We start from the raw sequence: 56,372 nt of genomic DNA, 5'->3' as shown, positions 1-56,372 counted from the left end.
GTCAGGTCGGCGACGACGAAGACCAGGACGGCCACCGACACGATGACGATCGGGCTGACCGGTACCCGCTTCCACCGCACGCCCGGGTGCAGCAGCGCGGTACGCACGGCGTACCGCCAGAGGATCCCGTTGACCCCACCGACCAGTGCGGCGATCGGGACGATCCAGCGCGGCGGCGCCCACCACATCAGCGCGCTGCCTGCGGTGAGCGTCACGACGTTGACCAGCGACAGCACGACCGTGCCCAGCGGCGGCAGGCCGCGCCACCAGCCGGGCACGATCCCGCCCCGTTGCAGCACCGGCGCCATGATCAGCAATGGGATCAGTTCACCGGCCAGGTACCAGGAGACGGACACCTCGGAGGCGACCACGCCCAGCGCCGCCCACGGGGAAAGGATGGCACCCAGCAGCGCCGAGAACCCCAGATTGCGCAGGAGCAGCCGGCTCAGCTGCGGGCGTTCCCGCTCGGGTGGCCAGGCCAGCGCGATCAGCCCGGTACACAGCAGCGCGCGCGTGCCGATCGCGGCCAGCGACTCGCCGACGAATCCGGCCCAGGACCGGTGGTACACCATGACCCAGAGCAGGTCGTGGAACGTCCCGTACGGCCACACCGCGGTGATGTGCGGGACGAGGCTGATCGTGGTGGTGAACCCGGTACCGCGCACCACGGCCGCCTCGATCCCGGCCGGTACCGCGGCCAGGATGATCAACAATGCCAGGCGTACCCGCGGAGACTCCCGCATCCGCCTGCGCCACCCCCGCACGACCGCACTCATCCCTGCGGCCGTACCCGCCGCCGTGGCGGGTAATCGACGCGACCGCGCCCCGGCCGGGCGGCCGGGGCGCGGGATCGCTCAGCGGACCATCGAGCCGACCACGGGCTTGGTCAGCAGCGCGGACTGGGCCCGGGTGATGCCCGGATCCAGCGAGCGCTCCACGAAGATCGCGTGCCACACGCAGAACACCAGCACCGTCCACACCTTGCGCGAGTAGTCCGCCTCGCCGCGCTTGTGCGCGTCGAGCAGGTTGCGCGCGTAGGTCAGGTCGAGCAGGTCGCCGGCGCCCGAGCGGCCCATGATGTCGTGCGCCCAGTCGTACATCTCGCCGGCCAGCCAGACCCGGGTCGGGGTCGGGAAGCCCAGCTTCTTGCGGTTGACGATGGCCGGCGGGACCACCTCGCGCAGCGCCTGGCGCATCGCGAACTTGGTGTCCGTCGAGTGCGGCGGGAGCTTCAGGTCGACCGGGATCGTGGCGGCCACGTCGAACACCGGCCGGTCCAGGAACGGGACGCGCACCTCCAGCGAGTGGGCCATGGACATCCGGTCGGCCTTGACCAGGATGTCCCCACGCAGCCAGGTGTACAGGTCGATGTACTGCATCTTGGTCACATCGTCCAGGCCGGCGGCGGTCGCCTCGGCGTAGATCGGCCCGGTGACGTCGGTGTAGCGCACCCGCTCGTCGTACTGGCGCAGCAGGCGGCGCTTCTCCGCCTCGGTGAACATCCGGGCGTTGCCGTAGTAGCGCTCCTCCAGCGGGGTGGTGCCGCGCTCCAGGAAGCTCTTGCCCTTGACCCCCTGCGGGATCACCTGGGCGACCTTGCGCAGCCCCTTCTGCACCGGGTTGGGCAGCCCGTTGATGGTGGACAGCGACAGCGGCTCGCGGTAGATCGTGTATCCGCCGAAGAACTCGTCCGCGCCCTCCCCGGACAGCACCACCGTCACGTACTCGGACGCCTTCTTGGCCACGAAGTACAGCGGTACCAGCGCCGGGTCGGCGACCGGATCGTCCAGGTGCCAGATGATCTTCGGCAGCGCCTCCATCATGTCCTGCGGCCCGATCTTGGTCGGGATCGTGGTCACCCCGAGGTGGCGGGCCGAGTCCTGGGCCACTTCGATCTCGGAGTATCCGTCCACGTCGTATCCGACGGTGAAGGTCAGGATGTTCGGGTTGAACTCGCGGGCCAGCGCGACCACGGCGGTCGAGTCGATGCCGCTGGACAGGAACGCGCCGACCGGTACGTCCGAACGCATGTGCATGCGGACGCTCTCCCGCAGGGTCTCCCGGATGCGCCGGTACAGCGACTCGGGGTCGTCGGTCGGCGTCGGGCGGAACTGGGGCTGGTAGTACCGCCGGGTGGCGAACGTGCCGCCGGCCCGGTAGGTGAAGCACTCGCCGGAGCCGACCCGGCCGATTCCCCGGTGCAGCGTGCCGGGCTCCGGAACGTACTGCAGCGTCAGGTAGTGCGACAGGTTCGCGGTGTCGACCCCACCTCGCCCGTCGGCGCTGCCGTAGTACGCCTCGGTGAGGAACGGCAGCAGCGCCTTCTTCTCGCTGGCCAGGTACAGCCCGTCGGGGGTGACCAGGTGGAAGAGCGGCTTGATGCCGTACGGGTCGCGGGCGCCGAAGACCAGCCGCTGGTGGGTATCGACGATCACGAACGCGAACATCCCGCGCAGCCGGTCGACCACCGCCTCGCCCCAGTAGTGGAACCCGGCGACGATCACCTCGCCGTCGCCCTCGGTGTCGAACCGGGCGCCGTAGTCCCGGATCAGTTCCTCACGCAGCTCGATGTAGTTGTAGATCTCGCCGTTGAAGGTCAGCAGGTAACGCCCGTTCGCATACGGCAGCGGCTCGTGGCTGCCGGCGACGTCGATGATGGACAGCCGCTTGTGCGCGAAGATCACCTCGGAGCCGATCACCTGGACACCGGTTTCATCCGGGCCGCGGTGGTGCAGGCTCTCCAGTGCGTGCGCCACCGCCTCGCGGTGGAAGGGCGCATCGCTGCGCGAGCTGATGAACGTCAGGAGTCCGCACATGGCGGTCATCCTTTCATGGTCGCCCCGTGGCCCTGGCCCGACTGGCACGATAGGTTCTCGACATGAGCGATCGAGTCCCGGGCACCCAGTCGCATGACCCCGATTTTCCGGAAAAGTTCCTGGCCTTCATGCGGACCGGATGGCGTGACAGCGCTCTGACCGTCGCCCCCGGCCCGGCGGCCGCGCACTACGCCAAGCGCCGGGCCGCCGTGTCCGAGGCATTCCCCGGCGAGACGCTGATCATACCGACCGGCCGGGAGAAGGTTCGGGCGAACGACACATTCTACCCGTTCCGCCCCGGCAGCGACTTCGTGTACCTGACCGGCGAGCACGACCCGGACGCCGTCCTGGTGCTGCGGCCGGGCGGCGAGAGCACGCTGTACGTGCGGCCCCGCTCACCGCGCGACACCGACGAGTTCTTCCGCGACCGGGTCTACGGCGAGCTGTGGATCGGCCGCCGGCACACGCTCGCCGAGAAGGCCACCGAGCTGGGCATCGACACCGCCAACCTGGACGACCTCGGCGCGGTGCTCGACGACTGCGCCCCGAGCCGCACCCGGGTGCTGCGCGGTTTCGACCCGGCCGTCGACGCGGCGGTGCGCGGCAACCCCGTGCGCGACGGGGAGTTGGCCACCGTGCTGTCCGAGCTGAAGCTGGTCAAGGACGACTGGGAGGTCGCCCAGCTCCAGGACGCGATCGACGCCACCGTACGCGGGTTCGAGGACGTCGCCCGGGTGCTGCCGGCCGACCGGCCGGTGGCCGAGCGGCTGCTCGACGGGGTCTTCGGGCTGCGCGCCCGGCACGACGGCAACCAGGTCGGGTACGGCTCGATCGTGGGCAACGGGGCGCACGGCGCGACTCTGCACTGGGTACGCAACGACGGATACACCCGCCCCGGCGACCTGCTGCTCATGGACATGGGCGTGGAAAACCGCAACCTCTACACCGCCGACGTCACCCGTACCCTGCCGGTCAACGGCACGTTCAGCCCGATCCAGCGCCGCGTCTACGAGCTGGTCCACGCCTCCCAGCAGGCCGGCATCGACACGATCAGGCCGGGCGTGAAGTACGACGACATCCACCAGACCTGCATGCGGGTACTGGCCGAGGGGCTGGCCGACCTCGGCCTGCTGCCGGGCAGCGTCGAGGAGGCGATGGACAAGGGCTCCACGGTGTACCGGCGGTGGACCCTGCACGGCTTCGGCCACATGCTCGGCCTCGACGTGCACGACTGCGCGAACGCGCGCCGCGAGCGCTACCGCGGCGGCACTCTCGACGAGGGGTACGTGCTGACCGTCGAGCCCGGCCTGTACTTCCAGCCCGAGGACGAACTGGTCCCGGAGGAGCTGCGCGGCATCGGCATCCGGATCGAGGACGACGTGCTGGTCACCTCGACCGGCGCGCAGGTGCTCTCCGCCGGCCTGCCGCGCACCGCCGACGAGGTCGAGTCGTGGCTCGCCGCGCAACGGGAGGCCGGTCCCCGCCTGCCCGAGTGACCGGTCGCCGCTCGCGCGGCCGCACGGGGCGGTAGTCGGCGCTATCGCGCGCTACCGTCGAGTGATGGCGTCCCATGAAGGGCCGGCCGAGAAGCTGGCCGCATTGCTGGAGACCCTCGAACCCGAGGATCGCAAGGAGATCACCGCCTGGTTGCTCGGCCGCACCGCGCGCAGTTGGCCGCTGCGCCAGCCGTTGCATCGCGACCTGCTGGCACAGCGTGAAGTCGCCACCGGCCTGGTCGCCGGTGAGGCCAGCCAACTGGTGAACATCCGGCTGCCCAGCGAGGCGCACGAGCGCCTGCGGACCTGGTGCAACGAGCACAACTTCAGCATGGCGGCGGTGATCCGTGGCCTGGTCGAGCGCTTCCTGGACGGGCAGGAGCGCGCGGCCGGCCACTGACCACTCCGTCCACTGTGGACCAACCTCCCGGGATCGGTCAGTGGGGCGAGGGGGTACGCGCGGCCCCGGGCAACTCCCAGCGCAGGGCCAGGCGCTGGCCCACCGGTACGGCGCGCCACCGGTCCGACAGTGCCCACAGCAGGCCCAGGCAGCGGCGCAGGGTCGCCACCTGGTACGGGCAGGGGCCCGAGCGCAGGCTGCCGTAGGCGATCAGCAGGTGCCGGTACAGCTTCTCGGGGTTGGTCTCGTGCTCCACGCCGTCGTGCACGACTCCGGAGAGCACCTCGGCGAGGCTGAGTTCGGCCGCGTAGGCCCGGATGACGGCGCGCGAGCGCACGTTGGCGTCGTAGCGCGGGCGACCGCCGACCACCGCCATGTTGCTGAACATCGCACCGGCCGCGATGCTGCCGAAGACGCCGTGGCCGAGCTCGAATTCGCGTTCGGTCACGAAGTGGGCCAGATCATGCGGAATCCGGAAGCTCCGGTCGAGACCCGGCAGACGGACCATCAGGCCGTCATCGCGGCGCATGAGCACCGCGTAGCCACCAACACTGTCGGTGCGGTGGAAGTGAACCTGCATGAATTCAGCATGCGCGCTTCGTGCAACGACTCGGATCGAATTATCGCTATCTGACACCTGGCAGACAGCGCGGTGGTCTTGCGGTATCGAGCGAGTGGTCTTGCGGCAATAGCAAGACGGACGTACGGTTTGCAAGTACCCCAGCGCGCCGGCCGGCGCGTGTTGCGGGAGACTGCTCCACAGTGACGGACCTGTTAAGGAGTTTCGACGTGGCGAGCCTCGACACCTTCGGTGCGAAGAGCCAGCTACGCGTCGGCGACGCGAGCTACGAGATCTACCGGATCGATCAGGTGGCCGGGCACGACCGGCTGCCGTACAGCTTGAAGATCCTGCTGGAGAACCTGCTACGCACGGAGGACGGCGCGAACATCACCGCCGACCACATCCGCGCGCTGGGCGGCTGGGATCCGGCCGCCGACCCGAGCGTCGAGATCCAGTTCACTCCGGCGCGGGTGCTGATGCAGGACTTCACCGGCGTCCCGTGCGTCGTCGACCTGGCCACCATGCGCGAGGCGGTGCAGGACCTGGGCGGCGACGCCACCAAGGTGAACCCGCTGGCTCCGGCTGAGCTGGTCATCGACCACTCGGTGATCGCCGACGTGTTCGGCCGGGCGGACGCCTTCGAGCGCAACGTCGAGTTCGAGTACGGCCGCAACAAGGAGCGGTACCAGTTCCTGCGCTGGGGCCAGACCGCGTTCAACGAATTCAAGGTCGTCCCACCCGGCACCGGCATCGTGCACCAGGTCAACATCGAGCACCTGGCCCGCGTGATTTTCAACCGGGACGGCGTCGCATACCCGGACACCGTGGTGGGCACTGACTCGCACACCACGATGGTCAACGGCCTGGGCGTGCTCGGCTGGGGCGTCGGCGGCATCGAGGCCGAGGCGGCCATGCTCGGCCAGCCGGTCTCCATGCTCATCCCCCGGGTGGTCGGCTTCAAGCTCGACGGCGAGCTGCCTGAGGGCGCCACCGCCACCGACCTGGTGCTGACCATCACCCAGCTGCTGCGCAAGCACGGCGTGGTCGGCAAGTTCGTGGAGTTCTACGGCTCCGGAGTGGCCGCCGTGCCGCTGGCCAACCGGGCCACCATCGGCAACATGAGCCCCGAGTTCGGCTCCACCTGCGCCATCTTCCCGGTCGACGAGGAGACCGTCCGGTACCTGCGGCTGACCGGCCGGTCCGCCGAGGCGACCGCGCTGGTCGAGGCGTACGCCAAGGCGCAGGGCCTGTGGCACGACCCGGCCCGGGAGCCGCAGTACTCCGAGAAGCTGGAGCTGGACCTGTCCACGGTCGTACCCAGCATCGCCGGGCCGAAGCGGCCGCAGGACCGCATCGCGCTCACCGACGCGAAGAACGCCTTCCGCGCCGCGCTGCCCGACTACGTCGCCGAGGACGCGGTGGACGAGGAGAGCCGGGAGAGCTTCCCCGCCTCGGACTCGCCGGCCTCCAATGCCGGTAGCAACGGCCGCCGGGCGCACGACCCGACCCCGGTGACGCTGGCCGACGGCACCACCTTCGAGCTGGATCACGGCGCCGTCGTGATCGCCTCGATCACCTCGTGCACCAACACCTCGAACCCGCAGGTGATGATCGGTGCCGCTCTGCTGGCCCGCAACGCGGTGGACCGGGGCCTGTCGCGCAAGCCGTGGGTGAAGACCACGCTGGCGCCGGGCTCCAAGGTGGTCATGGACTACTACGAGAAGGCCGGCCTGGTGCCGTACCTGGAGAAGCTCGGCTTCAACCTGGTCGGCTACGGCTGCACCACCTGCATCGGCAACTCCGGCCCGCTGCCGGAGGAGATCTCGGCCGCGGTCAACGCCGAGGACCTCGCCGTGGTCAGCGTGCTGTCCGGCAACCGCAACTTCGAGGGCCGGATCAACCCGGACGTGAAGATGAACTACCTCGCGTCCCCGCCGCTGGTCGTCGCGTACGCCATCGCCGGCACCATGGACCTCGACCTGTCGAAGGAGCCGCTGGGCACCGACAGCGACGGCAAGCCGGTGTACCTGGCCGACATCTGGCCCTCGCCGCGCGAGGTGCAGGACGTCATCGACGTGGCCGTGTCGGCGGACATGTTCACCAAGGACTACGCCGACGTGTTCGCCGGCGACGAGCGGTGGCGCTCGCTGCCGACGCCGACCGGGAACACGTTCGCCTGGGACGCCGAGTCCACGTACGTGCGCAAGCCGCCGTACTTCGAGGGCATGGCCGCCTCACCGACTCCGGTGGAGGACATCGACGGGGCACGGGTACTGGCGAAGCTCGGCGACTCGGTGACCACCGACCACATCTCGCCGGCCGGTTCCATCAAGGCCGACTCCCCCGCCGGCCGGTACCTGGCCGAGCACGGCGTGGACAAGAAGGACTTCAACTCGTACGGGTCGCGCCGCGGCAACCACGAGGTGATGATCCGCGGCACGTTCGCCAACATCCGGCTGCGCAACGAGCTCGTGCCGGGCGTCGAGGGCGGGTTCACGGTCAACCACCTCAGCGGCGAGCAGACCACGATCTACGACGCCGCCGAGGCGTACCGGCAGGCCGGCGTCCCGCTGGTGATCCTGGCCGGCAAGGAGTACGGCACCGGCTCCTCCCGCGACTGGGCAGCCAAGGGCACCATGCTGCTGGGCGTACGCGCGGTCATCGCGGAAAGCTACGAGCGCATCCACCGCTCGAACCTCATCGGCATGGGCGTGCTGCCGCTGCAGTTCCCCGCCGGCCAGTCTGCGAAGTCGCTGGGCCTGACCGGAGCCGAGACGTTCACCATCACCGGCATCGAGACCATCAACGACGGTGCGGCTCCGCGACGGGTGCACGTCATCGCGGGCGGGATCGAGTTCGACGCGGACGTCCGCATCGACACCCCCGGCGAGGCGGACTACTACCGGCACGGCGGCATCCTGCAGTTCGTGCTGCGCCGGATGCTCAACTCCTGACGAATCACTGGCGAAACGCCCGGCCCGGACGTCCACACTGGACCTCCGGGCCGGGCCCTTTTCCGCCTCGAAACGGCGGTGCTTGCGCAAATCCTGGTGTCACAGAGTGCTGGGCGTCGCCTCACCCACCGTTGTCGCCTCACCCGCGGCCGACGTCTCACCCACCGATCGACGTCTCACCCACCGTCGACGCCTATGCGGCGGTAGCGCGGGCGCGGGGGCGCTGCCTCGGCCGTGGTGGACGCGACCGCACCCCAGACATCCCGGCAGGCGTACGACTGGTTCGCGTGTATCCAGCGGCCGTCCGGGTCACGAATGACCGGTGCGGAGCAATGCCGGCATGAACGAACGGTTTCCTCCGTCACGCGAAAACATCGACGGAACTTCCACCGGCGTTACACGTTGCTCAACGCGAGCACGAAACGACGATGCGCAACCGGCCGGGCGCCCCGGGCGGCGCCGGCGCCGCCCGCTTCTGGGGCGGCTCAACGCATGCCCGCCTCCCCCAGCAGGTCCCGGGTCAGCTCCTCGCCGTCGACGTCGGGCAGGCCGCGCGCGGCGAACCAGGCGACCACGTTGCCGACGTCCCGCGCCAGGTACTCGCTCCCCCGCGGGTTGGCCACCACGTCCACCACCTGAGGCAGGTCGATGAGTACCAGCCGGCCGTCGTGCACCAGGATGTTGTACGGCGACAGGTCACCGTGGGCCAGCCCGCACCGGGCCAGCACCCGCAACCCGTCGACGGTCTGCCGCCACAGGTCGACCAGTTCCCGGCCGGTCGGGCGCAGCTGCGCCAGCCGGGGAGCCGCCTCGCCGTCCGGGCTGCCGAGAAACTCCAGCAACAGCTCGGTACCGAGGATCTGCACTGGGTACGGGACGATCGGCGCGCCCAACTCGACGCCCACCTCCCAGAGCCGGTACAGCGCGGCGAACTCGGCAGCCGCCCACTGACCCGCGATCGCCTGCCGCCCGAAGGTGGTGCGCCTGTTCATCGCCCGGTTGGTCCGCGACCGCCGTACCGACCGGCCCTCAAGATAACCGGCGTCGCGGTGGAACATCCGGTGCTCGGTCGACCGGTACCGCTTCGCGGCAATCAGGCACTCCCGGTCGGTGCCGGGTACCGCCCGGCGGATGAGATCGACGTCGGCCTCCTTGCCGGTCTTGACGACGCCGAGCTCGAAGTCCACGGCGGCCAGCTCGGTGACCAACCAGTCCGGGTATGGTTGCGGGCCCCGCTCGCCGGCGGTGGACAGGTCCCAGGTCGACCAGCGGTCGCCGGTCTCGGGAAGTTCATCCTGGTCGACCGGCTCAGGCTCCCGGCGCGGGGATCGCTTCAGGTAGCGCGGTTCGTCGTCGTCGAACCTGCCGCGACGGCCACGGCCGGCGCGTTCGTTCTCGTTGTCACGCAATGGATAGAGTCCTTCGGAAGAGTCGAGACAAGGGCGGGCGGCATCCACCGCGCGACAATCGCGGTCACAGCTCATCGCCTCCCTTCGACTCCACCGGAGACTCCCCCGGTGCGGGCCACGCATCCGGCCCGTCCTGCCGCACGATGCCGGGGATCCGCCGGCACCGCAACCGAATTACCCGTCCGCCTCGGCGCCGCACACCCGCGGGCAAGAAACTTCGGCCGGACCGGTCACATTCTCGCGGCCGGATCCGACAGTGCTGCGAAGCCGGCAGCGACCGCGCCGACACACACGAGGGAGCCCGAAGTCATGAGATTGGTCGTGTTCGGAGCCAACGGGGCCACCGGTCGACTGCTTGTCCGCCTCGCGCTGACCGCCGGCCACGAGGTCGTGGCGGTGACCCGGCACCCGGCCGACTTTCCGCTGGCAGGCGGCCGACTAGTCGTCGAGGGCGCGGACGTCCACGACAGTGACGCGGTCGCCCGGGTGGTACGGGGCGCGGACGCGGTGCTTTCCAGCCTCGGTGTACCGTTCGGCCGCAAGCCCATCACGGTCTACAGCGCGGGCATGGCCAACATCGCCGGCGCGATGTCCCGGTACGGCGTCAGACGGGTGATCGCGGTCAGTTCCAGCGCCACCGAACCCAGCCATCACGCCGATGGCGGATTCCTGCTGAACCGTGTGATACAGCCGCTGGTGACGGCGACGATCGGCAAGACCACCTACGTGGACATGCGGCGGATGGAGCAGTTGCTGCAAGGCAGTGATCTGGACTGGACGATCATGCGTCCGTCCGGGCTGTTCGAGGCCGCCCGCGTCAGCGCGTACCACCTGCGCGAGGATCGAGCCGATGGCATCTTCACCAGCCGGATCGACCTCGCCGCGAGCATCCTCGCCCAGGCCGCGAGCACCGAGTGGGTCCGGAAGAACGTCGCGGTCACCACGTCCGAGGGCGTCCCGACTCTCTTCCAGATGATGCGTCGCGAGGCTGCCGGGCGGCCGTGATTCCCGTGGATGACATGCAGTGGTTCGCCGAGCAGTTCGAGGCGAACCGGCCGCACCTGAGGGCGGTCGCCTACCGGATGCTCGGATCCTTGACCGAGGCCGACGATGCCCTACAGGAGGCGTGGATCCGGACCAACCGCTCCGACAGCCGCACGATAAGCAACATCGGCGGCTGGTTGACCACTCTCGTCGGCCGGGTGTGCGTCGACATGCTCCGGGCACGGCAGTCGCGCAGGGAGAGTCTCATCGGCACCTGGCTGCCCGAGCCGGTCGTCAGCACCGACGGCAAACTCGACCCCGAACAGTCGAGCCTGCTGGCCGACTCGGTAGGGCTCGCACTGCTGGTCGTCCTGGAAAGCTTGGAACCGGCCGAGCGGCTGGCGTTCGTCCTGCACGACATGTTCGCCGTCCCGTTCGACGAGATCGCGCCGATCGTGGACCGTACACCGGAGGCCACCCGTCAGCTCGCCAGCCGGGCCCGTCGACGGGTACGCGGTACCACAACGAACTCCAACGCCGACCTGCCCACGCAGCGGCGGGTGGTCGCGGCCTTCCTGGCCGCGTCGAGGGCCGGCGAATTCGAGGACCTCATCAATCTGCTCGACCCCGACGTAGCCTTCCGGGTCGACACCGGTTCGCGTACCTGGCTCGCCCCGGCCCTCCTCACCGGGGCGACCGAGGTGGCCCGGCACGCCTCGGCTCACGGGCCCAGGTTCGCCACGCTCTGCCAGCCGGCGCTGGTCAACGGTGCGGCGGGCATCATCGCCAGGACACGCTCCGGTGTGGTCGCCGTGGTCGGCTTCACCGTGATCGACGAACGCATCTCGGAGATCGACCTTCTTCTTGACGCGGACAAGCTCGCCGGCCTGACGATCTCGGAGTAAGCAAGCCTCTCACCGGGTCGCTAGCCGCCGAGTACGGCGGCCAGCGCGGCGATCGTGCCGTCGGCCGTATACGTCGGCGCGTACCGCTGCTCGATCCAGCGCCGCCCGCGGTGCAGCCACACGCTGCGCAGCCCCAGTTCGCTGGCCCCGCCGATGTCCGCCTCCGGGCTGTCCCCGATCATCCACGCGCCTGCCAGGCGCATCCGGGCCCGCTGCGCGCCGATCGCGAAGATCCGTGGGTTCGGCTTGCTGACCCCGGCCTCCTCGGAGATCACCCAGTCGGCCAGGTACCGGTCCAGGCCGGTCTTGCGGATCTTCGCCTCCTGCTGGCGCGTCGCGCCGTTGCTCACCACGACCGGGACCCAGCCGGCCTCTCCGGTGATCTTCAGTGCGCAGGCCACCATCGGATCGAGCCGGCTGTGGGCCACGACCCCGTCGTGCAACTCCTCCACGAGGTCGACCGAGGAGGCCCGGAGCCCGTACCGGTCGCGCAACGCATCGGCCACGTCCCACCGGTCGGTGAGCCCGTCCGCGTCCACGTCGAGCAGCCACTGGATGTCCTCGGCGGGCGCGCCCACCTGTCTGAGGAAGTCCTCGCCCCAGGCACGAAACGGCCCCACGCGGTCAAGCAGGGTGTTGTCGAGATCGAGGAGCAACAGCGGCACGCGCGCACCCTACGGGACAATGGCCACCGTCGAACAGTCCCGGGCCCGATCCTTGCCGGATTGCACCGATGGCGACTTCCCTCTGGGTGACGAAACGGACGGCGCCGGTGGATCATCGTGATCCGGCGGCGGCGTACCGGCGGCGGTCACCGCGGCGCACGTACCGGACGGTGAACAGCACCAGCCCACCGAGTACCACGACGTACTGGATGCCGGCCACCGCGGGTACCGCGTCCGCGGGCAGCGTGTACGCCAACAACACCTTGACGATCCCGTCGAGGCTGAGCCCGGTGCCCCAGACAGTGTTGATGGTGCGAATCTGGTGCCGGAACACGGGATCCGCCTCCCATGACGCGTCCCAGTCCTCATCCGGCTCCTGCCCGAACGGCCGGGCCACGGTGAAGTACAGCGGCCGGCGGGCGGTCAGCGTACCCAGGGCGTACAGCCCCGCGATCCCGGTGATCAGGCCGTCCTTCGCCAGCGCCAGCCGCTCGCCGCCACCGAGCACGGTCGCCAGTACCAGCACGCCGAGCACCACCACGGCGAGGCACGCCAACTGGTCGACCTGACGGCGGCGGGCGAACACCAGAGCGGCATTGCCGAGCGGCAGCAGGGCGGCCAGCAGTGTCGCCACGACCGTGGAGAGCCCGGCGCCGCGCAGCGCGTAGTACGCGACGGTCGGGCCAATCAGATCAATGGCGGCGGATCGCAGAAGGGCACCGCGTACACCGGGCGGTCCGGTTGTCTTCATGGAAATCTCCGTTCCTCAAAGCGATCGCTGTCCGACCGGGCTGGCCCGGCGCGTCCGACGCCGCGCCGCGACCCAGACCGGTCACGGTTGACGACGCTAGGAATCGGGCAGCCGCATCGGTATCCGCGCCGGCCCACACCTGGGTGGGTCTGGACCCACCGGATTCCGGCGCCGGTACGGATAGTGCGGCCCGGCCGGCGTCTGCCACTGTTGAGGCGACCGGCAGGCAGCGCGGGCACCCGGGGAGGCGAAGATGCGGCACGGTCGCACCCCGGTACGGCTCGTCATCGCCGTCGCGCTGTGCCTGCGCCAGTTCGGCGTGGCCATCCTGGCCGCGCCCGTCCTCGCTGGTGCGATCACGATCGGCGTGGTCAGCGGCCCCACGCTCGGGCCGGCTCTGGGCACCGTCATCCGGTGGTTGCCGAACCTGTCCCGCCGGCTGGCCGGAGTCGGCGGCGGAACGCCGATCGAACGCCCGTACCCGCCGCCGCCCACCCGTCCCGGCATGGCCGGGTACCGGGCCCGGGTGCACTGGGTGCTCAGCGACCCGGCTAGCTGGCGGGACCTCGCCTGGCTGGCGACCGAGCCGGTCGTCGGCGGGATCCTGCTGCTGCCCGGCGTCGCCGTACTGTTCGGCTGGGTGGGGCTGCTGCTGCCCGGCGTCGAGGGCTGGTCCGACTGGCTCTACGGCGGCGACACCGCTCCCGCCCGTACCGTGGCCGCGGTTGCCGGCGCCGCCCTGATCGTGGCCGGGTCGGCGCTCGCCCCGCACGGGCTGCGCTGGCACAGTCGCTGGTGCGCCCTGCTGCTGGCGCCCACCCGCGCGGCCGGCCTGAGGCTGGAGCGCGACCGGCTGGCCCAGCGGGTACGGCAGCTGACGGACACCCGCGCCGACGCCACGAACGCACAGGCGACCGAGCTACGCCGGATCGAACGCGACCTGCACGACGGCGCACAGGCCCGGCTGGCGGCCGTGACGATCACTCTCGGCGCGGCCGAGGCGCTGCTGGACACCGATCCGGGAGCCGCCCGACAGCTGTACGCACAGGCCAGGCGCTCCACCCAGACCGCCCTCGACGAACTGCGGGACCTGGTCAACGGCATTCACCCGCCGGTACTGGCCGAACGCGGCCTGGTCGCGGCGCTCCAGGCGCTCGCGCTGGACTCCGGATCGCGCCTGGCCGTCACCGGGCAGCTGCCCGGGCGGCCACCGGAACCGGTGGAGACGGCCGCCTACTTCGCCGCCTCCGAACTGATCGCCAACCTCGCCAAGCACGCCGGCGGCTCGGCCGGCCGGGTAGACGTTCAGCATCACGCGGGCCGGTTGCGGATCACCGTCGAGGACGACGGTCCCGGTGGCGCCGACCCAGCCGCCGGCACCGGGCTGTCCGGCATCGGGCGACGCCTGGGCGCCTTCGACGGCTCGCTGCGGCTGTCCAGCCCGCCGGGCGGTCCGACCACCGCGGTATTGGAGGTCCCTTGCGAGTTGTCCTCGCCGAAGACCACGAACTCCTGAAGGACGCCCTCAGCCACCTGCTGCGCGCCGCCGGGTTCGCCATCGCGGCCACCGTGACGCGGGGTCCGGACCTGCTGCCGACCCTGCTCGACGTGCGTCCCGACGTCGCGGTGGTGGACGTACGGCTGCCGCCGACGTTCACCGACGAGGGGCTGCGGGGCGCCCTGGCCGCCCGGGCGCGGGTACCGGGGCTGCCGGTCCTGGTGCTCTCCCAGCACGTCCAGCGGCTCTACGCCCGCGAACTGCTGGCCGACGGGGCGGGCGGGGTCGGGTACCTGCTCAAGGACCGGGTGTCGGGCGGGGAGGAGTTGACCGACGCGCTCCGCCGGGTGGCGGCCGGCGGCACCGTGATGGATCCGAAGGTCATCGCCGCACTGCTGCGGCCGGGCGACCGGAGCAGCCCGCTGCGCCGGCTCAGCACCCGGGAGAGCGAGGTGCTCGCGGTGATGGCGGAGGGACGCTCCAACGCCGCCATCGCCACCCGCCTGCACCTGTCCGAGGGCGCGGTCAGCAAATACACCACGAGCATCTTCGCGAAGCTCGGCATCGGGGCACATACCGACGACAACCGCCGGGTGCTCGCCGTCCTGACCTACCTCGACTCGGGCGGCGGCACCGACCCCGGGGGCCCGACGGACGAGCCCGGCCTGTAGCAAGCCGTACGTACGGATTGCATACCTCGGCACTACCTGTCACGATCTGATCGTGCCCAGGATCAGCCAGGATCAGCTCGACGCCCGCCGCCGCGAGATCCTCGCGGGTGCTCGCGCCAGCTTCGCACGTTACGGGTACGAAGGCGCCACTGTCCGCCGGATCGAGGAGCAGACCGGCCTGTCGCGTGGCGCGATCTTCCACCATTTCCGGGACAAGGACTCGCTGTTCCTCGCCGTGGCCGAGGACGACGCGGCCGACATGGTCGCCACGGTCGCCGAGCACGGTCTCGTCCAGGTGATGCGGGACCTGCGGGCGCGGGCCGACTCCTCGGACGAACCAGGGTGGCTGGGCACCCAGCTGGAGGTGTCCCGCCGGCTGCGCACCGACCCAGACTTCGCCAAGCGCTGGGCCGCCCGCTCGCAGGCGATCGGCGACGCCACCCGGGAGCGGCTGCGCCGCCAGCGCGACGCCGGGGTGCTTCGCGACGACGTGGAGATCGAGACGCTGGCCCAGTTCCTCGAACTGGCCTACGACGGCCTGGTGCTGCACCTGGCCATGGGCCGGCCGGCCGACGACTTCGGGTCGGTGCTCGACCTGGTCGAAGAGGCGGTGCGCCGGCAGCGCACCGACCGGCAGCCGCGCGGCTGACTCGTCCGGTCGCGCCCCACACGCGCCGCCCGGCCGGCAGGATAGACAGCATGGACCTCGGGCTGGACAAGCACGTCTACATCGTCACCGGCGGCTCCCGCGGGCTCGGCTTCGCCGCCGCGCAGTGCCTGGTCGCCGACGGCGCTCAGGTGGTGATCAGCGCTCGCGACCACGAGCGGGTGACCGAGGCGGTCGGCCGGCTCGGCGGCCCCCGGCGGGCTGCGGGGCTGGCGGTCGACCTGGCCGACCCGACCGCGGCCAACCGGCTGGTCGACCGGGCGGTCGACGCGTTCGGCGCGCTGGACGGCGCGCTGATCTCGGTGGGCGGTCCGATGCACGGCAGTACCGTGCAGATCAGCGACGACCAGTGGCGCAACGCTTTCGACACGGTGTTCCTGGGGACGCTGCGCCTGGCCCGTACCGTGGCCGAGCGGCTGTCGCCGGGCGGCGCGATCGCGTTCGTACTGTCGAGTTCGGTGCGCACCCCGGTCCCCGGGCTCGGCCTGTCCAACGGGCTGCGGCCCGGGCTCGCCGCGGTCGCCAAGGAGATGGCCGACGAGTACGGCCCGCGCGGGATACGGGTGGTCAGCCTGCTGCCGTACCGGATCGACACCGAACGCAACCAGGAGCTGTGGGCCGCGACCGGGGACCCGCAGCGGGCGCGTGAGCGGGCGGTCGCCGCCATCCCCCTGGGCCGCCTCGGCGAGCCGGCCGAGTTCGGGCGGGTCGCCGCGTTCCTGCTCTCCCCTGCCGCGAGCTACCTGACCGGCATGTCGGTGCCGATCGACGGCGGGGCACTGCGCACGCTGTGAGCCTCGCCCGGCGTGCCGACCTCAGGTGGTCAGCTCGGCGGCGCCGTCGGTGCGCAGGTCCTCGTGCTCGATCAGGACGACCGGCTCCGGATCGGCGGTCGTGAACGGGGTCGGCGAGTCGACGGTGGCGAACTGGGTGCGGTACAGCTCGGCGTACAGCCCGTTGGCCGCGACCAACTGGTCGTGGGTACCGCGCTCGACCACCCGGCCGGCGTCGATGACGAGGATCTGGTCCGCGTCCCGTACGGTCGACAGCCGGTGCGCGATCACCAGCGCCGTGCGCCCGGTCAGCGCCACCGACAGCGCGCGCTGGACGGCTGCCTCGGACTCGGAGTCCAGGTGCGCGGTGGCCTCGTCGAGGATCACGATGCTCGGCGCCTTGAGCAGCAGCCGGGCGATCGCGATGCGTTGCTTCTCCCCGCCGGAGAACCGGTAGCCGCGCTCACCGACCACTGTGGACAGTTGATCCGGCAGTGCCCTCACCAGCCCGGCGATCTGCGCTCCGGACAACGCCGCCCACAACTCCTCGTCGGTGGCCTCCGGCTTGGCATAGCGCAGGTTTTCGGCGATGGTCTCGTGGAACAGATGCGCGTCCTGGGTCACCACGCCGATCGTGTCGGTCAGCGAGCGCAGGGTCGCGTCGCGCACGTCGACGTCCCCGACGAGTACCGCGCCGTCGGTCACGTCGTATACCCGCGGAAGCAACATGGCCGTGGTGGACTTGCCGGCACCCGACGGCCCGACGAGCGCCACCATCTGCCCCGGCTCGACCGTGAACGACACGCCCCGCAACACCGGTTCGTTGACGGTGCGGTCGAGCGTCGTCACGTCCTCCAGCGAGGCGAGCGAGACCTCGGCCGCGCTCGGGTACCGGAAGGACACGTCGCGGAACTCCACCTTGCCCGAACCCGCCGGCACATCCCGGGCGCCGGGCAACTCGTCGATCGCCGGCTTCAGGTTCAGGATCTCGAAGACCCGCTCGAAGGAGACCAGCGCGCTCATCACGTCGATGCGTACATTGGACAGTGAGGTGAGCGGCCCGTACAGCCGGGTCAGCAGAAGCGCGAGAGTCACCACCGTACCGGCGGAGATCCGTCCGCTCACCGCGAGCCAGCCACCCAACCCGTACGTCAACGCCTGGGCCAGCGAGGCGACCAGCACCATCGCGACGAAGAAAACGCGGCCATACATGGCCTGCTGGATCCCGATGTCACGGACCCGCCGCGCCCGGTCGGCGAACCGCCGCGCCTCGGTGTCGGGCTGGCCGAACAGCTTGACCAGCAGCGCCCCGGCCACCCCGAACCGCTCGGTCAGCGTGGCGTTCATCTGCGCGTCGAGCTGGTAGGACTCCCGGGTGATCTCGGCCAGCCGCCGGCCGATCCGCCGGGCCGGCAGGATGAACAGCGGCAGCAGTACCAGCGACAGCAGCGTCACCTGCCAGGACAGCGAGAACATGACGGCGGCGGTCAGCACGAGCTGGATCACGTTGCTGACCACGCCGGACAGCGTCGAGGTGAACGCCTGCTGGGCGCCTATCACGTCGTTGTTGAGCCGGCTGACCAGGGCGCCGGTCTGCGTCCGGGTGAAGAACTGCAGCGGCATCCGCTGAACGTGGTCGAAGACCCGGGTGCGCAGGGTCAGGATGATCCCCTCGCCGATCCGTGCGGAATACCACCGGTTGACCAGCGAGAGCAGGGCATCGACGACCGCCAGGCAGGCGATGAACCCGGCGATGCGGACCACCGCGCCGGCTGCCTCCGGCCCGCCCCGGGTGATCGTGTTGACCACCTTGCCGGCCAGCACCGGGGTGGCCACGCCGATCACGGCGTCGAGGACCACCGCCACCAGGAAAATGAGGATGTCTCGCCGATATGGCCGGGCAAACGTCATGACCCGCCGGGCGGTAGCCCGGCTGACCTTGCGATTCTTCAGTTCCTCTTCCCGGCGGATCGAGCGCAACATGCTCCATCCATTCACCGGACTGCTCACGCGCCACCTCCTGCCGCCAGTCTGCGCTACCCCTCTGACAAACTTCGGCGGACAGGAGTGTGTTCCCGATCGTTCCTTACCGGTGTTGGACGCGATTATCCCGGTGGTCGTCCCACCACCGGCGTACGAGCCAGAACAGCGGCTGGAGGCGCTATTCCCCGAGTCCGGAGAGGTCGCGGATCCGGCGCACCTGAGCCTCTCGCTCGGCCGCCTCCTGGGCCGGATAGTCGCGTTGCGTGGCGCCCAGCAGCAGCGCCTTGATCTCGACTACCGCGTCCCGGTTGGCCGACAGCACCGCGGCGGTCAGGTCGGCGACGGCCTGGTCCAGTTCGTCCGCGGGTACGACCAGATTGGCCAGGCCGATCCGGTGCGCCTCTGGCGCGTCGATCCGCCGGCCGGTCACGCAGATCTCCAGTGCCCGCCCGTACCCGACCAGGTCCACGAGCCGCTTCGTACCGGTCAGATCGGGTACCAGTCCGAGACTCACCTCGGCCATCGTGAACTTCGCGTCGTCGGTCACCACGCGCAGATCGCAGGCGAGCGCCAGCTGGAAGCCGGCGCCGATCGCATGTCCTTGTACGGCCGCAATACTGAGCAGATCCGGGCGACGCAACCAGGAGAAAGCCTCCTGGAAGATGGCGATGTGATTGGCTGCCTCGTCTTCGGAATACGAAGTCATTTCAGCAAATGTGCGTTTGGCAGCCGACAGATCCAGGCCGGAGGAGAAGGCTCGGCCTTCCCCACGCAGCACGACGACCCGCACATCGCCGGGCAACTCGCGACTGAATTCGCGCAGCGCCGCCCACATCTGCGGGGTCTGGGCATTGAGGAGCTCGGGCCGGCACAACGTGATGGTCGCAACCGGCCCTTCCCGGTCGAAGCGCACGCCGGCCGCCGCAGAGGTCGTCACGGCTCGATCCGGCGCAGCGGGAAACGTGCTGGTAGGCGGGTCACGCCTTCTTGCGCCGACGGGCTCCACCGCGCTGACGCAGCTGCACACCGGATTCGGTGAGCACACGGTGGACGAAACCGTAGGAACGGCCGGTAGAAGATGCGAGCGCCCGAATACTTTCGCCGGAGGTGTAGCGCTTGACGAGGTCCTTGGCGAGCGTCTGGCGCTCGGCCCCGACGATCCGGCGACCCTTTTCGGCGCTGGTGGTGGTGCCGGTGGCTGCCATGTTGATTCCTCACGTCCCTATTGAGCGGAGTTGGCGGTCTCACCTATTAGACCGCCTCCGTCGATCATGCGCTAGATATCATCACGAAGCCAACCGACACGCACAAGTGTGTCGGGTACCCGATACCGTGTTGGCCGGTGATGGACAGAGCTGCGAGAACACCCCGGCGAATTGCGCGCGTCAATTTGACGCGCGTCGTTTCCGTCGGCGCCGGGCAGTGGCGGGATCTGCTGTGGTGGCTGGCACTCATCGGGTTCGGCTTGGCACTGACCGCATGGGCGGTACACAGCGGAGCGGGGTTGGGTACCGCGAGTGCGCCTTTCCTCGGCCGGTATCGATTTCAACTCTCCCCTTCCACACTTCTCGCCCCGGCGGTCGCGATCGCGATCCTCGCCCTGCAAGCCGGCGGCTGGTTCGAGCGGACCCGGTGGGGATTGGTCTGCGCGGCCAGCTACCTGGCCGGCCTGGCTTGGGCGCTGAGCCTGGTGCTGGTCGACGGCGAGGCCGGGCTCACTCGGCCGCTGCTCGACCCGGACAACTATCTCTCGCAGGTCGGCGCGATCCACGATGCGCCGCTGCATTATCTGCGGCACTTCAACCAGGACAGCGCGGCCCACTCTGTGGCCGCCCGGGGGCACCCACCGGGCCCCGTGCTGCTGCTCTGGGCGCTACAGCGGATCGGCCTGCGCAACGAACTTGACCTGGCGCTGCTCATCACCGCGGTCGGCACGCTCACCATCCCGCTGGTCCTGTCGGCGGTGCGCGGAGTCTGCGGCGAGACACCGGCCCGCCGGTACGCCGTCGTGCTCATCCTCGCGCCGTACGCCATCTGGGTGGCGGTCAGCACCGACGTGTTCAGCGCGGTGCTCGGCGCGGCCATGGTCGCGGCCGGCGTACGGGCCAGCGACCGGCGCCGCACCGGACTTCGGGCCGGCGCCTGGGCGCTGCTGTCCGGGGCACTGCTCGGCCTCGCGTCGCTGTTCTCCTACTCCGCGCCCTGGCTGGGCCTGTCGGTGGTCTGCCTGTACTTCGCCCGACGCCGGCCGTTCCTCAACGTCGGTACCGGGCTGGGTGCGCTCCTGCCGGTACTGGTCGCCGACGGGCTGGGCTTCGCCTGGCTGTCCGGGCTGTCCGTGGCCAGGGCCGACTACGCGACCCGGGTCGAGCCGTACCGTCCGGCGCTGTGGTGGAGCGTCATCAGCATGGTGGCGCTACTGCTGGCGAGCGGGCCGGTGCTGTTCGCCAGCCTGCGCAAGATGCGCAACACGCCGGGCTGGCCGTTCCTGGTCGGCGCGGGCTGCGCCGTCGCGTTCTCGATCCTGGCCGGCCTGGCCCGCGGTGGCGTGGAGCACGCGTGGCTCGCGTTCTTCCCCTGGCTGACGGTTAGTGCGGTGGCACCCAACCGGCAGGCGGGTCCGGACATCCCGGCGCCGACGGTGCTGGCGGCGGTCGGCGCGGGCGCCGCGATCGTCATCGAGGCCGTCCTGGCGACCCTGTGAACGACTGCGCTCAGGCCGCAAGTCGTGCCTGTGATCGCCTCCGCCAAAAATCGGCTCCGGCTGCGCTCAGGCCAATTCCACAAGCTCGAGCAAATCGTCGCTCCACGCATCCTCGACGCCGTCGGGCAGCAGGATCGCCCGGTCCGGCTTGAGTGCCTGGACCGCGCCCGGGTCGTGGGTCACCAGCACGATGGCCCCCGGGTACCGGGCGATGGCGTCGAGCACCTGTTCCCGGCTGATCGGATCCAGGTTGTTGGTCGGCTCGTCCAGCAGCAGCACGTTGGCGCCCGAACAGACCAGGGTGGCCAGCGCCAACCGGGTCTTCTCGCCACCGGAGAGCACGCCGGCCGGCTTGTCCACGTCGTCGCCGGAGAACAGGAACGCACCCAGAATCCGGCGCAGTTCGGTGTCCGTCTGTTCCGGAGCCGCCGAGCGCATGTGCTCCAGGATCGTCCGGTCGACGTCCAGGGTCTCGTGCTCCTGGGCGTAGTACCCGATCCGCAGTCCGTGGCCGGGCACGACCTCCCCGGTATCCGGCTCCAGCAGGCCGCCCAGCATCCGTAGCAGGGTGGTCTTGCCGGCACCGTTGAGCCCGAGGATGGCCACCCGCGAACCCCGGTCCACGGCCAGGCCGACGTCGATGAAGATCTCCAGCGAGCCGTACGACTTGGACAGCCCGTGCGCGGTCAGCGGCGTCTTCCCGCAGGCGATCGGCGTGGGGAAGCGCACCTTGGCGACCTTGTCGCGGGTCCGCTCCTCCTCCAGCCCGTCCAGAAGCTTCGCGGCACGCCGGGCCATGTTCTGCGCGGCCACCGTCTTGGTCGCCTTGGCGCGCATCTTGTCCGCCTGCGCCATGAGCGCGCCGGCCTTCTTCTCCGCGTTGGCCCGCTCCCGGTGCCGGCGGCGCTCGTCGGTCTCCCGCTGCTGCAGGTACGTCTTCCAGCCGACGTTGTACGCGTCGACCACCGACCGGTTGGCGTCCAGATACCACACCCGGTTGACCACCGCGTCGAGCAGGTTGACGTCGTGCGAGATGACGATCAGGCCACCCTTGTGCCCGGACAGGAAGCCGCGCAGCCAGCTGATCGAGTCCGCGTCGAGGTGGTTGGTCGGCTCGTCGAGCAGCAGCGTGCCGCCACTGCCGCCGGCCTCGCTCGCCTCGGCGAACAGGATCCGGGCCAGCTCGATGCGGCGGCGCTGACCGCCGGAGAGAGTACCCAGCGTCTGCCCGAGCACCCGGTCGGGCAGGCCGAGGTTGGCGCAGATGCGAGCCGCCTCTGCCTCGGCCGCGTACCCGCCGAGACCGGCGAACTGGTCCTCCAGCGTGCCGTACCGCCGGATCGTCTTCTCGCTGGCGTCCTCGGCGAGCTGGACCTCCAGCTTCTTCATCTCGGCCAGGATGGTGTCCAGACCCCGGGCGGACAGCACCCGGTCCCGGGCGGTGACGTCCAGGTCGCCGGTGCGCGGATCCTGCGGCAGGTATCCGATCGGGCCGCGCCGGTCGATCTGACCGGCGTAGGGCAGGCCCTCTCCGGCCAGCACCTTCAGGGTGGTGGTCTTCCCCGCGCCGTTGCGCCCGACCAGACCGATGCGGTCGCCGGGCTGCACGCGCAGGGTCGTGTCGGACAGCAGGATGCGGGCGCCGGCACGCAGTTCCAGGCCGGTGGCTGAGATCATCGGATCGGCTCGCTCTCGTGAGGTTTCGGACTGACCAGGACACTCGTCAGCACCGGCCGAGGGCTTCGGTCGGTGCGGGGCCGGTCAGTCTTCGCAGAGCAGCACGTCGACAAGTGTAGCCGGTCCGCCGGAGTACCGGCCGGAGGGTGAAGCGCCCCCGGCCGGTCCACCGCTCAGCCGGCCCGGGGACCGACGACCTGCTCGAACCGGTCACGCTTGAGGTACAGGTCCCAAAGCGCGCCGGCGAGATCGGCGGGATCGATCGGTACCGGCAGCTTCGCCGGATCCCAGTTCTCGGCGGCGTACCGGGCCGCCTCGCTGCCGCCGACCATGCCGGCCACCTGGACCAGGCCGGCGTACACCCCGGTGCCGGCCAGGTCGGCGTGCAGGTTCTGCAGGTAGGCGCGGGCCGCCGCGGCGCCGACGCCGGCGTTGGTGAGCTGCGGGAACGGGACGGTGGCGGCGACCGCGAGCCCGAACAGCACCGCACCGTCGCCCCGCTCGACCATGCCCGGCAGTACCCGGCGGACCAGCGCCACCGGGGTGCGCAGCAGCAGGTCGAGCGGGAATTCGAAGGACTCCTCGTCGGCGTCGCGCGCGCGGGCCTGGCGGGCCAGCCAGTCGAGCCCGGCAGGCGCGTACTGCATCACATCGAGGTGCCCGAACCGGGCCTCGATCGCCGCGACCAGGCCGGGCAGGCCGGCGCGGTCCGCGAGGTCGGCCGGGAACGCGGCCGCCTCGACCCCGTCGCCGGCCAACTCGCCGGCCAGGGCGTCGAGTTTCTCCTTGGTACGGGCCACCAGAGCGACCCGGAACCCCTCCTGGCCGAACCGGCGCGCGACCGAACGACCCAGCCCGGAGCCGGCTCCGAACACCGCAATGGTCTTGGACATGCGAGTGCCTCCTTGGCGAAGATGACGATGCCGTCAACTTAGTCAGAACTTGACGGCATCGTCAACTCATAGAATCGGCACCATGGCGCCACCGACCGAACCAGCCCAATCGAGCGAGACGAGCGAGCCCGCCCAGCAGGCCCAGCCGAGCGAGCCGGCTCAGCAGGCCCAGCCGAGCGAGCCGACCCGGCCGCTGCGCAGCGACGCCCAGCGCAACCGTGAACTGCTGCTGGCCGCAGCCTGCGACATGTTCGCCGAACAGGGCCTGGACGTCGCGATGGCGGACATCGCGCGCCGTGCCGGTGTCAGCAACGGCACCCTCTACAACCGGTTCCCGACCCGGTCCGACCTGATCGAGGCGGTGTTCGTCGACCGGCTGGAGAGGATGGTCGAACTCGCCAGGCACGCGCTGGCCGTCGACGACCCGTGGGACGGGCTCGAGTACTACCTCACCGGTACCTGCGAACTACAGGCCGCCGACCGCGGTTTCAACGAGGTGGCGACCCGGGGCCTGACGTCCCCGGCCGCGCGGCGGCTGCGCGACGAGGGGCTGGCCGCGATCACCGAGCTGTTCGACCGGGCGCAGCGCGCGGGCACGCTGCGCGCCGACGTCACCGTGGCGGACCTGGCGTTCGTGGTCTGGGGCATCTCGCGCACCGTGGACATGACCGCGAAACTCGCCCCGCGGCTGTGGCGCCGCCACCTCGCGCTGCTGCTGGACGGTTTCCGCGCGCAGGGGGCGCACCCGCTGCCAGAGCCGCCGCTGGCGGCCGAGCAGACCCACCCGCCGGCGCCGTGAGCGATTCACCCACCGATGCGATGAGCGACCCGCCCGCCGGCGCCGTGAATCAGGCCCCGCGCCGGCGGGCGCGAAGTCGGTTCCCCAGCCGTTCGGCGACGGGTATGGCCGCCCAGCACAGGTACGCCCAGTGGGTGGCATACGCGAGCGGAATCGATACCAGGAACGCCACCGCCACGACCGACGTCTGGTAGTAGCCGCGGGCGAACGTCTCGCGCGAGGTACCGGCGCCCAGCAGGTCCTGGCGGTTCATCTCGTGAATCGCCAGCAGCGACAGGATCGCGGCCAGCGCCTGGACCGCGGCGTAGAGCGTGAACCGGCCCGCGAACGCGCCGTCGGCGACGATGACCCGGGTGGCGAACGGGGTGACCACGATCATCAGCAGCCACGCCAGGTTCAGCACGAGCAGCCGGCCGGTGAGTCGGGTCACGCGTCCCCACGTCCGGTGATGCGCGAGCCAGTGGTTGCCGATGACCGCGAAACTGATCAGGAACCCGAGATAGTCGTCTCGGTTGCGGCCGAGGTCGTGCCAGAACCCGGTGTTCGACACGTGCTCGGGTACGTGCAGGTCCAGCGCCAACAACGTGATCGCGATGGCCACGACCGCATCGGAGAAGAAGACCAGCCGCTCCAGCCCGGCGACGGGCGACTCGGACCGCCCGTGCGCGTCGTTTCCGGCTTCCGCCGTTTCCACCTCGACCACCGGAAGAGTCAAGCACATGGCGCCGCTGACCGGCACCGGGGCATGTTGTGCCGCCAGAAGCGCGCCGTGTCACAGACTGTCCCGGTGACGGACGGGTGCCCACCGGGCGCTAGGCGACTGCCGCGCGCACCAGCGGGATCACCTCCTGCGCGAGCCGTTGGGCCTGCAGGTCCCGGTCCGCGCCGATCGGTTGGAAGTTGAACCCGGCGAAGCCCAGCCCGACGAGACCGGCCAGCCGCTCGGCCACCTCCTCCGGCCCTCCGACCACTGTGGACGGTTCCGGTTCGGCGCGGTCGTCCACTCGGATGCCGACGTTGTAGATGCCCGTGATGGCGTCGGCCGGCCGCCCGGCTTCGGCCGCCGCGGCCAGGATCCGCTCCCGCATCGCCGGTATCCGTTCCGGAGGGGCGAACCCGTACGACGGGATCCAGCCGTCCGCGAGCGCACCGGTCAACGCGAGGGCACGGTTGCCGTACGTGCCGACCCAGATCGGGATCCGGTGCTCCGGCTTGGGTTCCACGTCGGCTTCCCGGACCCCGTAGCGCCGCCCGGCGAAGCTGAACCGGGGCTGCGACCACAGTCCGCGCGCGATCTGGATGGCCTCGGACAGCCCGTCCACCTTCTCGCCCGGCGTCGGCACGCCCAGGCCGAAGGCCCGGAACTCGTCGTCGGAGTAGCCACCGCCGAGACCGAGGATCAGCCTGCCGCCGGAGAACCGGTCCAGCGTCTCGGCCATCTTGGCCACCATGGCCGGCGCCCGGTACGGCACGCCGAGCACCCGGGTGGCAACCCGGATCCGCGAGGTTTGCGCCGCCACCCAGGAGAGCATCGTCCACGTCTCATAGCTGGGCGCGGTGCCGCACGGATGGTCCGATGTGGACATGAAATCGAAACCGAGATCCTCGGCCTGCCGGGCCGACGCCACCGGGTCGTATCCGGGGGAAACAGCGGCGGGCAGGTCCAGCCCGAACACCAGGTCAGCCATGAAGTGCCACCTTCCGATCGGCGATGTTCATGCGATGAATGAAGAACTGGGCGAGCGGCCCGATGGACAGCGCGTACAGCACGGTGCCCACACCGACGGTGCCGCCCAGCAGCCACCCGGCGGCCAGGACGGAGATCTCGATGGCGGTGCGCATCAGGCGGATCGAGTGGCCCCGGGCGGCGAGCCCGGTCATCAGCCCGTCCCGCGGGCCGGGCCCGAGTCCGGCGCCGATATACATGCCGGTGGCCACGCTGTTGGCGACGATGCCGACCAGCAGGAAGGCGAAGCGTACGGCGAGCGGGCCCGGGTGCGGCAGGACCGCCAGAGCGCCCTGGGCGGTCAGTCCCACCACGATGACGTTGCTGACCGTGCCCAGACCCGGGCGCTGGTGCAGCGGCCACCACATCAGCAGCACCAGCGCGCCGACCCCGATGACGATCCAGCCCAGCCCGATGCCGGTCCGCTCGGACAGGCCCTGGTGCAGCACGTCCCACGGATCGAGACCAAGCCGGGCCCGGACCATCAACGCCACGCTCACGCCGAACAGCACCAGGCCGAGATAGAGGTTGACCAAGCGACTTGTTGACATATCAACAAGGTAGCGCAGTGCTGGTTGACATGTCAACCAGGGTGCTAGGCTGGCGGCGTGACGAGGTGGCTGGACGACGCGCAGATGCGCGCCTGGCTCGGGTACCGGCGGATGCGGCTGTTGCTGGATCTGCAGGTGTCGCGCGATCTCGCGGAGGGCTCTGGGCTGTCCGACGCCGACTACGACGTGCTGTCCAACCTGTCCGAGACCGAAGGCCACCAACTGCGTCTCAGCGAGCTGTCCGCGCACATGCGCTGGTCCAAGAGCCGGTTGTCGCACCACCTGACCCGGATGCAGCAACGCGGACTGGTCACCCGGGAGGAGTGCCCGTCCGACGGGCGCGGCGCGGTCATCCTGCTCACCGACGATGGCTGGCGGGCGATCCGCACCGCCGCTCCGGCACACGTCGAATCCGTCCGGCGGCACTTCATCGACCGGCTCACCGATGAGCAGATCCGTGTCCTCGGTGACATCGCCGAGTCCGTGATCGGGCACCTCGACGAGGTTCCGGTCCGGACTCCGTCCGGCGAAGCGGGCAAGCAGCCGGCAGAGATTGCGGCGGGCAAGCAGCCGGCAGAGAAGGCAGCACGGAGGCAGCCGGCAAAAGAGTAGGCCGGCCCGGGCATCGATCGTCCCGGATTACCCGATGAGATCAACGGGTACTTGCGCCGCCATGGAGCTGAACGAGGGCGCGCAGATCGACACCGGTCAGGTCGAGGACCGTCGGGGCTCCGGTGGCCTGGGCGGCATGATTCCGATCGGCGGCGGCCGGGGCGGCATCGTCGGCCTCATCGTCACCGTCGTCCTGGCGCTCGCCGGCGGCGGGTACGGCGTCAGCCGGTTCGTCGGCGGCGACGGCGACAACGGCGACCTCGCGCAGGAGTGCGCGTCCAGCAACCCGGACCGGCTGAACAACGTCGACTGCCGCAACACGCTCTACATCAACTCGATCCAGAACTTCTGGAAGACCGAGCTGCCCGCGTCCTTCGGCAAGGGCTACCAGCCGGTCAAGACGGTGTTCTTCCAGCAGCAGACGCAGACCGGCTGCGGCTCGGCGGACACCGGCGTCGGTCCGTTCTACTGCCCACGGGACAAGCTCGTCTACATCGACCTGTCCTTCTACCAGGAACTGACCAACCAGTTCGGCGCGAAGGGCCAGTTCGCCCAGCCGTACGTGCTGGCGCACGAGTACGGCCACCACGTACAGGATCTGGTCGGCACGCTGCCCCGGGTGGACAACCTCATGCAACGCGATCCGGGCAAGGCCAACGGGTACTCGGTGATGCTCGAACTCCAGGCGGACTGCTACGCCGGGGTGTGGGCGGCCCACGCCACCCAGACCCGGGACGCGTCCGGTCAGCCCATCTTCGAACAGGTGACGCAGCAGGACATCCAGGACGCGGTGAACGCGGCCGGAGCGGTGGGCGACGACGCGATCCAGCGGAAGATGGGTGGCGGCGTGGACGAGTCGCGGTTCACCCACGGCTCCTCGGCCGAGCGTGAGCACTGGTTCGGCGCCGGGTACGGCTCCGGCGACCCGAAGTCCTGCGACACCTTCGGAAGCGCGCTCTGACAACCGATCAGCGAGCGCTGCCGGTGCGGTCCTCGGCGGCGGACGGGTGCTGGGCACCGAGCATGTCGAGAAGCACCATCGCGTCGTGGTCGGGACCTGCCTCGTCGGCGTGGTAGACGACGAGGCGCTGACCGGGGGTGCCGTCGAGCTGCATGGACTGGTACCCGAGGGTGAGGTCACCGACCCTCGGGTGGTGGAAATGCTTGGTACCGGGCCGGTGCGCGCGGACGTCGTACCGCTCCCACAGGCGGGCGAAGTCGGGGCTCTTCAGCAGGAGTTCGCCGACGAGTTGAGCGAGGTCGGGGGCGTCGGGGGCGGTGCCGGCCAGTGCCCGTAGGCGCGCGACGCACCCGCGGATCTGGTTGTCCCAGTTGGTGAACAGGTCGCGGGCGCCGGGGTGGAGGAAGTAGTAGCGGGCGAGGTTGCGCTGCCTGACAGGCCAGCTGTCGATGCCCGCGTACAGGTGCAGGCCGCCGGGGTTTGCGGCGAGTACGTCGAGGGTACGGCTCAGGACGTACGCGGGGCTCGGCCGCAGGTTCTCCAGCAGAAGCCTGACGCCGGGCCGCACCGTGCGGCTGGGCGCGGTGGGTGGCTCGGGGGCGTTCTGGGCGGCCCGGGCGACCAACCGGCGCAGGTGCTCGTGTTCGTCCTCCTCCAGGCGCAGCGCGCGGGCGAGGGAATCGACGACCGCGGGGCTGGGACGGGTCTCCTTGCCGCGTTCCAAGCGGGTGTAGTAATCGATGCTGACGCCGCCGAGGGTGGCGAGTTCCTCCCGGCGCAGACCCGGGGTCCGGCGGAGCCCCGGGCCGGTGGGGAGGCCGACCTGCTCGGGCGTGAGCTGAGTGCGCCGGGCGCGCAGGAACCGCGCCAGGTCGTTGCCGTGCTGGTCAGAGCTCATCTGTTCAAGTGTGCCAGCGCAGCGACCGGGGTGCGGCGGCCGTGGGGGGCCGCGTTGCTCCCTGGAACACCGCTCCCCGGCACCGTGCGGCCTGCCGCCCGGCGTCCGGACGCGCGACGGTGGACATGTCCACGGGCTGTGACCCGGCAGCCCTCCGATCCCGACACGAAGGCAGAAACAGCATGCGCAACACCACCCTGGGCGCCCACGGCCCCGAGGTAGGCGTCATCGGCCTGGGCGCCATGGGAATGAGCTTCGCCTACGACATGGGCGCCCCGCGCGACGAGGCCACCTCGATCTCGGTCATCCACCAGGCTCTCGACCTGGGCATGACCTTGATCGACACCGCCGACGTCTACGGTCCCTACACGAACGAGGAACTCCTCGGCCGGGCCCTGGCCGGCCAGCGCGACCGTGCGGTGATCGCCACCAAGGTCGGCCGGGAGATCATCGATCCCATCGGCGGCCCCGGCGGTTCCCCGCTGGTCAAGAGCAATGGCCGGCCCGAGCATGTCCGTGCGTCCATCGACGGCAGCCTGCGCCGCCTGGGCACCGACCACGTCGAGCTGTACCAGCTCCACCGCGTCGACGCCGAGGTTCCGATCGAGGAGACCTGGGGCGCCATGGCTGAGGCCGTCGCGGCGGGCAAGGTCCGTTACCTGGGCCTGTCCGAGGTCACCGTCGAGCAGATCCAGCGTGCCCAGGCCGTGCACCCGGTCACCGCCGTACAGTCCGAGTTCTCCCTGTGGAGCCGCGACGTCCAGGCCGAAGTCCTGCCGTACTGCGAGCGGAACGGCATCGGTTTCCTGCCGTACTCGCCGCTGGGCCGTGGGTTCCTCGTCGGCCGGTTCGCCTCCTTCGACGAGCTGCCGGAGAACGACCAGCGGAGGCGCCTGCCGCGCTTCCAGCAGGACAACCTGCGGGCCAACCTCGACATCGCGGCCAAGGTGCGCGAGGTCGCCGAGCGGATCGGCGCCACCCCCGCACAGGTCGCCCTCGCCTGGCTGATCGCCCAGGGCTCGTACATCGTGCCGATCCCCGGCACCAAGACCCCGAGGTACCTCGCCGACAACGCGGGTGCCGCGGACCTCCGGCTGTCCGCGGCGGACCTCGCCGACCTCGACTCGATTCCGGCCCCGGTCGGCGCCCGGTACTGACCGTCCGGCGCCAGCCCGGACGGCTCAGGGATCGACCAGCCTGATGCGCACGGAGCGGGCCTGGCGTACCGCTGCCTGCAGCACGGCCAGCTTCGGCTCCGGTACCTCAAGGAACCGCTCGGCGCGCAGCGCCGCCACCGGCGCCAGCCGGGGGTCGGCCAGTACCGCGTCCACCGCCCGCCGGTCTCCCCCGGCCACCACCGCGGCCAGCTCCGCCACCCGGGGAAGCAACAGCCGCGCGACGAGATCGGCCGCGTCTCCGGCCGCGGCGCGGGCCTGGTTCTCCCGCCGCCGGGCGAACCGCTGCTGGGACCAGCCACCGGCGGCGGTGCGGCCCTGCACATACCGGCTGTCCACCTTGGACGACACCAGCTCGCCGCCCTCGGCCACGCCGACCGCCACCGCGCCCCGGCGGGCCAGCAGCAGCCCCAGCGGACCCGCCGCCGGTACCGCGGCCAGGAACTCGTCCACGCCGTCCCAGTGCGGGGTGCCGGGCGGCGCATGGCATTCGGCGCTCGCTCCGTCCTCGGCGCGCAACTCCAGCACCCGGTCCGCGCCCACGACCGCCCAGGCGCCGTGGCGCTCAGCGAAACCGGACAGCCAGCGGGGCATCCGGTCGGGGTCGACCTCGACCCACCGCCCGCCACCCGCCGCCGGCCTGTTGCCCATTCGAGGCAGGGTACCGGGTGTCGCCGGTCAGGACGCGGTGAGCAGGGCGTGCAGCGACACCGGGTCGGCCACTTCGAGGTCCGGCTCGACCGGGGTGGCTGGGTCGATCAGGGTCCGTTCGGAGCGCATCAGCACGGTGGTACCCACGCCGGCCCGCCGTCCGCAGCGGACGTCCCGGGACCGGGTGTCGCCGACGAACCAGACCTCGTGCGGGCTGACCGACAGCGCCCGGGTGGTCCGGAGGATCAGCTCCGGATTGGGTTTGCGCACGCCGGCCTCATCGCTGTAGACCTGCACGGCGAACCGGTCGGCCAGGCCGGTCCGTTCCAGGAAGTCGCGGTGCACGCTGCCGTAGATGGTGTTGCTGACCACCGCCAGCAGGATCCCCCGTGCCGCCGCGTCGGCCAGCAGCTCCACCATGCCGGGCCGGACCCGCCAGTCCTGGCGTACCTCGCCGAGCCGGTAGGTCAGCGTGGTCGCGTGTGCCAGGACGACCTCGCGGGCGGCCGGAGCCCAGTCGGCGGCGACGAAGTCCGCCCACAGCTGCTCGTGGCGCAGCTCGGTCGGCGCGAACGAGCGCGCCACTCCGTCACCCCAGTACCCGTAGGCGTTCAGCCCGGCGGCCAGGTCGGTCTCGATCTCCGCTACCGCCGGCGGCTGCGCGTCGGTCGCCGCGAGCAGCGTGTGTACCGTCTCGGCCAGTTCCCGTGCCCAGCTTGCGCGGCGGGTGTCCTCGACAATGACGCCACCGAAGTCGAGCAGCAGTGCGCGGGGAGTGGTCGGCATGCCTTCGACGGTAACCCGGTTCAGGTTCCCGGATGGCAGTACTCGCCGACGGCGGTCCCTTGGCGGGTACCCGATCAGGACGCGACCGCGAGGCGCACGGCCAGTGCCACCATCACCGCGCTGGACACCAGCGCCGTGGCGAGCCGGCCGCGGTTTCCGGACAACGCCCTGCCCAGCACCGAGCCTCCGGCGGCCACGAGCAGTTGCCAGCTGGCCGAGGCGGCGAACGCGGCAGCCACGAACAGCGCCCCGTCGCCCAACGACCGGGCCGCACCGGCCCGGGTGCCCAGCACCAGCGCGCTGAAGTACAGCATGGTGGCCGGGTTGAGCAGGGTGAGCCCGAGCAGGCCAGCGTAGGCGCGGCCCGGAGTCGACAGCGCGAGCCGGGACGGCCGCTCGCCGACCGCCTCGCGGTGGGCCCGCCAGGCGACCCAGGCGGTACGCGCGGCCAGCCCGACGAGTACGACGAGAGCGGTCCAGCGCAGCGGCGCGGCGACCGGTCGGATCAGTCCGCTGACGGCGGCTCCCCCGGCAACGGCCACCAGGGCGTAGAGCCCATCGGCGGTCGCCACTCCCAGGCCCGCACCGGCACCGACGGCAAGCGAGGTCCGGGCGGCGAGGCCCATGATGAGTACCCCGATGGCACCCACCGGGATGGCCACGCCATACCCGGCGAGCAGCCCGGAGAGCAGCGCGTCCGTCACGCGGTGAGCCTGCCAAGCGGTGCCCGGCCGGCGCCACCGATTTCCGCACGATGGGGCGGGTCTACCGTCGGTCGGGCGGAGCCGCGGTTCGGGTCAGGCGAACGGGGTCAGACGTTGAAGCCGAGCGCGCGCAACTGCTCGCGGCCGTCGTCAGTGATCTTGTCCGGACCCCACGGCGGAAGCCACACCCAGTTGATCCGGATGTCGCTGACCAGGCCACCGCCCGGACCCGTGCACAGCGCCTGCCGCGCCTGGTCCTCGATGACGTCGGTCAGCGGGCAGGCCGCTGAGGTCAGCGTCATGTCGACGGTCGCGACGTTTTCCTCGTCGACGTGGATGCCGTAGACCAGACCGAGGTCAACCACGTTGATGCCCAGCTCCGGGTCGACGACGTCCTTCAGAGCCTCTTCGATGTCGGCCAGCGCCGTGGTCATCCCTCGCCCCTTACCGTTGCGGCAGTTGTTCCGTCAAAATCCGGCCGCTTGACCACGGCGCCTCCTTCGTCGGCACCGCTGGCGGCCGCGCGTGCGGCCGCGTCCTTGAACGCCATCCACGGTAGCAGCGCGCACTTGACCCTGGCCGGGTACTTTGCGACGCCCGCGAACGCGATCGCGTCCTCCAACAGCTCTTCGTCCGGTTCCGCCTGACCCCGCTCGGACATCAGCGTGACGAACGCCTCGTGGCGCGCCATCGCGTCGTCCAGCGGGCGGCCGTGGACCAGCTCGTAGAGCACGCTGGCCGCCGCCTGGCTGATGGAGCAACCCATGCCGTCGTACGACACGTCTTCCACCACACCGTCGTGCATCCGCACCCGGAGGGTCACCTCGTCGCCGCAGGTCGGGTTCACGTGGTGCGCCTCGGCCTGGTACGGCTCGCGCAGGCCACGCCCGTGCGGGTGCTTGTAGTGGTCCAGGATGATCTCCTGGTACAGCTGGTCCGGAGCCGTCATCACGCGAACACCTTCCGCACCTGGTTCAGGCCCTGCACCAGGGCGTCGATCTCTTGCCTCGTGGTGTAGAGGTAGAACGAGGCCCGGGTCATCGCCGGTACGCCGAAGCGCACACAGGTCGGCCGGGCGCAGTGGTGGCCCACCCGCACCTCGACACCGAGGGAGTCGAGCACCTGACCCACGTCGTGCGGGTGCACACCGGCCAGGTCAAAGGAGATCGTGCCACCACGCCCGACCGGTACCGTCGGCCCGAAGATGCGCAGTCCGTCCACAGTAGACAGAGCGTCCAGGGCGTACCCGGTGATCTCGCGCTCGTGCTCGGCGATGGCCGGCATGCCGATCGCGGTCAGGTAGTCCACGGCAGCGCCCAGCCCGACCGCTTCGGCGATCGGCGGGGTACCCGCCTCGAACCGCGCCGGGGGCGCCATGTAGGTCGTCTTCTCCATGGTGACGGTCTCGATCATCGAACCGCCACCGAGGAACGGCGGCATGTCGGCCAGAATCTCGCCGCGACCCCACAGCACGCCGATGCCGGTCGGCCCGAGCATCTTGTGCCCGGTGAACGCGATGAAGTCCACGCCCAGCGCGGCCACGTCCACCGGCAGGTGCGGTACCGACTGGGAGCAGTCGAGCATGACCAGCGCGCCGACCTCACGCGCCCGCCGGACGATGTCCTCGGTCGGGTTGATCGTGCCCAGCGTGTTGGACATGTGCACGACGCTGACCAGCTTCGTGCGCTCGTTGACCAGATCGTCCAATGTGGACAGGTCGAGCCGGCCCTCGTCGGTGACGCCGAACCAGCGCAGAGTCGCACCGGTGCGCTCGCACAGCAACTGCCACGGGACGATGTTGGAGTGGTGCTCCATCTCGGAGATCACGATCTCGTCGCCCGGACGCAGCCTCGCCCCGTACGAGTGGGCGACCAGGTTGATCGCCTCGGTCGAGTTCTTGGTGAACACGATCTCGTCGGGTGACGTGGCGCCGATGAAGGTCGCGAGCTTGGCCCGAGCGCCCTCGTACGCGGTCGTCGACTCGGTGCCCAGGGTGTGCACCGAGCGAGCCACGTTGGCGTTGTGCCACGTGTAGTGCTCCTCCAGCGCTTCGAGCACCTGGCGCGGCTTCTGGGAAGTGTTCGCGCTGTCCAGGTACGCCACCGGGTACCCGTTGACCTCCCGACCCAGGATCGGGAAGTCCTTGCGAATCTTCTCGATGTCGAAGCCCATGATGACGCTCCCGTTCCGGTCCTAGGCCGCCGCGCTGACGAAGCGCTCGTAGCCCTCGGCTTCCAGCCGCTCGGCGAGTTCCGGACCGCCCTCCTCGACGATCCGCCCGGCGACGAACACGTGCACGTAGTCGGGCTTCACGTACCGCAGGATCCGGGTGTAGTGGGTGATCAGCAGCAGGCCGGTGTCGCCGGTCTCGCGTACCCGGTTGACTCCCTCGCTGACCACCCGCAGCGCGTCGATGTCGAGCCCCGAGTCGGTCTCGTCGAGGATGGCCACCTTCGGCTTGAGCAGTTCGAGCTGGACGATCTCGTGGCGCTTCTTCTCACCACCGGAGAAGCCCTCGTTCACGTTGCGCTGGGCGAAGGCCGCGTCCATGCCGAGCCGATCCATCGACTCCTTGAGCTCCTTGCCCCACGTGCGCAGCTTCGGCGCCTCGCCGTCGATCGCGGTCTTCGCGCTGCGCAGGAAGTTGGCCACCGACACGCCCGGCACCTCGACCGGGTACTGCATGGCCAGGAACAGCCCGGCGCGGGCCCGCTCGTCGACCGTCATCGCCAGCACGTCGTCGCCGTCGAGCAGCACGCTGCCGCCGGTGATCTGGTACTTCGGGTGCCCGGCGATGGAGTACGCCAGGGTGGACTTGCCGGAGCCGTTGGGGCCCATGATGGCGTGCGTCTCGCCCGCCTTCACGGTCAGGTCGACGCCGGCCAGGATCGGCTTCAGCTCGCCCTCCGGCAGCTTCACCGACACCTGCAGGTCACGGATTTCCAGGACACTCACGGGTTGACTCCATTGCTTGGTTCCAACGAGACGAAGACGAAGCCGTCGCGGATCTCGACGGGATAGACGGGCACCGGTTCGGTCGCGGGCAGGCCGGTCGGCGCTCCGGTACGCAGGTCGAAACGCGACCCGTGCAGCCAGCATTCGAGAGTGCAGCCCTCGATCTCGCCCTCGGACAGCGGTACCGCGGCGTGCGTGCACTCGTCGTAGACCGCGTGCACGTCACCGTCGTCGGTGCGGACGAGCGCGACCGGAGTGCCATCAATCTCGGCGCTGATCGCGGTGCCGGGCTTGATGTCCTCCAGAGCGCACACCTGGATCACGCCGACACCTCCGCGAGCCGCGCTTCGATCTGGTTGGAGAGCCGCTCGCGCAGCTCCTCAACCGGGATCTTGTGAAGCAGTTCGGCGAAGAAGCCGCGCACCACCAGCCGGCGCGCCTCGGTCTCCGGGATGCCCCGGGCCATGAGGTAGAACAGCTGCTCGTCGTCGAACCGGCCGGTCGCGCTGGCGTGGCCGGCGCCGATCACCTCACCGGTCTCGATCTCCAGGTTGGGTACCGAGTCGGCGCGCGCGCCGTCGCTGAGCACCAGGTTCCGGTTGACCTCGTACGTGTCCGTACCGGTGGCCTCCGCCCGGATCAGCACGTCGCCGACCCACACCGTGTGCGCCTCGATGCCCTGCAGCGCCCCGCGGTAGTTCACGTTGCTGCGGCAGTCCGGGACCGAGTGGTCGACCAGCAGCCGGTGCTCGAAGTGCTGTCCGTGGCCGGAGTCTTCGGCGCCGGCCGGCTTGCCGTCGGCGAAGTAGAGCCCGTACAGCTCGGCCTCACCGCCCCGGTCGGCGTAGTCGACGCTGGCGTACTGGCGCACCAGGTCGCCGCCGAGCGACACCTGTACGTGCACCAGCTTCGCGTCGCGCCCCAGCCGGAAGCGCAGGTGCTGCGCCTGTACGGCGTCCGGCGCCCAGTCGGCGACGGTGACCAGGGTCAGCCGGGCGCCCTGGCCCACCGACACCTCGACGTTGTCGGCCAGCGTCGTGCTGCCCACGTGCTCCAGGACGAGGGTGACCTCGGCCAGCTCACCGACCTCGACGTAGGTGTGCCCGAAGGAGGCGTTCGACGCGTCCGATCCGACCACCCGTACCGTCGCCGCCTGCGGCGAGACCGTACCGGGCGCCACCGACACCAGCAGGGCCTGTGCGGCCCTGCTCCAGGCCAGTGCGCTGATCCGGTCGAACGGCGTCAGTACGCTGCCCAGCCGCTTGTCACTCTTGTCCACAGTGGACACGGAGACGCCGGTGGGCAGCTCGCCGTACTCGTGCTTGGGCTCGGCGCCGGACGCGCCGCCGTCCCCGTCGGCCAGCCCGCGCAACCGCTTGAGCGGCGTGAACCGCCACTCCTCCTCACGCCCGGTCAGCGCGGGAAAGTCGGCCACGTCGAACGAGCGCAGTGCCTGGGACTTGGTCTTCGGCGGGGCCGCGACAGGTGAAGCGGGCGCAGTCATGTCCTTCGGAGTCTCCATCGTGGTTTCGCGGGAATCGTGTCGGGCGGCGGCCGGTCAGCCGACCGCCCCCTCCATCTGCAGCTCGATCAGGCGGTTGAGCTCCAGCGCGTACTCCATCGGAAGCTCCTTGGCGATCGGCTCGATGAAGCCGCGCACGATCATCGCCATCGCCTCGTCCTCGGTCAGGCCGCGGCTCATCAGGTAGAACAACTGGTCCTCACTGACCTTGGAGACGGTCGCCTCGTGCCCCATCGCCACGTCGTCCTCGCGGATGTCGACGTACGGGTAGGTGTCGGAGCGGGAGACCGTGTCGACCAGCAGCGCGTCGCACTTGACCGTCGAGCGGCTGTGGTGCGAGCCCTCCAGCACCTGGACCAGGCCGCGGTAGCTGGTGCGGCCACCGGCCCGGGCGATCGACTTGCTGACGATCGTCGAGGAGGTGTGCGGCGCGGCGTGGACCATCTTCGCGCCTGCGTCCTGGTGCTGGCCCTCACCGGCCATCGCCACCGACAGCACCTCGCCCTTGGCGTGCTCACCGACCATGAAGACCGCCGGGTACTTCATGGTGACCTTGGAGCCGATGTTGCCGTCGATCCACTCCATCGTGCCGCCCTCGTGGCAGACGGCGCGCTTGGTGACCAGGTTGTAGACGTTGTTCGACCAGTTCTGGATCGTGGTGTACCGGCAGCGGGCGTTCTTCTTCACGATGATCTCGACGACCGCGCTGTGCAGCGAGTCGGACGAGTAGATAGGCGCGGTGCAGCCCTCGACGTAGTGCACGTAGGCGCCCTCGTCGACGATGATCAGCGTCCGCTCGAACTGGCCCATGTTCTCCGTGTTGATCCGGAAGTACGCCTGCAGCGGGATCTCCACGTGCACGCCCTTGGGGACGTAGATGAACGAGCCGCCGGACCAGACCGACGTGTTGAGCGCGGCGAACTTGTTGTCGCCGACCGGGATCACCGTGCCGAAGTACTCCTTGAAGATGTCCTCGTACTCGCGCAGGCCGGTGTCGGTGTCCACGAAGATGACGCCCTGCGCCTCCAGATCCTCCTGGATCTTGTGGTAGACGACCTCGGACTCGTACTGCGCGGCCACGCCGGCGACCAGGCGCTGCTTCTCGGCCTCCGGGATGCCCAGCCGGTCATAGGTGCTCTTGATGTCGTCGGGCAGGTCGTCCCAGCTGGCGGCCTGCTTCTCGGTCGACCGCACGAAGTACTTGATGTTGTCGAAGTCGATGTCGGTGAGGTCGGCACCCCAGGACGGCATCGGCTTGCGCCCGAACAACCGCAGCCCCTTCAGGCGCAGGTCGAGCATCCAGGCCGGCTCGCTCTTCTTCCCCGAGATGTCCCGCACTACCGCCTCGTTCAGGCCACGCTGCGCGGCAGCGCCGGCCACGTCGGAGTCGGCCCAGCCGTAGCCGTACCGGCCAAGGTCGGCCAGCTGCTGCTCCTGGGTGGACAGATCGGTCATGACATCGTCCTCACAGAGTCGATCTTATGAATCACGGCGCGCCGCGGATCCGGGATGTGCGTCGTGCACACTCCGTCACCATGCGCGATCGTTGCTAGTCGCTGCACGTGCGTGCCCACGAGCTGCGATATGACCCGGGTCTCCGCCTCGCACAACTGCGGAAACTCGGCGGCGACATGCGCCACCGGGCAGTGGTGCTGGCACAGCTGCCCGCCGGAGGCGATCGCCGTCGCCGACGCAGCGTAGCCCTCGGCGGTTAACGCGCAGGCGAGAGCCTCCGCCCGCGCCAGCGGATCGTCGCCCGCGTCGGCCATCGCGGCCCGGCACCGGGCCTCCAGCGCGGCCACCCGCTCGGCGGCGAATTCGCCCACCGCCCGGTCGCCACCCTGCGCGGCTATCCAGCGCAGCGCCGCGGCGGCCAGGTCGTCATAGGTGTGCCGGCCCTGGCGCCGCCGGGCGTCGTCGGTGAGCAGGAAGACCTTGGCCGGGCGGCCACGGCCGCGCTGGCGGCTGGCGGCCTGCTCACGGAAGATCACGTCGCCGTCGGCGAGCAGCGCGTCGAGGTGCCGGCGGATGGCCGCCGGGCTCAGCCCGAGCGCGCGCCCCAGGTCGGCCGCGGTGGCCGAGCCCCGCTCCAGCAGGAGCCGGATCACCCGGTCGCGGGTGCGGTGATCCGCGCTGGCCGCCGTGCCGCCCGTGCTGGCAGCGCCGGCGAGGGCGACCGGCTCGGGTCGCTCGGCGTCAGACCCGCCGAGCCCGACCGGTCGCGACGAGGTGTCACGGTCAAGCGGCATCGGACGGTCGCAACCGTCGACGCCGCTGATCTCCACCTCGTTTTTCACAACACCAGTGTGACGTATTTCGGCGGGGGCACGCAAACCGCCCCTCCGGTGATCCACACCACCGGACCGCCCGGCCGCACCGGCCAGATCGCCTGCTTCTACCCTGGACGGCGTGTTCAGGAGCTCGTTAGCCCTGCGGCGGGTGGCGCTGGCGTCGCTCGCCGTCAACATCCTGCTCGTCATCACCGGCGGCGCCGTCCGGCTCACCAGCTCCGGGCTCGGCTGTCCTACCTGGCCCAAATGTACCAATTCGTCCTATGTGACGACGCAGGCAATGGGCTACCACGGGATGATCGAGTTCGGGAACCGGATCCTTGGCGGCGCCGACGGTGTGCTGGCCGCCCTGGCGGTCCTCCTCGTGCTGCTGAGCCGGACCCGGGACCGTCGCCTGATCGGCTGGTCGATCGCCGTGCTGGCGAGCATTCCGGCTCAGGCGGTGATCGGCGGCCTCACCGTGCGGACCGAGCTGAACCCGTGGGTGGTCGCCTGCCACTTCCTGTTCTCCATGCTGATCATCGTGGCCACGTACCGGCTGTGGCTCGCCACCCGGGAGCCGGCCGGACCGGTACGGCACCTGGTCAACGCCCCGATACGCGCGCTCAACTGGCTGCTGCTCGCGGTCACCGCCGTGGTACTGGCCGCCGGCACGGTGGTCACCGGCAGCGGGCCGCACGCCGGGGACGAGCACGTGCACCACCGCACCGGCCTGGATCCGGGCATGGTCGCCCAACTGCACGCCGACCTGGTGATGCTGCTGATCGGGCTGTCCGCGGCCTGGTGCTTCGCGCTCTGGGCGGTCGGGGCGCCCCGGGCCACCATCCGGGCCGGGGCGGCCCTGGTCGGCATCGAGCTGGCCCAGGGCGTGATCGGGTTCGTCCAGTACTTCACGCACCTGCCGTCGCTGCTGGTCGGCCTGCACATGGCCGGCGCCTGCGCGGTCTGGACGGCCGCGCTGGTCACCCAGACGGCCGGCCGGGTACGTGAGCCGCTGCCGGCCGCCAGCGAGGCACCGGTACCCGCGCCCGTGCTCCCGGCCACCGCCGCCACCCGGTAGCCCGGCCGGTTCAGGCCGGCGAGCCGACCAACCGGGCCGCTATCGCGTCGGCGAACCGTTCCGCCGCACCGGCATCGTGCGCGAGAAACAGCGACGGCTCGGTCAGCTCCAGCTCCACCAGCACCGGGGCGCCGTCCGGGCCCGGGATCAGGTCGACCCGCGCGTACAGCAGGTCGCCCGGGGCGGTACCGGTGATCCGGCCGGCGGCCGCCAGTACCCGCTCGGCGACGTCCCGCTCCTCCGGACGCGGTGCCCGCGGGTCGATCTGTTCGGGCCGGTACAGCCCTTCCATGCCCTGGTACGGGCCGTCCAGCATGGGACCCTTGCGGATCGCGTGGCTGAACCGCCCACCGAAGAAGATCAGGGCGGTCTCGCCGTCCCGGTCCACCGCCGACAGGTACGGCTGGATCATGACCGTCTGCCCGGCCTCGCGTAGTCGCGCGACGTGCTCGCCGGCCAGCCGCCGGTGGTCCGGGTCGGTCAGGTCGTACCGGCCGGTCTCATAGCTGCCGGCACTGATCGCCGGCTTGACGACGTACTCACCCCGCGCCGGTACGGACTCCCACGGCTGATCCGGAGCGAGCCAGGTGGTGGTCACCACCGGTACCCCGTTCTCGGCGAGCCCGCCCAGGTACCGCTTGTCGGTGTTGGCGCGCACGATCTCGGCCGGGTTGGCCAGCCGGGCCACGGTTCGCGCCCAGGCCAGGAACTCGTCCCGGCGCCCCGAGTAGTCCCACGGCGAGCGCAGCACGGCCAGGTCGAAGCCGTCCCAGTCGACCGCCTTGTCGTCCCAGATCGCCGGCACCACGGTGATGCCCCGACGCAGCAGCGGCTCGATCGCCAGGCGGTCGTCCGGGTCGAGGTCGGGCAGTTCGGCACAGGTAACGAAGGCGACCCGGGGAGATCCTCCCCGGGTCGCACTGGATATGGATTCGATCACCGGGCGAGAGTACGGCGACCCATGGAACGCCACAGGTCGTTACTCGGCCGCATCTGCTCGATCAGCTCCCGCTCCCATTCGTTCTCCACTTCCACACCGGCCGTCTCACACGCCCTACGGGCCACGTCGGTGCTGTTGGCGAACTGGTCGTCCCAGGTGCCGTCCTCCCCCACGAGGACGATCCGGGCGCCACGCCGGCCGACATACTCGATGACCGCCTTCGCCCCGCCGTGTCCGTCGGCGAACGACTTGATCCCGGCGATGAGATTGCCCGCCGGTGCGATCTGTTCGGTAGTCAGCGTCGTATCGGAACCTTCTGCCATGGCGGCAGCGTAAGCAGATCCCCGGGTTGTCCGCCGTGCGAACAATCACTTCATGTGACCGTCATTACCTGCCGGTAGCGGCCAGTGTGACTGAATTCTGCGCCAATTTTTCCGGCATTTTCGGCTCAATGAGGGCAACAAAATCCGGCATTTCGACAAGGCTTGCGAATTGGCAACAGTATGACAAGAGAACCGGGGCAATTAGCCACCGAATGGGACAGAAAAGGCCGAGGAAACGCTTGACTACTGGATGAGCGCGTCGACCGCCACCGCGACGAAGACCAGGGTCAGGTACGTCGTCGACCAGTGGAACAGGCGCATCGGCTTGACCGGTTCGCCCCGCCGGGCCCGCCCGGCCAGCCGGTGCGCCTCGATGACGAACAGGGCGCCGACCACGGCCGCGGTCACCCCGTACAGCGGGGTCATGCCCAGCGGCCACAGCGCCAGCGACGCCAGCAGGGTCAGCCAGGCGAACACCACCGTCTCGGTGCCGACGCGGCGCATGGAGGCCACCACCGGCAGCATCGGGATCCCCGCACGCCGGTAATCGTCGGCGAACTTGATGGCCAGCGCGTAGAAGTGCGGCATCTGCCAGAAGAACACCACGGCAAACAGCAACCAGGCGCGCAGCGGCAGGGTGTCGGTGACCGCGGCCCAGCCGATGAGCACCGGCAACGCCCCGCAGATCCCGCCCCAGAACGTGTTCTGCGAGGTGCGGCGCTTGAGCCACATCGTGTAGATCAGGTCGTAGTAGACGATCGCGGTCGCGGTCAGCACGGTGGCCAGTACGTTCGTGAACGCGGCCATCAGCGCGATCGAGAGGACCGCGAGGGTGAGCCCGAAGACCAGGGCGGAGCGCGGCGACACCGTGTGCGTCGGCAGCGGCCGGCGCGAGGTGCGCTTCATGACCTGGTCGATGTCGCGGTCGATGTAGCAGTTCAGGGCGTTGGCCGCGCCGGCCGCGAGCGATCCGCCGACCAGGACCACCAGGGTCAACCAGAGCGGGGAGAGCCGGGTGCGGGCCAGGAACATCGCGGGGACCGTCGTGATCAGCAGCAGCTCGACGATGCGCGGCTTGGTCAGCGCCAGGTAGGACCGGACCACGGCCCGCAGACTCGATCGCGGCGCCCGCGCGGTCAGCTCGGCGACGGGGATCGGCGCGGCGGTCAGCGGCACCGAGGCCGAGGGAGTCTCACGCTCCGCGATCGTGGTCATGCCACCTCTTCGTAGCCTCGGTGGGTGGTACTCGGAATCGGTAGACAGAGTACGCGTCCGGCCCATGTGACCTGCAGGCGCCCGGCCGGATTACCCGCTCACCGGTGACTGTCGGCTACCACGTGCTCACGGCGGTTGCGTTTCCGGTCGTCGCCGTCGGTTATCGGCTCGCGGCCGTCGCCGGCTTTCCGTGACCGGCTCTCCGTCGCTGGCTCTCCGTCGCCGGCTTTCCGTGACCGCCCCTCCGGAAAGCCTCGCCTCCGGAAACTCGCCGGGCACCGCCGATCGGGAACCGGCACCGCCGATCGGGAACCAGCACCGCGGATTGGGAACCAGCACCGCCGATCGGGAACCAGCACCGCGGATCGGGAAACGGCACCGCCGGATCGGGAGGCGGGCACGTGCCTGGTTCACCGGGTGTGATCGACGAGACCTCGTGTCGCCGGCCACATCGCCGGCGGGTGTTTACTGATCGGCGACAATGCCTTGAGGTGGCCCACCGGCGGGGAATCCGCGAAGAGGCAACCAATTGGTGGTGAACTTTCCCTTGCCCCCGCGACGACCGCGGCCTGCTGGCTCATCATGGGGCGGCGGGTGCGTGCCCGGCGATCCCCCGGCGGTGCGATCGCGGAGGGGGAGATGACGCGCCGCACGTCTGCGCGGTGGGTAGGGTCGGCACTGACAGCGCTGGACGACACTTTTGGGGGAACGGCCGCCGTGACCGACAGCAAACTCGATTGGTCCGACCTCGACCGCCGCGCGGTCGACACGATCCGGGTCCTCGCGATGGACGCCGTGGAGCAGGCCGGCAACGGCCATCCGGGCACCGCCATGAGCCTGGCCCCCGCCGCCTATCTGCTGTTTCAGAAGATCATGCGGCACGATCCCACCGACCCGCACTGGGCCGGCCGGGACCGGTTCGTGCTGTCCGCCGGTCACAGCAGCCTCACTCTCTACATCGAGCTGTACCTGGCCGGCTACGGGCTGGCGATCGAGGACCTGAAGTCGCTCCGGCAGTGGGGTTCGCTCACCCCGGGTCACCCTGAGCACGGTCACACCGCCGGCGTGGAGACCACCACCGGCCCGCTGGGGCAGGGCCTGGGCAACGCGGTCGGCATGGCGATGGCCGCCCGACGCGAGCGCGGCCTGTTCGACCCGGACGCGGCACCCGGTGAGAGCCCGTTCGACCACTCCGTCTACGTGATCTGCTCGGACGGGGACATCGAAGAGGGCATCAGCCACGAGGTGAGCAGCCTCGCCGCGCACCAGCGGCTGGGCAACCTGACCGTCATCTACGACGACAACTCGATCTCCATCGAGGACGACACCAACGTCGCCAAGTCGGAGGATGTCGCCGCCCGGTACGCCGCCTACGGCTTCCACGTCCAGCACGTCGACTTCCACTCCGGCGACAGCTACCACGAGGACATCCCGGCGCTCTACAACGCCCTCCTCGCGGCGAAGGCGGAGACCGGCCGCCCGTCCTTCATCAACCTGCGCACCATCATCGCCTGGCCCGCGCCCAACAAGCAGAACACCGGCAAGGCCCACGGTTCCGCGCTGGGAGCCGACGAGGTCGCCGCGACCAAGAAGGTGCTGGGCTTCGACCCGGGCAAGTCGTTCCAGGTCGACGAGGACGTGCTGGCGCACACCCGTGAGGCGGTCGCCCGCGGGGCGCAGTGGCGCACCGAGTGGCAGTCGCGGTACGACACCTGGGCGCAGGCCAACCCCGATGGCCGCGCGCTGTTCGACCGGATGGCCACCCGTTCCCTGCCGGCCGGCTGGACCGACGCGCTGCCGGAGTTCCCCGCCAGCGAGAAGGGTTTGGCCACCCGCAAGGCGTCCAACGAGGTCCTCAACGCGTTGGCACCGGTGCTGCCCGAGCTGTGGGGCGGCTCGGCCGACCTCGCGGAGAGCAACAACACCACCATGGAGGGCGAGCCCTCGTTCCTCCCTCCGGAGCACGCGACCAAGGCGTTCCCCGGCGGCTGGTACGGACGCACGCTGCACTTCGGCATCCGCGAGCACGGCATGGGCTCGATCCTCAACGGCATCGCGCTGCACGGCGGCACCCGCCCGTACGGCGGCACCTTCCTGGTCTTCAGCGACTACATGCGCCCCTCGGTCCGGCTCGCCGCGCTGATGAAGCTGCCGGTCACCTACGTCTGGACGCACGACTCGATCGGCCTGGGCGAGGACGGCCCCACCCACCAGCCGATCGAGCACTTGGCCGCGCTGCGCGCCATCCCGGGCCTGGACGTGGTGCGTCCGGCAGACGCCAACGAGACCGCCTGGGCCTGGCGGATGGCGCTGGAGCACACCGACCGGCCCACCGCGCTCGCCCTGACCCGGCAGAACCTGCCGACGCTGGATCGCACCGCGCTGGCCGGGGCGGACGGGGTCGCACACGGCGGTTACATCCTCGCCGACGCGGGTAATGGCCAGCCAGAGGTGATCCTCATCGCCACCGGTTCGGAGGTCTCGCTGGCGCTCGCCGCACGGGAGCGGCTGCAGGAGGCCGGTACGCAGACCCGGGTGGTCTCCATGCCCTGCCGGGAGTGGTTCGACGCCCAGGATTCGGCGTACCGCGAGCAGGTCCTGCCGACCGGAGTCAAGGCGCGGGTCAGCGTCGAGGCCGGAATCGCGATGCCGTGGCGGGATCTGGTGGGCGATTGCGGCGAGTGCGTGTCCATCGAGCACTACGGCGCCAGCGCGCCCTACCAGGTGCTGTTCGAACAGTTCGGATTCACCGCCGACCGGGTCGTGGCCGCCGCGCGCGCCGCGCTGTCCAAGGTCGGTTCGCTCAAGGGTTCCACCACCGGTAACTGAGGGACACGGGTAACTGAGGGAGAAGTACGATGACCGACCGGCTGGCCGAGCTCTCCGCCGCGGGTGTGGCGGTGTGGCTTGACGACATTTCCCGGCAGCGGCTGAGCAGCGGTGGTCTGGACGCCCTGCGTCGCCAGCAGCACGTGGTGGGGGTGACGAGTAACCCGACGATCTTCGCCAAGGCTCTGTCCGAGGCCGCCGACTACGCCCAGCAGGTCAAGGACCTGGCGCTGCGCGGGGTCTCGGTCGAAGAGGCCACCCGCATGATCACCACGCGGGACGTGCGGTGGGCGTGCGACGTGATGCGCCCGGCGTACGACGCCTCGCACGGCGTGGACGGGCGGGTCTCGATCGAGGTCGACCCGCGGCTGGCGAACGACACCGCCAAGACCGTGGCCGAGGCGAAGCAGCTGTGGTGGCTGATCGACCGGCCCAACCTGTACATCAAGATCCCGGCGACCGAGGCCGGGCTGCCGGCGATCACCGCGACGCTGGCCGAGGGGATCAGCGTGAACGTGACGCTGATCTTCGCGCTGGAGCGCTACGACCAGGTGATGGACGCCTTCCTCGCCGGCTTGGAGCAGGCCAAGGCCAACGGCCACGACCTGTCCAAGATGGGCTCGGTGGCGAGCTTCTTCGTGTCCCGGGTGGACACCGAGGTGGACAAGCGGCTCGACAAGATCGGTACGGCCGAGGCACAGGCGCTGCACGGCAAGGCCGCGATCGCCAACGCCCAGCTGGCCTACCAGCACTACGAGAAGGTGTTCTCCGGCGAGCGCTGGCAGGCACTGGCCAACGCCGGCGCGCAGCCGCAGCGGCCGCTCTGGGCCTCGACGTCCACGAAGAACCCGGAGTACCGCGACGTCATGTACGTCGAGCAACTGATCGCCCCCGGCGTGGTCAACACCATGCCCGAGGCGACCATCCACGCGTTCGCCGACCATGGCGAGACCCCCGGTGACACCGTGACCGGCTCGTACGAGCAGGCCCAGAAGGTGCTCAACGACCTGGCCGCGATCGGGGTCGAGTACAAGGACGTGGTCGACACGCTGGAGCGCGACGGCGTCGAGAAGTTCGCGCAGAGCTGGACCGAGCTGCTCGACTCGGTGACCAACCAGCTCAAGAGCACCAACGGTGGCGCTGCCCGCCCGGAGGACGCACGGTGAGCGACCAGAACGGCGGCGCCGCGTTCCTCGACGGCGCGGAGATGGCGGCGAGCATCGTCGTGCACGGTGCCGGGACGGTACCGGGGGCGGCCGAGGTTCGCGCGGCGCTGGTCGAGGCCGGCGTACCGGGCCTGCTGGTGGCGAAGGACCCCACGCTGTGGGGCCCCGCCGCCGAGTCCGAGGCGAAGATCCGGCTGGGTTGGGTGGACACCTTCCGGCGCAGCCGGGATCTGCTGCCCGAGCTGGCCGAGCTGCGCGAGGAACTGGCCGACCTGACCCACGTGGTACTGGCCGGCATGGGCGGCTCGTCGCTGGCGCCCGAGGTGATCGCCCGTACCCTGGGCCGCTCGTTGACCGTGCTGGACACCACGGATCCGGGCCAGGTCCGGGCGGCGATCTCCGACCGGCTGGCCGAGACCGTGCTCGTCGTGTCCAGCAAGTCCGGCGGGACGGTCGAGACGGACAGCCACCGGCGCGCGTACTGGCAGGCGTTCAAGGACTCCGGGTTGACCGACGCCGAGATCGGCCGGCACTTCGTGGTGGTCACCGACCCCGGCTCTCCGCTGGAGGCGGTAGCCACCGAGATGGGCGCGGCGCTGCTGCTGGCCGACCCCGACGTCGGCGGGCGGTACTCGGCGCTGACCGCGTTCGGGCTGGTGCCCACGGCGCTGGCCGGAGTCGACGTGGCCGAGCTGCTCGACCAGGCCGAGGCGCTGTTCGCCTCGCTCGGCCAGGACGAGAACAACCCCGCGCTGGCCCTGGGCGTCGCGCTCGGCGGTGCGGCGGTCAACGACGGGCGGGACAAGGTCACCCTGATCGACGACGGTACCGGCATCAACGGCCTGGGCGACTGGGCGGAGCAGCTGATCGCCGAGTCGACCGGCAAGGAGGGCAAGGGGATCCTGCCGGTGGTCGTCGAGTCGCCGGACGCCCCGGGAGCGACCGGCGAGGACGTGCTGACCGCGTGCGTGGGCGGAGCGCTGGCACCCGGCGTGGTACCGGGGGGCGGGGTCGCGCCGCACGTGGCGGTCAACGGCCCGCTGGGCGCGCAGTTCCTCACCTGGGAGTACGCGACCGCGATCGCCGGACGGATCCTCGGCATCGACCCGTTCGACCAGCCGAACGTCACCGAGTCCAAGGACAACACCAAGCACATCCTGTCCGGCGGCCTGCCGGACGAGGGCCCGTCGGTGACCGACGGCGCGATCGAGATCTTCGGCGACATGGCGACCACGGTCACCGAGGCTCTGCGCGACCTGGTCAACGGCATCGACAACGGCGGGTACCTGGCGATCATGGCGTACCTGGACCGGCACGCCGACTCCGACACCGCCGGGCTCCGGACGCTGCTGGCCCGGGCCGGTCAGGAGCGGCCGGTCACGTTCGGCTGGGGCCCCCGGTTCCTGCACTCGACCGGCCAGTACCACAAGGGCGGTCCGCAGGTCGGCTCGTTCCTGCAGATCACCGGCGCGGTCAGCGAAGACCTCCCGGTGCCGGGCCAGGAGTACACGTTCGGCAAACTCCAGGCCGCGCAGGCCGCGGGCGACCGCAAGGCGCTGGCCGACCGGGGTCGCCCCGTGCTGCACCTGCACCTGACCGATCGCGCGGCGGGCATCGCCCAGTTGCTGGCCGCCGCGAAAGACCTGAGATGAGAGAGCGAAGTCTGCCCACCATGAGTGCACACCGTTGGCGCGAGGAGCGGTCGTGACTAACAATCCCCTGCGGGATCCGCAGGACCGACGGCTGCCGAGGATCCCGGAGCCGTGTGCCCTGGTGATCTTCGGGGTCACCGGGGACCTGGCCCGCAAGAAGCTGATCCCCGCCGTCTACGACCTGGCCAACCGAGGCATGCTGCCCTCGGGCTTCGTCGTTCTCGGGTTTGCCCGCCGGGACTGGGGTGACGGCGACTTCGAGGCGCTGGCTCGCAAGGCCGCCCAGGACCACGCGCGTACCCCGTGGCGCGAGGAAGTCTGGGCGAGGCTGGCCGGCAACATCAAGTTCGTCCAGGGCTCGTTCGACGACGACGCCGCCTTCGACAATCTCGCGCAGACTCTCGACGAGCTGCGCGACAGTCACGGCATCCACGGCAATGCCGCGTTCTACCTGTCCATTCCGCCGACCGCGTTCCCCACCGTGCTCAAGCAGATGGGGCGCACCCGGATGGCCGACAACGAGGCATCCGGCGGCTGGCGGCGGGTCGTGGTGGAGAAGCCGTTCGGCACCGACCTGCAGTCCGCCAAGCAGCTCAACGAGCTGGTGGATGAGGTGTACACCGCGCAGGACGTGTTCCGCATCGACCACTACCTCGGCAAGGAGACGGTTCAGAACATCCTCGCGCTGCGGTTCGCCAACGCGCTGTTCGAACCGACCTGGAACTCCAAGTACGTGGACTCGGTGCAGATCACCATGGCCGAGGACGTCGGTATCGGCAGCCGGGCGGCGTTCTACGACGCCACCGGTACCGCCCGCGACGTGCTGCAGAACCACCTGATGCAGCTACTGGCCATGGTGGCTATGGAGGAGCCGACGAGCTTCGACGCGGCCGAGATCCGCACCGAGAAGCTCAAGGTGCTGCGCGCCATCTCGCTGCCCAAGGACATCAACGCCGACACGGTACGCGGCCAGTACCTGTCCGGGTGGGTGGCCGGTGAGCGGGCGGTCGGCTACCGCGACGAGGAGGACGTGCCGCAGGATTCGGCCACGGAGACGTACGTGGCGGTCAAGCTGGGCATCCAGAACCGTCGCTGGGCCGGGGTGCCGTTCTACATCCGGGCCGGCAAGCGGCTGCCCCGCCGGGTCACCGAGATCGCGGTGCTCTTCAAGCAGGCACCGCACCTGCCGTTCGACGCCGCCGACGTGGAGATGCTCGGCAACAACCAGCTGGTGATCCGGGTACAGCCGGACGAGGGCGTGACGCTCAAGTTCGGCTCGAAGGTACCGGGTACCGCGATGGAGGTCCGCGACATCACCATGGACTTCCAGTACGGCGAGGCGTTCACCGACTCCTCCCCCGAGGCGTACGAACGGCTCATCCTCGACGTCCTGATCGGTGACCGCACCCTGTTCCCGGACGCCGCCGAAGTGGAGGCGAGCTGGCGGGTCGTCGACCCGCTGGAGGCGGCGTGGGCCGGCACGAAGCCGGAGACCTACCGGGCCGGTGAGTGGGGTCCGAGGATGGCAGATGACCTACTGGCGCGAGACGGCCGGCAATGGCGGCGCGCGTAAGCGGACGGCGGCGGGCGACCATCGGGTGCGAAACACCCGTGGTGCACGCCGCCGTCGAGCGGAGCGCGGCGGCATGAGGGGGCCGGCGGTGACGACTCGCGTCGGCGAAACCGCGGGGGCAGCGAAGTGGAGAGCAGCGTGATCGGTCTGTGGGACACCACCGGCAATGAGGTGGTCAAGGCGCTGGCCGCGGAGCGGCGAAGCGCCGGAGGGGTGACCAGCGGGCTTGCCCTGACGCTGGTCGCCGTCGTGGACGAGAAACGGGTACGGGAGGCCGAAGCGGCATCGACGATCGCCGCCGCGGCGCACCCGTGCCGCCTGCTGATCGTGGTACGCAGCGACGTCACCCGCGACGTCAACCGGCTGGACGCCGAGATCGTGGTCGGCGGCCGGCTGGGCCCCTGCGAGGCGGTCGTCATGCGCATGTACGGCCGGCTGGCGCTGCACGCCGAGTCCGTCGTGATGCCGCTGCTGGCCCCGGACGTACCGGTGGTCACCTGGTGGCACGGCGAGCCGCCGGAGCGCATCGCGCACGACTTCCTCGGTGTGGTCGGCGACCGGCGGGTCACCGACACCGCTCAGGCCGTCGACCCGGTGGCCGCGCTGCGCCAGCGGGCCGTCGACTACGCCCCCGGCGACACCGATCTCGCGTGGACCCGGATCACCCCCTGGCGCACGCTCGTGGCCAGCGCGTTCGACACCGTGGACGCTCGGGTGATCGGAGCTACCGTGGTGGCCCCGTCGCACGACCCGACCGCCGCGCTGATGCGTGGCTGGCTGGCCGCCCGGCTGGGCATCAAGCCGGAACTGGAGCCGACCGACCAGTTCCCCCGGATGCGGGCCGTCGAGCTGCGCTGCGCCAACGGCGACACGCTGCGGCTGACCCGGGAGGACGGGACGGCGGTCTTCAGCCGTACCGGCCAGGTCGACCGCCAGCTGCCGCTGGTCCGCCGCCCGCTGGGCGACGAGCTGGCCGAGGAGCTGCGCCGGCTGGACGCCGACCAGGTCTACTCCGAGGCGCTCTCCGCCCTGTCCGGCATCCCGGATCTGGACCGGCGCAGCCCGACCCGGCAGCACATCTGGCGCGACCCGGCCACCGCCGGCCGGCCCGCTCCGACCTCACCCGAGCCCGCCGGGGCGGCTTCGTGAGCGAGGTCAGCGTCATCGTTCACGCCGACCCTGAACTGCTCGCTCCCGCCGTCGCCGCCCGGCTGGTCATCCGCCTCATCGACGCGCAGGCGACCCGTGGGGTCGCCTCCGTCGTGCTCACCGGTGGGCGCATCGCGGCCGCGGTGTACCGCGCGGTGGGTACCAGTCCGGGACGCGACGCGGTGGACTGGTCGCGGGTCGACGTCTGGTGGGGCGACGAGCGGTTCCTGCCCTCCGGCCACCCGGAACGCAACGAGACGCAGGCGCGGGCCGCCCTGCTCGACTCGGTACCGCTGGACCCGGCGCGAATCCACCCCATGCCGGCCTCGGACGGGCCGGACGGCGACGATCCGGAGGCCGCGGCGGCCCGGTACGCGCAGCTGCTGCACGAGGCCGCCCGGCCGGGCAGCGAGGCGCTGCCGCACTTCGACGTGCTGCTGCTCGGCATCGGCGAGGAGGGGCACGTGGCGTCGGTGTTCCCGGAGAGCCCGGCGGCCTACGAGACCCGGTCGGTGACGGCGGTGCGCGGTTGTCCGAAGCCACCTCCGACGCGGATCAGCCTGAGCTTCTCGGCGATCAACACGGCCGAAGAGGTGTGGCTCGTCGCCGCGGGGGCGGACAAGGCCGCCGCGGTCGGGATGGCGCTGTCGGGTGCCGGGCCGATCCAGCTTCCGGCCGCCGGGGTGCACGGCGTCGACCGAACGCTCTGGCTGCTCGACGGGGCGGCGGCCGCCTCGGTACCGCCTCGGATGCGCAGTCTGCGTTAGGACCTGTTGGCTCGTGGGATGGGGAGCCGGGCCGTTTTACTCCTCGCCGCGACGCTGACGCAGGTTGCGCAGTGCCTCGGCGAGGATCGCGGCGCCCTCGGCCTCGGTACGGCGTTCCTTCACGTAGGCGAGGTGGCTCTTGTACGGCTCGGCGCGGGGAGCGCCCGGCGGGTGCAGTTGGTCCTGACCGGCGGGCTGCCCGCACCGAGGACACTCCCACGTGGTCGGCGCGGGTACGTCGGCGGCGAACAGAGGCGCCACCCGGTGCCCGTTGGCGCACCAGTAGGTCACGACCCGACTCGGTACCGGTTCGCAGCGTTCGTCGGCGCGGATCGGTCCAGACCCGACCCTGATACCCCGAATGGCGTTGCCACTTGCCACGGCTGTTGGCTCCCGTCGTCATCTAGGTGCAACGGTCTGCCGGATCAACCAACCCGGCAGATCAACATGGCCGATATCCGCGCGACCCGAGCCCTCCGGGTCGCTTGCCGTGCCCGAGTGTAGGACGAAAAGTGGCGATCAGGAACCGTTCATCGCGATTCGGAGCCAAAGCCCAAGCCCGACGATGCAGGCGAACCACACGACGCCGACAAGGATCGTGTAGCGGTCGAGGTTCCTCTCAGCGACCGAGGAACCGGCCAGGCTGGAGGAGACGCCACCGCCGAACATGCTGGACAGGCCACCGCCCTTGCCACGGTGCAGCAGAATCAGCATCGTGAGCAGCGCGCTGGTGATCACGAGAATGGCAATCAGCGTGTAAGCGAACCACGTCATGGCGGCGCTCAGTCCTCTCGAGGCGGCTGCCGACCCTCGGCAACTCACCAACAATAGCGGGCTCCGGCACGCGGCCGGAGCCCCACCATCGACTTCCTACTTGTCCTTGTATCGCACTATACGGACGAATTCCTCGGCATCCAGGCTGGCTCCACCGATCAGCGCGCCGTCGATGTCCGGGCCCGCCATGATCTCGACGATGTTGCTCGACTTCACCGAGCCGCCGTACAGCAGCCGGACGCGCTCCGCGGTCGGACCCGGGAACGTCTCGGCGATCCGCTGACGGATCGCGCCGATGACCTCCTGAGCGTCCTCGGGCGTGGCCGTCTTGCCGGTGCCGATCGCCCACACCGGCTCGTACGCGATCACGATCTTCTCGACCTGCTCGGCGGTCAGCCCGACCAGAGCGGCGTCGAGCTGGTTCACGCAGTACGTGACGTGCCCAGCGGCCTCCCGGACGTCCAGGCCCTCGCCGACGCACAGGATCGGAGCGATGCCGTGTGCCAGCGCCGCCTTCACCTTCTCCGCGACGAGAACGTCGTCCTCGTGGTGGTACGCCCGGCGCTCCGAGTGCCCGACCACCACGTACTGGCAGCCGAGCTTGGCGAGCATCGGGCCGGACACATCGCCGGTGTAGGCCCCGCTCGGGAACGGCGACAGATCCTGTGCGCCGTACCCGAGCAGCAACTTGTCCCCGTCGATCAGCGTCTGCACGCTGCGCAGGTCGACGAACGGCGGCAGCACGACGACCTCGACGTCGTTGAGCTGCTTCTCCGGCAGGCTGAACGCCAGCTTCTGGGTCAACGCGATGGCCTCAAGGTGGTTGAGGTTCATCTTCCAGTTGCCGGCCATCATCGGCCGCCGGGCCTCTTTGTTCGCCATCGCTCACGCCTCCGCAGCGTCAGAGGTCGGCCGCTTGACCGCGGTGGCTCCTTCGTCGGCGCCGCTGGCGGCCTGCAATGCGGCGACGCCGGGGAGGGTCTTGCCCTCCAGGAATTCCAACGAGGCACCGCCACCGGTCGAGATGTGGCTGAAGCCGTCCTCGGGCAGGCCCAGCGCCCGTACCGCGGCGGCCGAGTCGCCGCCACCGACCACGGTGAACCCGTCCACCTTGGTGATCGCCTCAGCCACCCCACGGGTACCCGCGGCGAACGGCGCCATCTCGAACACACCCATCGGACCGTTCCAGAACACGGTACGGGCGCGGGAGATCGCCTCGGCGAACACGGTCACGCTGGCCGGCCCGATGTCCAGGCCCAGCCACCCGTCCGGGATCGCGTTGTCCTCGACTGTGCGGACCTCGGCGTCGGCCGCGAACCGGTCGGCCACCACGATGTCGGTCGGCAGCTTGATCTTCCCGGCGAACCGCTCCAACAGGTCGCGGCAGGTCTGGACCATGTCGTCCTCGAGCAGCGACTTGCCCACCTCGTAGCCGAGCGCCTTGAGGAATGTGAAGCACATGCCGCCGCCGATGAGCAGCTCGTCGACGCGGGGCGCGAGCGCCTCGATGACGGCGAGCTTGTCGGAGACCTTGCTGCCGCCCAGCACCACGACATACGGGCGCTGCGTGTCGCCGGTCAGCTGGCTGAGCACCTCCAGCTCCCGCAGCACCAGGCCGCCCGCGTAGTGCGGAAGGAGCTTCGGCACGTCGTACACGCTGGCGTGCTTGCGGTGTACGGCGCCGAACGCGTCGTCCACGTACACCTCGCCGAACGCGGCCAGTTCGCCGGCGAACGCGGCCCGCTCGACCTCGTCCTTGCTGGTCTCCCCCGGGTTGAACCGCAGGTTCTCCAGCAGCGCGATCCGGCCGTCGGCCAGACCCTCGACGGTGGCCTTGGCCGACTCCCCCACCGTGTCGGTGGCGAAGGCGACCTCGCCGCCGATCAGCTCGCTCAGCCGCACGGCGATCGGAGCCAGGCTGTACTTGGGGTCCGGCGCGCCCTTCGGCCGCCCGAGGTGGGACATGACGGTGACCCGGGCGCCCGCGCCGATCAGCGCGCTCAGCGTCGGCAGCACCGCGCGGATGCGGCCGTCGTCAGTGATCGTCTGACCGTCGAGGGGGACGTTCAGGTCGGCGCGGACCAGTACCCGCCGACCCGAAACGCCCTCGCTCAATAGCTGGTCGAGCGTCTTCACAGGCTCGAACCCACCAGCGTGACCAGGTCGACCAGGCGGTTGGAGTAGCCCCACTCGTTGTCGTACCAACCGACGACCTTGACCTGGTTGCCGATCACCTTGGTCAGCCCGGAGTCGAAGATGCAGGAGGCCGGGTCGGTGACGATGTCGGCCGACACGATCGGGTCGTCGGTGTAGGTCAGGATGCCCTTGAGCGGACCGTCGGCCGCCGCCTTCATCGCCGCGTTGACCTCGTCGACGCTGGTCTCGCGGCCAGCCGTGAAGGTCAGGTCGGTCGCCGAGCCGGTCGGCACCGGAACCCGCAGCGCGTACCCGTCGAGCTTGCCCTTGAGCTCCGGCAGCACCAGGCCGATCGCCTTGGCCGCACCGGTCGAGGTCGGCACGATGTTCAGCGCGGCGGCGCGGGCCCGGCGCAGGTCCTTGTGCGGCCCGTCCTGCAGGTTCTGGTCCTGCGTGTACGCGTGGATCGTGGTCATCAGACCGCGCTCGATGCCGAACGTCTCGTGCAGGACCTTCGCCATCGGGCCCAGGCAGTTCGTGGTGCACGACGCGTTCGAGATGACCGTGTGCTTCGCCGGGTCGTAGGTGCCCTCGTTGACACCCATGACGACGGTGACATCCTCGTTCTTGGCCGGAGCCGAGATGATCACCTTCTTGGCGCCGTTGCCGACGTGCACCTTGGCCTTCTCGGCGTCGGTGAACAGACCGGTCGACTCGACCACGACGTCCGCACCCAGGTCGCCCCACGGCAGCTTGGCCGGGTCGCGCTCGGCGAGCGCCTTGAACGTCTTGCCGCCGACGGAGATCTCGTCAGCGCTGGCCTTCACCTCGTGGCCGAGCCGGCCCAGGATGCTGTCGTACTTCAACAGGTGCGCGAGCGTCGCGTTGTCGGTGAGGTCGTTGACGCCCACCAGCTCGATGTCGGCGCCCCGCTGAAGGGCTGCCCGGTAGAAGTTACGGCCGATTCGGCCGAAGCCGTTGATGCCAACCCGGATGGTCACAGGACACATCTCCTTGCCGCAGTTGTGATGGTGGGTTCGCCTTGCGCGCAGGCCGGCAACACCTGCCGACCCTGCTCTCGGTACGGCGCGTCGGCCTCGTCGCCGAACACCGACGACCATACCGAATTGCCGGGGCGAATCCCCATCTGGGGAGCGCTGCCCGGGCGGGACGGCCGCCCGGGGCGACCTCTGTCCGACGTCCGGCGAAGCTGGTGGAGCGGGTCCGCCGGACGTACCAGCAGGCAAGCGGACAAGACCGGCCTTTCGCCCAGGGCAACTGGCGTCCGAAGGCCCCACGGCCGGCTGCCGGCCGGCTCGACCGGCGGGCGGGCCCGCGGGGCCCGAGCC

At 70.3% G+C, this 56,372-nt stretch carries 54 protein-coding genes and 1 pseudogene (1 of these 55 running past the window's edge); 21 read left to right on the top strand and 34 right to left on the bottom strand.

Features of this window, described 5'->3' with window-relative positions; all coding sequences use genetic code 11:
- Positions 1–776, bottom strand: the 5' portion of a protein-coding gene (locus Raf01_RS32335; protein ID WP_203921863.1) for an alpha/beta fold hydrolase. 907 nt of this gene lie to the left of the window's left edge; only the first 776 of its 1,683 coding nucleotides appear in the window; the start codon lies at positions 774–776; the stop codon falls past the left edge of the window.
- Between the two features lie 78 nt (positions 777–854).
- Positions 855–2,816: an asparagine synthase (glutamine-hydrolyzing) gene (gene asnB / locus Raf01_RS32330; RefSeq protein WP_203921862.1), complete on the bottom strand. Its 1,962-nt coding sequence runs from the start codon at positions 2,814–2,816 to the stop codon at positions 855–857.
- A gap of 62 nt (positions 2,817–2,878) precedes the next feature.
- Between asnB and Raf01_RS32325 the strand changes: the two genes are divergently transcribed.
- Positions 2,879–4,312, top strand: coding sequence for an aminopeptidase P family protein (locus Raf01_RS32325; RefSeq protein WP_203921861.1), 1,434 nt, complete (start codon positions 2,879–2,881; stop codon positions 4,310–4,312).
- A 64-nt stretch (positions 4,313–4,376) separates the two neighbouring features.
- Positions 4,377–4,712, top strand: a complete 336-nt coding sequence (locus Raf01_RS32320; protein ID WP_203921860.1) for a ribbon-helix-helix domain-containing protein — start codon at positions 4,377–4,379, stop codon at positions 4,710–4,712.
- Positions 4,713–4,749: 37 nt separating this feature from the next.
- Here Raf01_RS32320 and Raf01_RS32315 read toward each other — a convergent pair whose 3' ends face one another.
- The gene (locus tag Raf01_RS32315) at positions 4,750–5,292 is read right to left on the bottom strand and encodes a hypothetical protein (RefSeq protein WP_203921859.1); all 543 of its coding nucleotides are present in this window, start codon (positions 5,290–5,292) and stop codon (positions 4,750–4,752) included.
- A gap of 209 nt (positions 5,293–5,501) precedes the next feature.
- Between Raf01_RS32315 and acnA the strand changes: the two genes are divergently transcribed.
- Positions 5,502–8,228, top strand: coding sequence for an aconitate hydratase AcnA (gene acnA, locus Raf01_RS32310; protein ID WP_203921858.1), 2,727 nt, complete (start codon positions 5,502–5,504; stop codon positions 8,226–8,228).
- A gap of 485 nt (positions 8,229–8,713) precedes the next feature.
- Here the strand turns inward: acnA and Raf01_RS32305 are convergent, their stop codons facing one another.
- Entirely contained in the window at positions 8,714–9,637 is a 924-nt protein-coding gene (locus Raf01_RS32305; protein WP_203921857.1) for a serine protein kinase RIO, read from the bottom strand.
- 309 nt (positions 9,638–9,946) lie between these two features.
- On the opposite strand from Raf01_RS32305, the gene Raf01_RS32300 reads away from it, so the two are divergent.
- Together Raf01_RS32300 and sigJ are read left to right on the top strand one after the other, a co-directional pair.
- Complete coding sequence (locus Raf01_RS32300) at positions 9,947–10,642, top strand: NAD(P)-dependent oxidoreductase (protein ID WP_203921856.1); 696 nt, start codon at positions 9,947–9,949, stop codon at positions 10,640–10,642.
- A gap of 14 nt (positions 10,643–10,656) precedes the next feature.
- A complete protein-coding gene (gene sigJ / locus Raf01_RS32295) occupies positions 10,657–11,526 on the top strand; it encodes an RNA polymerase sigma factor SigJ (protein ID WP_308442680.1) in 870 nt (289 codons plus the stop codon).
- Positions 11,527–11,546: 20 nt separating this feature from the next.
- On the opposite strand, the gene Raf01_RS32290 is transcribed toward sigJ, so the two are convergent.
- Both Raf01_RS32290 and Raf01_RS32285 read right to left on the bottom strand, forming a co-directional pair.
- Complete coding sequence (locus tag Raf01_RS32290; RefSeq protein WP_203921854.1) at positions 11,547–12,191, bottom strand: HAD family hydrolase; 645 nt, start codon at positions 12,189–12,191, stop codon at positions 11,547–11,549.
- A gap of 112 nt (positions 12,192–12,303) precedes the next feature.
- Positions 12,304–12,942 carry a VC0807 family protein gene (locus Raf01_RS32285; protein ID WP_203921853.1) on the bottom strand — a complete coding sequence of 213 codons (639 nt, stop codon included), beginning with the start codon at positions 12,940–12,942 and terminating at the stop codon, positions 12,304–12,306.
- A gap of 253 nt (positions 12,943–13,195) precedes the next feature.
- Here Raf01_RS32285 and Raf01_RS32280 point away from each other — a divergent pair, with 253 nt between their 5' ends.
- From Raf01_RS32280 to Raf01_RS32265, 4 genes are read left to right on the top strand one after another with little or no spacing between them, the layout of a single operon-like run.
- Positions 13,196–14,458, top strand: a complete 1,263-nt coding sequence (locus Raf01_RS32280) for a sensor histidine kinase (RefSeq protein WP_203921852.1) — start codon at positions 13,196–13,198, stop codon at positions 14,456–14,458.
- On the top strand, positions 14,422–15,111 hold the full coding sequence (locus tag Raf01_RS32275; protein ID WP_203921851.1) for a response regulator transcription factor: 690 nt from the start codon (positions 14,422–14,424) through the stop codon (positions 15,109–15,111). Before Raf01_RS32280 ends, Raf01_RS32275 begins: the two co-directional genes overlap by 37 nt.
- Positions 15,112–15,163: 52 nt before the next feature.
- Positions 15,164–15,760: a TetR/AcrR family transcriptional regulator gene (locus tag Raf01_RS32270; protein WP_203921850.1), complete on the top strand. Its 597-nt coding sequence runs from the start codon at positions 15,164–15,166 to the stop codon at positions 15,758–15,760.
- Between the two features lie 50 nt (positions 15,761–15,810).
- Positions 15,811–16,572, top strand: a complete 762-nt coding sequence (locus tag Raf01_RS32265) for an SDR family oxidoreductase (protein WP_203921849.1) — start codon at positions 15,811–15,813, stop codon at positions 16,570–16,572.
- Between the two features lie 21 nt (positions 16,573–16,593).
- Here Raf01_RS32265 and Raf01_RS32260 read toward each other — a convergent pair whose 3' ends face one another.
- From Raf01_RS32260 to Raf01_RS32250, 3 genes are all read right to left on the bottom strand, one after another.
- Positions 16,594–18,534, bottom strand: coding sequence for an ABC transporter ATP-binding protein (locus Raf01_RS32260; protein ID WP_203921924.1), 1,941 nt, complete (start codon positions 18,532–18,534; stop codon positions 16,594–16,596).
- Positions 18,535–18,712: 178 nt separating this feature from the next.
- Positions 18,713–19,471, bottom strand: a complete 759-nt coding sequence (locus tag Raf01_RS32255) for an enoyl-CoA hydratase/isomerase family protein (RefSeq protein WP_203921848.1) — start codon at positions 19,469–19,471, stop codon at positions 18,713–18,715.
- A 40-nt stretch (positions 19,472–19,511) separates the two neighbouring features.
- Complete coding sequence (locus Raf01_RS32250) at positions 19,512–19,739, bottom strand: helix-turn-helix domain-containing protein (RefSeq protein ID WP_203921847.1); 228 nt, start codon at positions 19,737–19,739, stop codon at positions 19,512–19,514.
- 185 nt (positions 19,740–19,924) lie between these two features.
- Between Raf01_RS32250 and Raf01_RS32245 the strand changes: the two genes are divergently transcribed.
- Positions 19,925–21,238 carry a hypothetical protein gene (locus Raf01_RS32245; protein ID WP_239134105.1) on the top strand — a complete coding sequence of 438 codons (1,314 nt, stop codon included), beginning with the start codon at positions 19,925–19,927 and terminating at the stop codon, positions 21,236–21,238.
- A gap of 66 nt (positions 21,239–21,304) precedes the next feature.
- On the opposite strand, the gene Raf01_RS32240 is transcribed toward Raf01_RS32245, so the two are convergent.
- Positions 21,305–22,915 (bottom strand): ABC-F family ATP-binding cassette domain-containing protein, encoded by a 1,611-nt coding sequence (locus Raf01_RS32240; RefSeq protein WP_203921846.1) that lies wholly within the window; start codon positions 22,913–22,915, stop codon positions 21,305–21,307.
- 173 nt (positions 22,916–23,088) lie between these two features.
- The gene (locus Raf01_RS32235; protein WP_203921845.1) at positions 23,089–23,808 is read right to left on the bottom strand and encodes an SDR family NAD(P)-dependent oxidoreductase; all 720 of its coding nucleotides are present in this window, start codon (positions 23,806–23,808) and stop codon (positions 23,089–23,091) included.
- Between the two features lie 82 nt (positions 23,809–23,890).
- Between Raf01_RS32235 and Raf01_RS32230 the strand changes: the two genes are divergently transcribed.
- Complete coding sequence (locus Raf01_RS32230) at positions 23,891–24,607, top strand: TetR/AcrR family transcriptional regulator (RefSeq protein ID WP_203921844.1); 717 nt, start codon at positions 23,891–23,893, stop codon at positions 24,605–24,607.
- A 49-nt stretch (positions 24,608–24,656) separates the two neighbouring features.
- On the opposite strand, the gene Raf01_RS32225 is transcribed toward Raf01_RS32230, so the two are convergent.
- From Raf01_RS32225 to yczE, 3 genes are all read right to left on the bottom strand, one after another.
- The gene (locus Raf01_RS32225) at positions 24,657–25,310 is read right to left on the bottom strand and encodes a TMEM175 family protein (RefSeq protein WP_203921843.1); all 654 of its coding nucleotides are present in this window, start codon (positions 25,308–25,310) and stop codon (positions 24,657–24,659) included.
- Between the two features lie 109 nt (positions 25,311–25,419).
- Positions 25,420–26,295, bottom strand: a complete 876-nt coding sequence (locus Raf01_RS32220) for an LLM class flavin-dependent oxidoreductase (protein ID WP_203921842.1) — start codon at positions 26,293–26,295, stop codon at positions 25,420–25,422.
- Positions 26,288–26,884: a membrane protein YczE gene (yczE, locus tag Raf01_RS32215; RefSeq protein ID WP_203921841.1), complete on the bottom strand. Its 597-nt coding sequence runs from the start codon at positions 26,882–26,884 to the stop codon at positions 26,288–26,290. Before yczE ends, Raf01_RS32220 begins: the two co-directional genes overlap by 8 nt.
- 57 nt (positions 26,885–26,941) lie before the next feature.
- Here yczE and Raf01_RS32210 point away from each other — a divergent pair, with 57 nt between their 5' ends.
- Together Raf01_RS32210 and ypfJ are read left to right on the top strand one after the other, a co-directional pair.
- Positions 26,942–27,496: a MarR family winged helix-turn-helix transcriptional regulator gene (locus Raf01_RS32210; protein WP_239134104.1), complete on the top strand. Its 555-nt coding sequence runs from the start codon at positions 26,942–26,944 to the stop codon at positions 27,494–27,496.
- A gap of 61 nt (positions 27,497–27,557) precedes the next feature.
- Positions 27,558–28,457 carry a KPN_02809 family neutral zinc metallopeptidase gene (gene ypfJ / locus Raf01_RS32205; protein ID WP_203921840.1) on the top strand — a complete coding sequence of 300 codons (900 nt, stop codon included), beginning with the start codon at positions 27,558–27,560 and terminating at the stop codon, positions 28,455–28,457.
- A 7-nt stretch (positions 28,458–28,464) separates the two neighbouring features.
- On the opposite strand, the gene Raf01_RS32200 is transcribed toward ypfJ, so the two are convergent.
- A complete protein-coding gene (locus tag Raf01_RS32200) occupies positions 28,465–29,355 on the bottom strand; it encodes a helix-turn-helix transcriptional regulator (RefSeq protein ID WP_203921839.1) in 891 nt (296 codons plus the stop codon).
- Positions 29,356–29,537: 182 nt separating this feature from the next.
- Between Raf01_RS32200 and Raf01_RS32195 the strand changes: the two genes are divergently transcribed.
- Positions 29,538–30,512: an aldo/keto reductase gene (locus Raf01_RS32195; RefSeq protein WP_203921838.1), complete on the top strand. Its 975-nt coding sequence runs from the start codon at positions 29,538–29,540 to the stop codon at positions 30,510–30,512.
- A gap of 24 nt (positions 30,513–30,536) precedes the next feature.
- Here the strand turns inward: Raf01_RS32195 and Raf01_RS32190 are convergent, their stop codons facing one another.
- The 11 genes from Raf01_RS32190 to Raf01_RS32140 all read right to left on the bottom strand — a co-directional run bounded on the left by Raf01_RS32190 (position 30,537) and on the right by Raf01_RS32140 (position 39,397).
- Complete coding sequence (locus Raf01_RS32190; protein WP_203921837.1) at positions 30,537–31,181, bottom strand: acVLRF1 family peptidyl-tRNA hydrolase; 645 nt, start codon at positions 31,179–31,181, stop codon at positions 30,537–30,539.
- Between the two features lie 27 nt (positions 31,182–31,208).
- Positions 31,209–31,967 (bottom strand): HAD family hydrolase, encoded by a 759-nt coding sequence (locus tag Raf01_RS32185; protein WP_203921836.1) that lies wholly within the window; start codon positions 31,965–31,967, stop codon positions 31,209–31,211.
- 74 nt (positions 31,968–32,041) lie between these two features.
- On the bottom strand, positions 32,042–32,671 hold the full coding sequence (locus Raf01_RS32180) for a LysE family transporter (protein WP_203921835.1): 630 nt from the start codon (positions 32,669–32,671) through the stop codon (positions 32,042–32,044).
- A 107-nt stretch (positions 32,672–32,778) separates the two neighbouring features.
- Positions 32,779–33,105 carry a metal-sulfur cluster assembly factor gene (locus tag Raf01_RS32175; protein WP_203921834.1) on the bottom strand — a complete coding sequence of 109 codons (327 nt, stop codon included), beginning with the start codon at positions 33,103–33,105 and terminating at the stop codon, positions 32,779–32,781.
- The gene (sufU, locus tag Raf01_RS32170; RefSeq protein ID WP_203921833.1) at positions 33,102–33,620 is read right to left on the bottom strand and encodes a Fe-S cluster assembly sulfur transfer protein SufU; all 519 of its coding nucleotides are present in this window, start codon (positions 33,618–33,620) and stop codon (positions 33,102–33,104) included. Before sufU ends, Raf01_RS32175 begins: the two co-directional genes overlap by 4 nt.
- The gene (locus Raf01_RS32165) at positions 33,620–34,843 is read right to left on the bottom strand and encodes a cysteine desulfurase (protein ID WP_203921832.1); all 1,224 of its coding nucleotides are present in this window, start codon (positions 34,841–34,843) and stop codon (positions 33,620–33,622) included. Before Raf01_RS32165 ends, sufU begins: the two co-directional genes overlap by 1 nt.
- Positions 34,844–34,864: 21 nt before the next feature.
- Positions 34,865–35,626 (bottom strand): Fe-S cluster assembly ATPase SufC, encoded by a 762-nt coding sequence (gene sufC, locus Raf01_RS32160; protein ID WP_203921831.1) that lies wholly within the window; start codon positions 35,624–35,626, stop codon positions 34,865–34,867.
- On the bottom strand, positions 35,623–35,949 hold the full coding sequence (locus Raf01_RS32155) for a non-heme iron oxygenase ferredoxin subunit (protein WP_203921830.1): 327 nt from the start codon (positions 35,947–35,949) through the stop codon (positions 35,623–35,625). The genes sufC and Raf01_RS32155 overlap by 4 nt, the downstream gene beginning before the upstream one ends.
- Positions 35,946–37,130, bottom strand: a complete 1,185-nt coding sequence (gene sufD, locus Raf01_RS32150; RefSeq protein WP_203921829.1) for a Fe-S cluster assembly protein SufD — start codon at positions 37,128–37,130, stop codon at positions 35,946–35,948. The genes Raf01_RS32155 and sufD overlap by 4 nt, the downstream gene beginning before the upstream one ends.
- Positions 37,131–37,184: 54 nt before the next feature.
- Positions 37,185–38,603: a Fe-S cluster assembly protein SufB gene (sufB, locus tag Raf01_RS32145; protein WP_203921828.1), complete on the bottom strand. Its 1,419-nt coding sequence runs from the start codon at positions 38,601–38,603 to the stop codon at positions 37,185–37,187.
- Positions 38,600–39,397 (bottom strand): helix-turn-helix transcriptional regulator, encoded by a 798-nt coding sequence (locus Raf01_RS32140; protein ID WP_203921921.1) that lies wholly within the window; start codon positions 39,395–39,397, stop codon positions 38,600–38,602. The genes sufB and Raf01_RS32140 overlap by 4 nt, the downstream gene beginning before the upstream one ends.
- 160 nt (positions 39,398–39,557) lie before the next feature.
- Between Raf01_RS32140 and Raf01_RS32135 the strand changes: the two genes are divergently transcribed.
- A complete protein-coding gene (locus Raf01_RS32135; protein WP_239134102.1) occupies positions 39,558–40,499 on the top strand; it encodes a COX15/CtaA family protein in 942 nt (313 codons plus the stop codon).
- Between the two features lie 10 nt (positions 40,500–40,509).
- Here the strand turns inward: Raf01_RS32135 and Raf01_RS32130 are convergent, their stop codons facing one another.
- The 3 genes from Raf01_RS32130 to Raf01_RS32120 all read right to left on the bottom strand — a co-directional run bounded on the left by Raf01_RS32130 (position 40,510) and on the right by Raf01_RS32120 (position 42,977).
- The gene (locus Raf01_RS32130) at positions 40,510–41,436 is read right to left on the bottom strand and encodes an ATP-grasp domain-containing protein (RefSeq protein ID WP_203921919.1); all 927 of its coding nucleotides are present in this window, start codon (positions 41,434–41,436) and stop codon (positions 40,510–40,512) included.
- The gene (locus tag Raf01_RS32125; protein ID WP_203921827.1) at positions 41,436–41,762 is read right to left on the bottom strand and encodes a hypothetical protein; all 327 of its coding nucleotides are present in this window, start codon (positions 41,760–41,762) and stop codon (positions 41,436–41,438) included. The genes Raf01_RS32130 and Raf01_RS32125 overlap by 1 nt, the downstream gene beginning before the upstream one ends.
- A gap of 243 nt (positions 41,763–42,005) precedes the next feature.
- A complete protein-coding gene (locus Raf01_RS32120) occupies positions 42,006–42,977 on the bottom strand; it encodes a heme o synthase (protein WP_203921826.1) in 972 nt (323 codons plus the stop codon).
- A gap of 717 nt (positions 42,978–43,694) precedes the next feature.
- On the opposite strand from Raf01_RS32120, the gene tkt reads away from it, so the two are divergent.
- The 6 genes from tkt (at position 43,695) to pgl (ending at position 52,113) form a co-directional block, all read left to right on the top strand.
- Positions 43,695–45,806, top strand: a complete 2,112-nt coding sequence (gene tkt / locus Raf01_RS32115) for a transketolase (protein ID WP_275413098.1) — start codon at positions 43,695–43,697, stop codon at positions 45,804–45,806.
- Between the two features lie 29 nt (positions 45,807–45,835).
- Positions 45,836–46,972: a transaldolase gene (gene tal, locus Raf01_RS32110; protein WP_203921824.1), complete on the top strand. Its 1,137-nt coding sequence runs from the start codon at positions 45,836–45,838 to the stop codon at positions 46,970–46,972.
- Between the two features lie 41 nt (positions 46,973–47,013).
- A complete protein-coding gene (locus Raf01_RS32105) occupies positions 47,014–48,624 on the top strand; it encodes a phosphoglucose isomerase-related protein (protein ID WP_203921918.1) in 1,611 nt (536 codons plus the stop codon).
- Between the two features lie 52 nt (positions 48,625–48,676).
- Complete coding sequence (gene zwf / locus Raf01_RS32100) at positions 48,677–50,197, top strand: glucose-6-phosphate dehydrogenase (protein WP_203921823.1); 1,521 nt, start codon at positions 48,677–48,679, stop codon at positions 50,195–50,197.
- A 138-nt stretch (positions 50,198–50,335) separates the two neighbouring features.
- Positions 50,336–51,346 (top strand): glucose-6-phosphate dehydrogenase assembly protein OpcA, encoded by a 1,011-nt coding sequence (locus tag Raf01_RS32095; RefSeq protein ID WP_203921822.1) that lies wholly within the window; start codon positions 50,336–50,338, stop codon positions 51,344–51,346.
- On the top strand, positions 51,343–52,113 hold the full coding sequence (gene pgl / locus Raf01_RS32090; RefSeq protein WP_203921821.1) for a 6-phosphogluconolactonase: 771 nt from the start codon (positions 51,343–51,345) through the stop codon (positions 52,111–52,113). The genes Raf01_RS32095 and pgl overlap by 4 nt, the downstream gene beginning before the upstream one ends.
- Positions 52,114–52,149: 36 nt before the next feature.
- Here pgl and Raf01_RS32085 read toward each other — a convergent pair whose 3' ends face one another.
- The 5 genes and pseudogenes from Raf01_RS32085 to gap all read right to left on the bottom strand — a co-directional run bounded on the left by Raf01_RS32085 (position 52,150) and on the right by gap (position 56,024).
- Complete coding sequence (locus Raf01_RS32085) at positions 52,150–52,494, bottom strand: RNA polymerase-binding protein RbpA (protein ID WP_203921820.1); 345 nt, start codon at positions 52,492–52,494, stop codon at positions 52,150–52,152.
- A gap of 138 nt (positions 52,495–52,632) precedes the next feature.
- A complete protein-coding gene (gene secG, locus Raf01_RS32080; RefSeq protein ID WP_203921819.1) occupies positions 52,633–52,887 on the bottom strand; it encodes a preprotein translocase subunit SecG in 255 nt (84 codons plus the stop codon).
- A gap of 96 nt (positions 52,888–52,983) precedes the next feature.
- Positions 52,984–53,769, bottom strand: a complete 786-nt coding sequence (gene tpiA, locus Raf01_RS32075) for a triose-phosphate isomerase (protein WP_203921818.1) — start codon at positions 53,767–53,769, stop codon at positions 52,984–52,986.
- A 72-nt stretch (positions 53,770–53,841) separates the two neighbouring features.
- A pseudogene (locus tag Raf01_RS32070) lies at positions 53,842–55,023 on the bottom strand (phosphoglycerate kinase); the annotation flags it as partial.
- Positions 55,020–56,024, bottom strand: a complete 1,005-nt coding sequence (gene gap / locus Raf01_RS32065; RefSeq protein WP_203921816.1) for a type I glyceraldehyde-3-phosphate dehydrogenase — start codon at positions 56,022–56,024, stop codon at positions 55,020–55,022. The pseudogene Raf01_RS32070 and the gene gap, both read right to left, overlap by 4 nt.
- Positions 56,025–56,372: the final 348 nt, after the last annotated feature.

Origin of the sequence: Rugosimonospora africana, from assembly GCF_016862975.1 — a bacterium.
GTDB classification, from domain to species: Bacteria; Actinomycetota; Actinomycetes; order Mycobacteriales; family Micromonosporaceae; genus Rugosimonospora; species Rugosimonospora africana.
The sequence above is the reverse complement of the archived record's forward strand: the minus strand, read 5'-3'. Positions and strand labels throughout refer to the sequence as shown.

Excerpts from the sequence above, each read along its gene's own strand:
- sufU (WP_203921833.1), bottom strand. The coding sequence starts at position 33,620 with ATGACGGCTCCGGACCAGCTGTACCAGGAGATCATCCTGGACCACTAC.
- Raf01_RS32315 (WP_203921859.1), bottom strand. The coding sequence starts at position 5,292 with ATGCAGGTTCACTTCCACCGCACCGACAGTGTTGGTGGCTACGCGGTG.
- Raf01_RS32185 (WP_203921836.1), bottom strand. The coding sequence starts at position 31,967 with ATGCCGACCACTCCCCGCGCACTGCTGCTCGACTTCGGTGGCGTCATT.
- Raf01_RS32285 (WP_203921853.1), bottom strand. The coding sequence starts at position 12,942 with ATGAAGACAACCGGACCGCCCGGTGTACGCGGTGCCCTTCTGCGATCC.
- secG (WP_203921819.1), bottom strand. The coding sequence starts at position 52,887 with ATGACGTGGTTCGCTTACACGCTGATTGCCATTCTCGTGATCACCAGC.
- Raf01_RS32235 (WP_203921845.1), bottom strand. The coding sequence starts at position 23,808 with ATGTCCAAGACCATTGCGGTGTTCGGAGCCGGCTCCGGGCTGGGTCGT.
- sigJ (WP_308442680.1), top strand. The coding sequence starts at position 10,657 with ATGCAGTGGTTCGCCGAGCAGTTCGAGGCGAACCGGCCGCACCTGAGG.
- Raf01_RS32195 (WP_203921838.1), top strand. The coding sequence starts at position 29,538 with ATGCGCAACACCACCCTGGGCGCCCACGGCCCCGAGGTAGGCGTCATC.
- Raf01_RS32120 (WP_203921826.1), bottom strand. The coding sequence starts at position 42,977 with ATGACCACGATCGCGGAGCGTGAGACTCCCTCGGCCTCGGTGCCGCTG.
- Raf01_RS32250 (WP_203921847.1), bottom strand. The coding sequence starts at position 19,739 with ATGGCAGCCACCGGCACCACCACCAGCGCCGAAAAGGGTCGCCGGATC.
- Raf01_RS32220 (WP_203921842.1), bottom strand. The coding sequence starts at position 26,295 with ATGGCTGACCTGGTGTTCGGGCTGGACCTGCCCGCCGCTGTTTCCCCC.
- Raf01_RS32325 (WP_203921861.1), top strand. The coding sequence starts at position 2,879 with ATGAGCGATCGAGTCCCGGGCACCCAGTCGCATGACCCCGATTTTCCG.
- sufB (WP_203921828.1), bottom strand. The coding sequence starts at position 38,603 with ATGACCGATCTGTCCACCCAGGAGCAGCAGCTGGCCGACCTTGGCCGG.
- Raf01_RS32140 (WP_203921921.1), bottom strand. The coding sequence starts at position 39,397 with ATGCCGCTTGACCGTGACACCTCGTCGCGACCGGTCGGGCTCGGCGGG.
- Raf01_RS32125 (WP_203921827.1), bottom strand. The coding sequence starts at position 41,762 with ATGGCAGAAGGTTCCGATACGACGCTGACTACCGAACAGATCGCACCG.
- Raf01_RS32230 (WP_203921844.1), top strand. The coding sequence starts at position 23,891 with ATGGCGCCACCGACCGAACCAGCCCAATCGAGCGAGACGAGCGAGCCC.
- Raf01_RS32165 (WP_203921832.1), bottom strand. The coding sequence starts at position 34,843 with ATGGGCTTCGACATCGAGAAGATTCGCAAGGACTTCCCGATCCTGGGT.
- Raf01_RS32240 (WP_203921846.1), bottom strand. The coding sequence starts at position 22,915 with ATGATCTCAGCCACCGGCCTGGAACTGCGTGCCGGCGCCCGCATCCTG.
- tal (WP_203921824.1), top strand. The coding sequence starts at position 45,836 with ATGACCGACCGGCTGGCCGAGCTCTCCGCCGCGGGTGTGGCGGTGTGG.
- ypfJ (WP_203921840.1), top strand. The coding sequence starts at position 27,558 with ATGGAGCTGAACGAGGGCGCGCAGATCGACACCGGTCAGGTCGAGGAC.
- Raf01_RS32300 (WP_203921856.1), top strand. The coding sequence starts at position 9,947 with ATGAGATTGGTCGTGTTCGGAGCCAACGGGGCCACCGGTCGACTGCTT.
- sufD (WP_203921829.1), bottom strand. The coding sequence starts at position 37,130 with ATGACTGCGCCCGCTTCACCTGTCGCGGCCCCGCCGAAGACCAAGTCC.
- Raf01_RS32280 (WP_203921852.1), top strand. The coding sequence starts at position 13,196 with ATGCGGCACGGTCGCACCCCGGTACGGCTCGTCATCGCCGTCGCGCTG.
- Raf01_RS32175 (WP_203921834.1), bottom strand. The coding sequence starts at position 33,105 with ATGACCACGGCGCTGGCCGACATCGAAGAGGCTCTGAAGGACGTCGTC.
- asnB (WP_203921862.1), bottom strand. The coding sequence starts at position 2,816 with ATGTGCGGACTCCTGACGTTCATCAGCTCGCGCAGCGATGCGCCCTTC.
- Raf01_RS32105 (WP_203921918.1), top strand. The coding sequence starts at position 47,014 with ATGGCGGCGAGCATCGTCGTGCACGGTGCCGGGACGGTACCGGGGGCG.
- tpiA (WP_203921818.1), bottom strand. The coding sequence starts at position 53,769 with ATGGCGAACAAAGAGGCCCGGCGGCCGATGATGGCCGGCAACTGGAAG.
- Raf01_RS32265 (WP_203921849.1), top strand. The coding sequence starts at position 15,811 with ATGGACCTCGGGCTGGACAAGCACGTCTACATCGTCACCGGCGGCTCC.
- Raf01_RS32190 (WP_203921837.1), bottom strand. The coding sequence starts at position 31,181 with ATGGGCAACAGGCCGGCGGCGGGTGGCGGGCGGTGGGTCGAGGTCGAC.
- Raf01_RS32200 (WP_203921839.1), bottom strand. The coding sequence starts at position 29,355 with ATGAGCTCTGACCAGCACGGCAACGACCTGGCGCGGTTCCTGCGCGCC.
- Raf01_RS32260 (WP_203921924.1), bottom strand. The coding sequence starts at position 18,534 with ATGTTGCGCTCGATCCGCCGGGAAGAGGAACTGAAGAATCGCAAGGTC.
- Raf01_RS32320 (WP_203921860.1), top strand. The coding sequence starts at position 4,377 with ATGGCGTCCCATGAAGGGCCGGCCGAGAAGCTGGCCGCATTGCTGGAG.
- yczE (WP_203921841.1), bottom strand. The coding sequence starts at position 26,884 with ATGTCAACAAGTCGCTTGGTCAACCTCTATCTCGGCCTGGTGCTGTTC.